At 68.6% G+C, this 57,671-nt stretch carries 41 protein-coding genes, 3 tRNA genes and 1 pseudogene (1 of these 45 running past the window's edge); 22 read left to right on the top strand and 23 right to left on the bottom strand.

What is annotated here, in order from left to right; translation table 11 throughout:
- Window positions 1-151, bottom strand: the beginning of a protein-coding gene (locus AC16DP_RS51770; protein WP_329732281.1) for a hypothetical protein. 1,079 nt of this gene lie to the left of the window's left edge; the window shows 151 of its 1,230 coding nt (coding positions 1-151); the start codon lies at window positions 149-151; the stop codon falls past the left edge of the window.
- A gap of 242 nt (window positions 152-393) precedes the next feature.
- Between AC16DP_RS51770 and AC16DP_RS51765 the strand changes: the two genes are divergently transcribed.
- Window positions 394-1,494 (top strand): NADH:flavin oxidoreductase, encoded by a 1,101-nt coding sequence (locus AC16DP_RS51765; RefSeq protein WP_329732282.1) that lies wholly within the window; start codon window positions 394-396, stop codon window positions 1,492-1,494.
- Window positions 1,495-1,526: 32 nt separating this feature from the next.
- On the opposite strand, the gene AC16DP_RS51760 is transcribed toward AC16DP_RS51765, so the two are convergent.
- Together AC16DP_RS51760 and AC16DP_RS51755 are read right to left on the bottom strand one after the other, a co-directional pair.
- On the bottom strand, window positions 1,527-2,315 hold the full coding sequence (locus AC16DP_RS51760) for a DUF4336 domain-containing protein (protein WP_329732283.1): 789 nt from the start codon (window positions 2,313-2,315) through the stop codon (window positions 1,527-1,529).
- A gap of 11 nt (window positions 2,316-2,326) precedes the next feature.
- A complete protein-coding gene (locus tag AC16DP_RS51755; protein ID WP_329732284.1) occupies window positions 2,327-3,115 on the bottom strand; it encodes a C40 family peptidase in 789 nt (262 codons plus the stop codon).
- Window positions 3,116-3,249: 134 nt separating this feature from the next.
- Here AC16DP_RS51755 and AC16DP_RS51750 point away from each other — a divergent pair, with 134 nt between their 5' ends.
- From AC16DP_RS51750 to AC16DP_RS51720, 7 genes are all read left to right on the top strand, one after another.
- Entirely contained in the window at window positions 3,250-4,938 is a 1,689-nt protein-coding gene (locus AC16DP_RS51750) for a HEAT repeat domain-containing protein (protein WP_329732285.1), read from the top strand.
- Window positions 4,939-5,008: 70 nt separating this feature from the next.
- Window positions 5,009-7,036 carry an ATP-dependent helicase gene (locus tag AC16DP_RS51745; RefSeq protein ID WP_329732286.1) on the top strand — a complete coding sequence of 676 codons (2,028 nt, stop codon included), beginning with the start codon at window positions 5,009-5,011 and terminating at the stop codon, window positions 7,034-7,036.
- Between the two features lie 24 nt (window positions 7,037-7,060).
- Entirely contained in the window at window positions 7,061-8,689 is a 1,629-nt protein-coding gene (locus AC16DP_RS51740; RefSeq protein WP_329732287.1) for an Hsp70 family protein, read from the top strand.
- An 8-nt stretch (window positions 8,690-8,697) separates the two neighbouring features.
- The gene (locus tag AC16DP_RS51735; RefSeq protein ID WP_329732288.1) at window positions 8,698-9,123 is read left to right on the top strand and encodes an SCP2 sterol-binding domain-containing protein; all 426 of its coding nucleotides are present in this window, start codon (window positions 8,698-8,700) and stop codon (window positions 9,121-9,123) included.
- A gap of 19 nt (window positions 9,124-9,142) precedes the next feature.
- Window positions 9,143-9,421 (top strand): hypothetical protein, encoded by a 279-nt coding sequence (locus tag AC16DP_RS51730; RefSeq protein WP_073567106.1) that lies wholly within the window; start codon window positions 9,143-9,145, stop codon window positions 9,419-9,421.
- A gap of 52 nt (window positions 9,422-9,473) precedes the next feature.
- A tRNA-Val gene (locus tag AC16DP_RS51725) sits at window positions 9,474-9,545 on the top strand.
- Between the two features lie 27 nt (window positions 9,546-9,572).
- Window positions 9,573-9,644 (top strand) — tRNA-Val (locus tag AC16DP_RS51720).
- 66 nt (window positions 9,645-9,710) lie between these two features.
- Here the strand turns inward: AC16DP_RS51720 and AC16DP_RS51715 are convergent.
- Together AC16DP_RS51715 and AC16DP_RS51710 are read right to left on the bottom strand one after the other, a co-directional pair.
- Window positions 9,711-10,697: a TerC family protein gene (locus AC16DP_RS51715; protein ID WP_329732289.1), complete on the bottom strand. Its 987-nt coding sequence runs from the start codon at window positions 10,695-10,697 to the stop codon at window positions 9,711-9,713.
- Between the two features lie 38 nt (window positions 10,698-10,735).
- Window positions 10,736-11,635: a zinc metalloprotease HtpX gene (locus AC16DP_RS51710; protein ID WP_329732290.1), complete on the bottom strand. Its 900-nt coding sequence runs from the start codon at window positions 11,633-11,635 to the stop codon at window positions 10,736-10,738.
- A 357-nt stretch (window positions 11,636-11,992) separates the two neighbouring features.
- Between AC16DP_RS51710 and AC16DP_RS51705 the strand changes: the two genes are divergently transcribed.
- A complete protein-coding gene (locus AC16DP_RS51705; RefSeq protein ID WP_329732291.1) occupies window positions 11,993-13,057 on the top strand; it encodes a carbohydrate-binding protein in 1,065 nt (354 codons plus the stop codon).
- Between the two features lie 213 nt (window positions 13,058-13,270).
- On the top strand, window positions 13,271-14,872 hold the full coding sequence (locus AC16DP_RS51700) for a Rieske 2Fe-2S domain-containing protein (protein ID WP_329732292.1): 1,602 nt from the start codon (window positions 13,271-13,273) through the stop codon (window positions 14,870-14,872).
- A 41-nt stretch (window positions 14,873-14,913) separates the two neighbouring features.
- Here the strand turns inward: AC16DP_RS51700 and AC16DP_RS51695 are convergent, their stop codons facing one another.
- The 4 genes from AC16DP_RS51695 to AC16DP_RS51680 are packed head-to-tail and all read right to left on the bottom strand — an operon-like array spanning window position 14,914 to window position 19,088.
- Complete coding sequence (locus tag AC16DP_RS51695; protein WP_329732293.1) at window positions 14,914-15,609, bottom strand: hypothetical protein; 696 nt, start codon at window positions 15,607-15,609, stop codon at window positions 14,914-14,916.
- Window positions 15,606-16,709: a hypothetical protein gene (locus tag AC16DP_RS51690; protein WP_329732294.1), complete on the bottom strand. Its 1,104-nt coding sequence runs from the start codon at window positions 16,707-16,709 to the stop codon at window positions 15,606-15,608. Before AC16DP_RS51690 ends, AC16DP_RS51695 begins: the two co-directional genes overlap by 4 nt.
- Window positions 16,710-16,734: 25 nt before the next feature.
- The gene (locus tag AC16DP_RS51685) at window positions 16,735-17,820 is read right to left on the bottom strand and encodes a hypothetical protein (RefSeq protein WP_329732295.1); all 1,086 of its coding nucleotides are present in this window, start codon (window positions 17,818-17,820) and stop codon (window positions 16,735-16,737) included.
- Window positions 17,817-19,088, bottom strand: a complete 1,272-nt coding sequence (locus tag AC16DP_RS51680; RefSeq protein WP_329732296.1) for a glycosyltransferase family 2 protein — start codon at window positions 19,086-19,088, stop codon at window positions 17,817-17,819. Before AC16DP_RS51680 ends, AC16DP_RS51685 begins: the two co-directional genes overlap by 4 nt.
- 411 nt (window positions 19,089-19,499) lie before the next feature.
- Here AC16DP_RS51680 and AC16DP_RS51675 point away from each other — a divergent pair, with 411 nt between their 5' ends.
- Together AC16DP_RS51675 and AC16DP_RS51670 are read left to right on the top strand one after the other, a co-directional pair.
- Entirely contained in the window at window positions 19,500-22,169 is a 2,670-nt protein-coding gene (locus AC16DP_RS51675; RefSeq protein WP_329732297.1) for a galactose oxidase-like domain-containing protein, read from the top strand.
- Window positions 22,170-22,249: 80 nt separating this feature from the next.
- Entirely contained in the window at window positions 22,250-23,035 is a 786-nt protein-coding gene (locus tag AC16DP_RS51670) for a 4'-phosphopantetheinyl transferase family protein (protein ID WP_329732298.1), read from the top strand.
- On the opposite strand, the gene AC16DP_RS51665 is transcribed toward AC16DP_RS51670, so the two are convergent.
- Entirely contained in the window at window positions 23,032-23,793 is a 762-nt protein-coding gene (locus AC16DP_RS51665; protein ID WP_329732299.1) for a thioesterase II family protein, read from the bottom strand. The genes AC16DP_RS51670 and AC16DP_RS51665 overlap by 4 nt on opposite strands.
- Window positions 23,794-24,046: 253 nt before the next feature.
- On the opposite strand from AC16DP_RS51665, the gene AC16DP_RS51660 reads away from it, so the two are divergent.
- Window positions 24,047-26,071: a PAS domain-containing sensor histidine kinase gene (locus tag AC16DP_RS51660; protein ID WP_329732300.1), complete on the top strand. Its 2,025-nt coding sequence runs from the start codon at window positions 24,047-24,049 to the stop codon at window positions 26,069-26,071.
- 19 nt (window positions 26,072-26,090) lie between these two features.
- Here AC16DP_RS51660 and AC16DP_RS51655 read toward each other — a convergent pair whose 3' ends face one another.
- Window positions 26,091-30,986 carry a pilus assembly protein gene (locus tag AC16DP_RS51655; RefSeq protein ID WP_329732301.1) on the bottom strand — a complete coding sequence of 1,632 codons (4,896 nt, stop codon included), beginning with the start codon at window positions 30,984-30,986 and terminating at the stop codon, window positions 26,091-26,093.
- 188 nt (window positions 30,987-31,174) lie between these two features.
- Between AC16DP_RS51655 and AC16DP_RS51650 the strand changes: the two genes are divergently transcribed.
- Window positions 31,175-31,513 (top strand): helix-turn-helix transcriptional regulator, encoded by a 339-nt coding sequence (locus AC16DP_RS51650; protein WP_329732302.1) that lies wholly within the window; start codon window positions 31,175-31,177, stop codon window positions 31,511-31,513.
- On the opposite strand, the gene AC16DP_RS51645 is transcribed toward AC16DP_RS51650, so the two are convergent.
- The 5 genes from AC16DP_RS51645 to AC16DP_RS51625 all read right to left on the bottom strand — a co-directional run bounded on the left by AC16DP_RS51645 (window position 31,510) and on the right by AC16DP_RS51625 (window position 38,155).
- Window positions 31,510-32,928 (bottom strand): TolC family protein, encoded by a 1,419-nt coding sequence (locus AC16DP_RS51645; protein ID WP_329732303.1) that lies wholly within the window; start codon window positions 32,926-32,928, stop codon window positions 31,510-31,512. The genes AC16DP_RS51650 and AC16DP_RS51645 overlap by 4 nt on opposite strands.
- Window positions 32,925-34,295 carry an HlyD family secretion protein gene (locus AC16DP_RS51640; RefSeq protein WP_329732304.1) on the bottom strand — a complete coding sequence of 457 codons (1,371 nt, stop codon included), beginning with the start codon at window positions 34,293-34,295 and terminating at the stop codon, window positions 32,925-32,927. The genes AC16DP_RS51645 and AC16DP_RS51640 overlap by 4 nt, the downstream gene beginning before the upstream one ends.
- A 32-nt stretch (window positions 34,296-34,327) precedes the next feature.
- Window positions 34,328-36,559: a peptidase domain-containing ABC transporter gene (locus AC16DP_RS51635; RefSeq protein ID WP_329732305.1), complete on the bottom strand. Its 2,232-nt coding sequence runs from the start codon at window positions 36,557-36,559 to the stop codon at window positions 34,328-34,330.
- Window positions 36,560-36,767: 208 nt separating this feature from the next.
- On the bottom strand, window positions 36,768-36,959 hold the full coding sequence (locus AC16DP_RS51630; RefSeq protein WP_329732306.1) for a hypothetical protein: 192 nt from the start codon (window positions 36,957-36,959) through the stop codon (window positions 36,768-36,770).
- Between the two features lie 62 nt (window positions 36,960-37,021).
- Window positions 37,022-38,155 (bottom strand): hybrid sensor histidine kinase/response regulator, encoded by a 1,134-nt coding sequence (locus tag AC16DP_RS51625; protein ID WP_329732307.1) that lies wholly within the window; start codon window positions 38,153-38,155, stop codon window positions 37,022-37,024.
- 246 nt (window positions 38,156-38,401) lie between these two features.
- On the opposite strand from AC16DP_RS51625, the gene AC16DP_RS51620 reads away from it, so the two are divergent.
- Window positions 38,402-41,935 (top strand): hypothetical protein, encoded by a 3,534-nt coding sequence (locus AC16DP_RS51620; RefSeq protein WP_329732308.1) that lies wholly within the window; start codon window positions 38,402-38,404, stop codon window positions 41,933-41,935.
- 14 nt (window positions 41,936-41,949) lie between these two features.
- Entirely contained in the window at window positions 41,950-42,423 is a 474-nt protein-coding gene (locus AC16DP_RS51615; protein WP_329732309.1) for a hypothetical protein, read from the top strand.
- A gap of 508 nt (window positions 42,424-42,931) precedes the next feature.
- Here the strand turns inward: AC16DP_RS51615 and AC16DP_RS51610 are convergent.
- On the bottom strand, window positions 42,932-43,222 hold the full coding sequence (locus AC16DP_RS51610; protein WP_329732310.1) for a hypothetical protein: 291 nt from the start codon (window positions 43,220-43,222) through the stop codon (window positions 42,932-42,934).
- 68 nt (window positions 43,223-43,290) lie between these two features.
- The gene (locus tag AC16DP_RS51605; protein WP_329732311.1) at window positions 43,291-43,719 is read right to left on the bottom strand and encodes a hypothetical protein; all 429 of its coding nucleotides are present in this window, start codon (window positions 43,717-43,719) and stop codon (window positions 43,291-43,293) included.
- A 271-nt stretch (window positions 43,720-43,990) separates the two neighbouring features.
- Here AC16DP_RS51605 and AC16DP_RS51600 point away from each other — a divergent pair, with 271 nt between their 5' ends.
- Window positions 43,991-45,475, top strand: a complete 1,485-nt coding sequence (locus tag AC16DP_RS51600; RefSeq protein WP_329732312.1) for a DNA sulfur modification protein DndB — start codon at window positions 43,991-43,993, stop codon at window positions 45,473-45,475.
- A gap of 214 nt (window positions 45,476-45,689) precedes the next feature.
- Window positions 45,690-45,836: a hypothetical protein gene (locus AC16DP_RS51595; RefSeq protein WP_329732313.1), complete on the top strand. Its 147-nt coding sequence runs from the start codon at window positions 45,690-45,692 to the stop codon at window positions 45,834-45,836.
- A gap of 157 nt (window positions 45,837-45,993) precedes the next feature.
- Here AC16DP_RS51595 and AC16DP_RS51590 read toward each other — a convergent pair whose 3' ends face one another.
- Both AC16DP_RS51590 and sitA5 read right to left on the bottom strand, forming a co-directional pair.
- The gene (locus tag AC16DP_RS51590) at window positions 45,994-46,218 is read right to left on the bottom strand and encodes a DUF2283 domain-containing protein (protein ID WP_329732314.1); all 225 of its coding nucleotides are present in this window, start codon (window positions 46,216-46,218) and stop codon (window positions 45,994-45,996) included.
- Window positions 46,219-46,538: 320 nt separating this feature from the next.
- Window positions 46,539-47,534, bottom strand: a pseudogene (gene sitA5 / locus AC16DP_RS51585) (SitA5 family polymorphic toxin); the annotation flags it as partial.
- A gap of 456 nt (window positions 47,535-47,990) precedes the next feature.
- On the opposite strand from sitA5, the gene AC16DP_RS51580 reads away from it, so the two are divergent.
- Window positions 47,991-48,064, top strand: a tRNA-Arg gene (locus AC16DP_RS51580).
- Window positions 48,065-48,254: 190 nt separating this feature from the next.
- On the opposite strand, the gene adhP is transcribed toward AC16DP_RS51580, so the two are convergent.
- Complete coding sequence (gene adhP, locus AC16DP_RS51575) at window positions 48,255-49,277, bottom strand: alcohol dehydrogenase AdhP (protein WP_329732316.1); 1,023 nt, start codon at window positions 49,275-49,277, stop codon at window positions 48,255-48,257.
- 640 nt (window positions 49,278-49,917) lie between these two features.
- Here adhP and AC16DP_RS51570 point away from each other — a divergent pair.
- Together AC16DP_RS51570 and AC16DP_RS51565 are read left to right on the top strand one after the other, a co-directional pair.
- Window positions 49,918-50,676, top strand: coding sequence for a hypothetical protein (locus tag AC16DP_RS51570; protein WP_329732317.1), 759 nt, complete (start codon window positions 49,918-49,920; stop codon window positions 50,674-50,676).
- 68 nt (window positions 50,677-50,744) lie between these two features.
- Window positions 50,745-51,584: a DUF3396 domain-containing protein gene (locus AC16DP_RS51565; RefSeq protein ID WP_329732318.1), complete on the top strand. Its 840-nt coding sequence runs from the start codon at window positions 50,745-50,747 to the stop codon at window positions 51,582-51,584.
- A gap of 120 nt (window positions 51,585-51,704) precedes the next feature.
- Here AC16DP_RS51565 and AC16DP_RS51560 read toward each other — a convergent pair whose 3' ends face one another.
- A complete protein-coding gene (locus AC16DP_RS51560) occupies window positions 51,705-52,919 on the bottom strand; it encodes a hypothetical protein (protein WP_329732319.1) in 1,215 nt (404 codons plus the stop codon).
- Between the two features lie 146 nt (window positions 52,920-53,065).
- Here AC16DP_RS51560 and AC16DP_RS51555 point away from each other — a divergent pair, with 146 nt between their 5' ends.
- Entirely contained in the window at window positions 53,066-53,290 is a 225-nt protein-coding gene (locus AC16DP_RS51555) for a hypothetical protein (protein WP_329732320.1), read from the top strand.
- A gap of 584 nt (window positions 53,291-53,874) precedes the next feature.
- On the opposite strand, the gene AC16DP_RS51550 is transcribed toward AC16DP_RS51555, so the two are convergent.
- Window positions 53,875-57,671, bottom strand: a 3,797-nt coding sequence (locus AC16DP_RS51550) for a non-ribosomal peptide synthetase (RefSeq protein WP_483957131.1), incomplete at its 5' end; no start/stop codon positions are given.

Raw genomic sequence — 57,671 nt, 5'->3', positions numbered from 1 at the left:
ACTTGGTGGTGCCGGTGGTGAAGGCGTGGTGGATGCGATGCCGCTCGGTCGCCTTCGCGAGGGCCCAGTTCCACGTGGAGCCGAGGGCGGCGATCGCCAGGGCGAACGCGAGCCAGGGCAGGGCCTTCTTGGCGAAAGTACTCAGCGACATCGGTGGCGGCTCCTTTGGGGGGGGCCCGTGGGAGGGGGGGAACGGCGCTCCGGAAGGATCCCCCAGCCGTCCACGGGGAACAACGAGCCCTCCGGGCGACTGTCCTGCACCGCGAGTTGTGGCGCCCCCCTCTGGGAGTCCACCTCCGCTGATTGCCGGCATCATCACTTCTAAATGCCCACGGGGAGTGGAAGGGTTAATCAGCCGCTTCTGAACGCTTCACCCCCGGAGTGCCCCCCCCGATGGCCGCAGACGCCCTGTTCCGCCCCTTCACCCATAAGTCGCTGACGCTGAAGAACCGCATCGTCATGGCCCCCATGACGCGCTCGTTCTCTCCGGCAGGTGTCCCCACGCCCGAGGTCGCCGCGTACTACCGCCGCCGGGCCGAGAACGAGGTGGGCCTCATCCTCTCGGAGGGGACGGTGGTGAAGCGGCCCTCGGCCAAGAACGATCCCAACGTGCCCGACTTCCATGGCGAGCAGGCGCTGGCGGGCTGGAAGCGCGTCATCGACGAGGTGCATGCCGGGGGCGGGAAGATGGGCCCCCAGCTCTGGCACGTGGGCTCGGCGCGCAACCCCATGACCACCTGGGTCGCGCCGCCTCCGGTGGATACGCCCTCCGGCCTGTCCTCTCCGGGCAAGAAGTTCACCGAGCCGATGACGGACGAGGCCATCGCCGACACCATCGCGGCCTTCGGCCAGGCGGCGGCGGACGCGAAGCGGCTGGGCTTCGACGTGGTCGAGATCCACGGCGCGCACGGCTACCTGATCGACCAGTTCTTCTGGGCCGGCACGAACGTGCGGACCGATGCCTACGGGGGTGCCACCATCGCCGAGCGCGCCCGTTTTGGCGCCGAGGTGGTGAAGTCCATCCGCGCGGCGGTGGGCAAGGACATGGTCATCATCCTGCGCCTGTCGCAGTGGAAGCAGCAGGACTTCACCGTCAAGCTCGCCCAGACGCCCAAGGAGATGGAGTCCTGGCTCACGCCGCTCGTGGAGGCGGGCACGGACATCCTGCACTGCTCGCAGCGGCGGTTCTGGGAGCCGGAGTTCGAGGGCTCGGAGCTCAACTTCGCGGGCTGGGCCAAGAAGCTCACGGGCAAGCCGACGATCACGGTGGGCTCGGTGGGGCTGAGCGGTGAGTTCACGGCGGCCTTCCGGGGCGAGAGCTCCAAGCCCGCGTCGCTCGACAACCTGCTGCGCCGTCTGGAGCGGGAGGAGTTCGATCTCGTGGCGGTGGGCCGCGCGCTCCTGGCGGATGCGCAGTGGGCCCGCAAGGTGCACGAGGGCCGCCAGGACGAGCTGCAGGACTTCCACAAGGAAGCGCTCGCGAAGCTGGCGTGACGGGTGAGGGCAGGAGCCCGGCTCGGAGCGCGTCAACGCAGCCAGGCGAACGCGCGCTCGAGCTGGGCTGTCGCATCCTCGAGGTCGAAGCGGCCGTGCGCGAGGAGCACCCGGCGAGGCTTCCAGTCCAGGATTCGCCGGTAGCAGGCGCGCGCCTGGGGTTTGCGGCCCCAAGTCGTCGCCTGCACCTCGCGCGGCGTTTGCCCCGGCCACATCGTGCCGCCGAGCTCGAGCAGCCATCGCAGTCGTGGCCGGACACGCTCTCGTTCGAGTGCCATCACCAGATCCGCCAGGATCAAGGTCGAGGACGCCTTGTGGAAGAACACGACCTCTTCCATGAAGCGGCTGCCTCGGAAGATGAGCTGTCCGATGTCTTGCGCCCATGACGAGGGCGCGTCGTCGCCGAGATCGGCATCGAAGGGGACATCGAGCTTCTGGGAGCGTGCACGCTCACGGACTCCCGGGGAGGCCCAGGCCGTCGCACGCGGATAGCGCTTCTTCCAGGCCGGGATGGCCGCGTAATGGAACCTGTTCGGCGAGACGAGATGCTCGACGGGCCCGAGCGCATCGAGCTGCGCGAACAGTTCTGGCGTTGGAGCCGTTGGAGACCACATCCACAAGCCGCCCGAGCGCAGACGGATGATCGCCATGCGCGTGGGAAACGGCAGGGAGACCAGGCCATAGCTCATCTTGATGACGGGCCCATCTACCCACCAGAGCCCATCGGAGAGCGGCTTGAGTGTCGAGAGCGGCGCGTAGGGCAGTATCCCGTCGCACCACCCCGCAGTGTCGCCAGTGCTCTTCCGGTTTTCCGATGTCATGGCCTTGTCTCCTACCGACGGGCCACGGCCGCCGTGGACTTCGCGGGCTTGGACTCGGGCAGCACGGAGCCGTAGGAGGCGAAGAGCTGCCCGGTGAGCACGGGCATCTTCCCCGGCCCGGGCACGCGCAGCATGTCGTTGAGCACCTCGCCCGTGCGCGGATCCCTCCGCAGGCCCGGCTTCGCGAGGTTCATCCGGTAGCGCACCACGCCCCGCTTCACCCGGTGGATGACGACGACGGTGCCATCGCTCTCCACCTCGTCCACCAGCCCCACGTGGGTCAGCCCGTCGTTGCGGCGCCCATCGCGGTTCTGGTCATACGTCTCCCGGAAGAACACCAGGTCTCCCGGCTTCGGCTTGCCCCGGGTGAACACGCGGCCATGGTCCCGGGCGTAGCGGTAGATCGCCGTGACGCCGTTGTCCCCGGCCACCCCGGAGCCGCGGAAGGAGACCCCGGCCCGCGCATACACGCCCTCGACGAAGCCGGTGCAGTCATCCGGCCACGTGCGCCCGGCGACCTTCACCTTGCGGCTGCCCACGAGATCCCTCGCGGTGGCGAGCACGTTCTCGCGGCTCGCGGCGGGCGGGGGAGGGCGCACCTGCCTGCGCGGGGCAGGCGAGGAAGCAGGCGCGGCGGCGGGCCTGGCGGCGACCTCGCTCAACGGCGCCTTGGGCGCGGCGGCGGGCGTCAGGGGGCTGTAGCGGTAGCTCGAGGCGAGCACGCTTCCGCCCATGGGCCTGCCGGTGGCGGCACATCCGGTCATCACCAGCAGTCCGGCGAGCAGCACGCAGAGCCTCATGTCGCGACCTCCCTGTAGCGAGTCCACGCCCCGATGGTCGGGCGGACCGGGTGTGTCGTCAAAAAACCTACCCAGCCAGGCGAGCGAGAAAGCCCGGTTTTTTCACCCGGAGACGTGGTGGTAATCCTGGGGTGATGCGCAAGCTCCGAGCCCTCTCCCTGCTGTTGTTGCTGACCGGCTGTGGCGCGCCCCGGGCGTACCAGCGGGCGCGGGACGCCGACACGCTCGAGGCCTATCGCGCCTTCCTGCGCGAGTACCCGGTGGGAGACGACGCCGAGGCCGCCGAGGTGCGCGTCACCGAGCTGGAGTTCGAGGAGGCCTCGAAGCTGCACACGGTGCTGGCCTACAAGCGTTTCCTGGATGCGAACCCGGATGCGCCGCAGGCGCGGGCGGCCCGGGCGCTGCTGGAGGGACTGCGCTTCAACGCGGCGAAGGAGGCGGGCACGGCGGCGGCGCTGCGGCAGTTCCTGCGAGACCATCCCGAGGGGGCCCAGCGCGAGGAGGCGCAGCGGCTCCTGAGGGAGGCGGAGCTGAAGGAGCTGTCCACGACGAAGGACCCGCGGCAACTGCGCGAGTACCTGCGCGAGTCGCCGGATGATCCGCGCCGCCTGCAGGTGGAGTCGCGGCTGGACGACGAGAGCTTCGCGCGGGCGGAGACGGCGGGGGCGGGGCAGCTCTTCGTGTACCTGCGGGACTTCCCGGCGGGGCGCTACCGCGAGCAGGCGAAGGTGAAGCTGCTGGCGCTGGAGGTGGAGGGGCTGCTCGTCTCGGGGCTGCTGGAGGAGGCCGAGGCGCGCGTGGCGGGGCACCCGCTGGGGACGAAGCTGAAGGACTTCCCGGCGCGCCTGGCCCGGGCCCGTGCCGAGCGCGTGGCGCTGCGCAGCACCGAGCCCCTGGCCCGGTCCGCGCAGGTGGAGCACTACCTGCGGAGCCTCGAGGATCTGCGGGCCGCGCTGGTGTCGCCGGACCCGATGGACCGGTGGCAGGCGGCGGAGGAGCTGGGCCAGCACGTGTCGGTGAAGGCGGTGGACCCCTTGCTGGAGACCTTCCGCGCGGGGCGCAATCCGCTCGTGCGGCAGCGGGCGCTGGACGGCCTGCGGACGGTGCTGAGCGCGCTGCCGAAGCCGGTGGCGGACTACGAGGTGGCGGTGCGGCTGGAGTCGCTGCGCGAGAAGGCGGGCAGCCCGGAGCTGTACCTGTCCATGGCGGCGCTGTTGGACCTGTCCGGCCGGCTGGGCGAGGCGGCCACCGAGTACCAGCGGGCCTTCGTGCCGGAGGATCCGGATCCGGTGGTGCTGCGGCGCTGGGTGCGGCTGCGCGAGGAGCGGCGCCAGTCGTTCTCGGCGGCGGTGGCGGCGCGGCAGCTGGCGCTGTGGGCGCTGCGGGTGGCGCGCGAGGAGTCCATCTCGCCCGAGGGCAACGTGCCCCTGGCGGCGGCGCGGCAGCTGTGCGCGGCGGTGGACAACGCGCGCATCGCGTCCGAGGCGATCGCCCGGGCCCGGAAGACGAACACCGAGTTCCCCGAGGACCTGGACGGCTTCGCGCTGACGGCCTCGGAGGCGCTGAAGCTGTCGGAGGCGCGGCTGGCGGACGCGGAGCTGCTGCTGCGCGAGCGCACTCCCGGGGCGCGCACATGCGGGGACGACGCGGTGCGTGAGCGCCTGGAGAGCGCCGTGTCCGAGCGCCGCGAGGCCCTGCGCGCGGTGGGCGCGAAGCTGCCGAAGCTGGCGCCGCTGCTGCTCGAGGTGGCCCGGGAGCGGGATCCCTCCCCGGAGATCCGCGCCGAGGCCGCCGCCCGCCTCACGGCGCTCCAGACCCACTGAACAGGTATTCTCCTCCGGGGGAGACCCACCCGATCCGGCAGGTCAGACCGACCAGTAGAGTGAGCCATCCATGGCCACCCGCACGTACACGCTGAAGGCCGCGACGGCGACTCCCGCGCCGCGGATCGACTATGCGCGGCTGCTCAACGAGGAGCAGCTGCTGGCGGTGGAGGCGGGGGAGGGGCCGGTGCTGGTCATCGCCGGGGCGGGCTCGGGCAAGACGCGCACGCTGACGTTCCGGGTGGCGCGGCTGCTGGAGCGGGGCATCCCTCCCGAGGGCGTGCTGCTGCTCACCTTCACCAACCGGGCCGCGCGGGAGATGACGCGGCGGGTGGAGGAGCTGGCCGGGGCCTTCGCGGACGTGCGCCAGCTGCTGAGCGGCACCTTCCACCACGCGGCGCACGTGCTGCTGCGCCAGCACGCGGGGGCCATCGGCTTCTCGCGCGACTTCACGGTGCTGGATCGCGAGGACGCGCGCGACCTGATGTCCTCGTGCATCGCCGAGCGCAAGCTGCCCCGCGAGCGGCGCTTCCCCAAGGCCGAGGTGGTGTTGGACCTGGTCTCCATGGCCGCCAACCTGCAGCTCTCCGTGGCCGAGGTGCTGGTGGAGCGCCGCCCGCAGTTCCTCCCCGTGGCCGAGGACGTGCTCGCGGTGGCCCGCCGCTTCGCCGAGCGCAAGGGCCGCATGCACCTGATGGACTTCGATGATCTGCTGGTGATGCTCAAGCGGCTGCTCGTGGACAACCCCATCATCCGCGAGCAGCTCGTGGACCGGTTCCACTGCGTGCTGGTGGACGAGTACCAGGACACCAACCGGCTGCAGGGCGAGCTCGTGGATCTGCTCGCCGGCGAGCGCCGCAACCTCACCGCGGTGGGCGACGACTGCCAGTCCATCTACAGCTTCCGGGGCGCGGACTTCACCAACATCATCGACTTCCCCAAGCGCTACCCGGGCTGCGGCATCTACCCGCTCACCCGCAACTACCGCTCGACGCCGGAGATCCTCCGGCTGGCCAACGCCTCCATCTCGCTCAACCAGCGCCAGTTCTCCAAGCAGCTCATCTCCTCGCGGCCCCCGGGGCCGGTGCCCGTGCTCGCGTGCACCCTGGATCTGGATCAGCAGGCCGCCTTCGTGGCCCAGCGGGTGCTCGAGCTGCGCGACGGGGGCATGCCCCTGGAGCAGATGGCGGTGCTCTACCGCGCCCACAGCCACTCCATCGAGCTGCAGCTGGAGCTGGTCCGCCGGGGCATCCCCTTCCGGGTGCGCTCGGGCGTGCGCTTCTTCGAGCAGATCCACGTGAAGGACGTGCTCGCCCACCTGCGGTTGGCGGGCAACCCGCGGGACGAGCTGGCCCTCAAGCGCGTGGTGAAGCTGGTGCCCGGCATCGGTCCCGCCACCGCCGAGACCCTCTGGGAGGCGCTGCTCGCCCTGCCGCCGGAGCTGTCGCTCGTGGAGGGCATGGCCCGTCCCGAGGTCCAGGCCGAGCTCCCCCGGAAGGCCGCCGCCGGCTTCGCCCGGCTGATCCAACTCCTCGAGCGCTTGGGGGCCCCCGGGTCGAATTTGACACCAGGACAGATGATCCAGGAGGTGCTGGCGGGAGGCTACGGCGAGTACCTGCGGACGGAGTTCCCGGAAGAGGAGCGGCGCGAGGACGACATCCGGCAGCTGGCGGAGTTCGCCGGGCGCTTCGAGGCGCTGCCGCGCTTCCTGTCGGAGATCGCGCTGGTGGCCGAATTCTCGGCCCGCGAGGCGACGGGAGAGCCTCCGGCGGAGAGCCTCACGCTGTCCACCGTGCACCAATCCAAGGGGCTGGAATGGCAGGCGGTTTTCGTCATCTCGCTGGCCGAGGGCCGTTTCCCGCTGCCGGGAGCCGCCCAGACGCCGGACGAGGTGGAGGAGGAGCGCCGGCTCTTCTACGTGGCGGCCACCCGGGCCAAGGACGAGCTGGCGTTGTGCTACCCGATCTCCGCCGTCCTGCGAGGAGGCGAGCGGGCGGTCCTCCGGCTTTCCCGCTTCGTCGAGGAGCTGCCGCCAGGCGAGGAGGCGCCCTACGACCGGCTGATCGTGGAGACGAGAACTGCGCAACCCGGCTCCTGACGTGATACAGAGAAGTACTCCACCATGGCGGACAGACCTCGCATCATCGGGATTGATCTGGGAACGACCAACACACTGGTCGCGTCCGTGAAGAACCGCATCCCGAAGATCGTCCCCACGGATCGCGGCAATCTGATCCTGCCCTCGGTGGTGGCGCTCTCCGGCAAGGGCGAGCTGCTGGTGGGGGGCGTGGCCAAGGATCAGATGGTCACCAACCCGAAGAACACGCTCTACGGGACCAAGCGCCTCATCGGCCGCAAGTACCAGTCCCGGGTCGTCGACGACCTGAAGGGCTACTTCAAGTACGACATCGTCGAGGCCCCGGACGGGGAGGCGGCGGTGACGCTGGGCGGGCGCATGTACACGCTGCCCGAGGTCTCCAGCTTCATCCTCAAGCAGCTCAAGACGATCGCCGAGCAGTTCCTGGGCGGCCCCATCGACGAGGCCGTCATCTCCGTGCCGGCGTACTACACGGACAGCCAGCGCCAGGCGGTGAAGGAGGCCGGCAAGCTCGCCGGCTTCAACGTCAAGCGCATCGTCAACGAGCCCACCGCGGCGGCGCTCGCCTACGGCTTCAACCGCGGGTTGGATCAGAAGATCCTCGTGTACGACCTGGGCGGTGGCACCTTCGACGTCTCGGTGCTGCACCTGACGGGCAACGTCTTCGAGGTGCTGGCCACCGGGGGCGACACCTTCCTGGGCGGCGTCGACTTCGACAACCGGGTGATGGACTACGTGCTCGAGAAGTTCTGGGAGGAGACCAAGGTCGACCTCTCGCAGAGCCCCATCGCCATGCAGCGCATCAAGAACGCGGCCGAGGCGGCGAAGATCGATCTCACGCTCATCCCCAACGTGGTCATCGACCTGCCCTACATCGAGGAGCGCAAGGGCAAGCCGTTGGACCTGCGGATTCCCCTGACGCGCGAGAACCTCAACGCGCTCACCATGGATCTGGTGGACCGCACGTTCGAGATCTGCGACCGCGTGCTGGCGGAGAAGGGCATCCACCGCTCGGAGATCGACGAGATCATCCTGGTGGGCGGGCAGAGCCGCATGCCGCTGGTGCAGCAGCGGATTCAGGAGCACTTCGGCAAGCCGCCGCGCAAGGGCGTGCACCCGGACGAGTGCGTGGCCCTGGGCGCCGCGCTGCTGGCGGACTCGCTGGGCACCATCGACTCGGTGACGCTGCTGGACGCGGTGTCCATGCCCATCGGCTACGCGCTGCCCAACGGGCGCGTGCGCCGGGTCATCGAGAAGAACTCCATCATCCCGCTGGTGAAGAGCTTCCGGCTGCCTCCTCCGAAGGATCCGGGCGCGCCCTTCATCGAGATGGACATCTTCCAGGGCGACAGCGACCTGATGGTGGACAACGAGTACCTGGGCACGCTCCGGGTACCGGCCGAGGCGGCGGGGCGGAAGATCGACTTCCGGCTCAACGAGGAGTGCCTGCTGCAGGTCATGGTCGAGGAGCCGGGCGGCCCCCGGCGGATCGAGCTGGCCACGCGGGACACGCCCGAGCTGCTCAAGAAGGAGCTGGCGCGGGTGGCCGAGGAGCGGGCCCAGAAGGCCGAGCAGGCGGCGTCCACGCCGTCGTCCCACCAGGAGAGCAGCGGGCTGTTCTCCAAGGTCAAGAGCATCTTCCGTAGGGGGTAGGCGGCGGCATGGCCACGTTCCCGTCCAAGGAGTGGTGTGAGGAGGCGGTTCGGCTGGTGAACTCGGATCCGGAGAGCTCGCTCGCCGCCCAGGGGTGGCAGGGAGAGATCGGGGTCATCGTCGACGCGGAGCCGGGCAAGCTGGCTCGGGCCTTCGTGGCGCACCTGGTGCCGCGCGGCGGCCGCATCGAGAAGCTGCGCGTGCTGGATGAGCCGGACGATCTGGACGAGCTGGATCCCGCCTACCTGGCGCGGGCGCCCTACACGGTGTGGAAGCAGTTGCTGCAGGGGAGCCTGGATCCCGTGGAGGCGGTGCTGCGGCGGCGCATCGCGGTGAAGGGAGACCTGCAGCAGCTCATCGAGCGCCTGCGGTTCAAGGGCATCGCGGATCGCGTCTTCGGGGCGCTCAAGACGGAGTACGTGGACGGGCCATGACGGCCCGCGGGGGGCAGTCATGAGCATTCGCCGCAACCTGAAGAAGCAGGCCCTGGGCGTGTCGCAGAAGGCCATGGAGAAGCTGCTGGCCGACGAGAAGCGGGCCATGGCGGTCGCCCAGGCGCTCGGCTCCGTGCAGCGGGGCAAGCAGGCGCTGGACCGGGGCCAGGAGGAGCTGATGAGGGCGCTGAGCTTCGCGACCCGGAGCGACTTCAAGGCCGTGGGCAAGAAGCTCTCCGGCCTCAAGCGCCGGCTGCGCGAGCTGGACGAGCGGCTGGAAGAAATCGCGCGAGAATAGCCGTTGACAGGGAACACGGCGGGTGGCATCTACCCACCCGTCGCTTCGTCGGGGGCGCATAGCTCAGCGGTAGAGCACTGCCTTCACACGGCAGGGGTCCCAGGTTCGAATCCTGGTGCGCCCACTCCGACGGGTCCCGATCACCGCAATCGGGCGCATAGCTCAGCGGTAGAGCACTGCCTTCACACGGCAGGGGTCCCAGGTTCGAATCCTGGTGCGCCCACAAACACAGAGGCCGTGAGTCCCCAGGGGCTCACGGCCTCTGTGTTTTCCGGGCCTGCCCCGGAGCTCACTCCGCCGCGGGCGCCGGCTGCCCCCGCGAGGCCAGGGCCTTGTCCGCCCCGGCCCGCTCCAGCGCCCGCGCCTTCAGCAGCGAGGCCACGATGGAGCCGCCCAGCAGCAGCGCGATGACTCCCAGCGAGACCGCGGGCGGCACCTTCACCACGTCCACCAGCGCCATCTTCGTGCCCACGAACACCAGCACCGCCGACAGGCCCACCTTCAGGTAGGAGAACTTCTCCACCGCCCCCGCCAGCACGAAGAACAGCGAGCGCAGGCCCAGGATGGCGAAGATGTTCGACGTGAACACCAGGAACGGATCCGTCGTCACCGCGAAGATGGCCGGGATGGAGTCCAGCGCGAACAGCACGTCCGTCAGCTCCACCAGCACCAGCGCCATGAACAGCGGCGTGGCCAGCTTCTTGCCATTCTCCACCGTGAAGAAGTGATCCTTGTCGAAGCGCGGCGTGGACGGGATGACCCGCCTCGCCAGCTTCATGACCGCGCCGTCCTCCGGGTGCTCCTCCTTGTTGCGCTGCAGGAAGAGCTTCACCCCCGTGAGGATGAGGAACGCCCCGAAGACGTAGATCAGCCAGTGGAAGCGCTGCAGCATCGCCACGCCCGCGAAGATCATCGCCGCGCGCAGCACCAGCGCGCTCAGGATGCCCCAGAACAACACCCGGTGCTGGTACACCGCCGGAATCTTCAGCGCCGAGAAGATGACGACGAAGACGAAGATGTTGTCGATCGACAGCGACTTCTCGATCAGATAGCCCGTGAGGAACTGCATCCCCGGCGTGGGCCCGAACTTCCACCAGATGCCCAGGTTGAACACCAGCGCCAGCGAGATCCACACCCCGCTCCACGTCAGCGCTTCCTTGAACTTCACCTCGTGCGTCTTCCGGTGGAAGACGCCCAGGTCCAGCGCCAGCATCAACAGCACGAATATGATGAACCCCGCCCAGAGGGCGGGGCTGCCTACACTCTGCATGTCCATGAAGGGATGTCTTTCTTTGTGAAGGGGAGGGGAAGCCGTCAGCGGGCGAAGGGGAGGGCGCTCCCGCTCCAGCCCCGGGGCGTGGACATCCGCAGGGCCTGCTCACGCAGCCGCCGCACGCGCTCCTCCGTCCGCGGGTGCGTCGAGAAGAGCGACAGGATGCTCTGCATCCCCGCGAAGGGGCTCACGATGAACAGGCTCGCCGTCGCCGGACGCCCCTCCACCGGCAGCGCCATCGCCCCCGCCTCGAGCTTGCGCAGCGCGCTCGCCAGCGCCTCCGGATCTCCGGAGATCTCCCCGCCCGTCTGGTCCGCCAGGTACTCGCGCGAGCGCGAGATGCCCATCTGGATGACCGTGGCCGCCAGGGGCGCCACCAGCGCCAGCGCCAGCGTCTGCAGCGGAGAGAGGCCCTCCTCTCCGTCCTCGTCCCGGCCCAGGAACATCGAGCCGAACATGCCCACCGCGTGCGCCATGTACGTCACCGCCGACGCCACCGCCGCCGCGATGGTGGACACCAGGATGTCCCGGTTCTTGATGTGCGCCAGCTCGTGCGCCAGCACGCCGCGCAGCTCCCGCTCGTCGAGCACCTCCAGGATGCCCGCCGTCACCGCCACCACGCCGTGCTCCGGGTTCCGGCCCGTCGCGAAGGCGTTCGGCTGCGCCTCGTTCATCAGGAAGACGCGCGGCTTGGGAATGCCCGCACGCGCCGACAGCTCCTCCACCATCCGGTGCAGGCCCGGCGCTTCCCGGGGGCTCACCTCCTGCGCCCCGTGCATGCTCAGCACCAGCTTGTCCGAGTAGAAATACGCTCCCAGGTTCATCGCCAGCGACAGCACCAGCGCGCCGAGGAGGAAGCCCTTTCCCAAGGCCGCGCCGATGCCGATGAGCACCACCGACAACACGCCGAGCAGCAGCAGCGTCTTGATCTGATTCTTCATGCTTTCTGAATTAAAGGCTCCTCGACAATTCGGCAAATAGGTAATAGGGGCGCAATCCTTCGGGAAAACCGAGGGAGAGCGGCCACTCTTCACCTCGTCTCCAGGACAGACAGGCGAGCCTGGGGCCCGGACCTGGGGGCGGGATGATGGAGTGTCGGCTTGTGTTCAGGGGCCCGAAACCGGCTGGATCCGAATGTCCACCGGGCTCGTGAGCACCTGGCCGGTCCCGGGAGCGGTGAGCGGGCGTGGAGCCATCCGCGCCGTCCTGTCTCCGCGATCGGGAGCGCTCGACGGAGTGGCCCTGGCGCCTCCGCCGGCGGCTCCCCGCCTCACGGCCCCCTCGCATGGAGAATCTCGTTGATTCGCTACCGACTTCTTTCCGCTCTCTGCGCCTCCTTCTTCCTGGCTTCGGCCGTCGGCTGTGAGCCGGCGGAGCAGGTACCGGACTCGCGGACGCCCCCCGGCTTGAATGGGGATGGCATGGGTGGAGACCTGACGAACGACCCGGGGACCGCGTCGCCTGCTCCCACTCCGGGCCCCAGCGCTCCCACGCCCGCTCCGGCTCCCACGCCCGAGCCCGCTCCCACGCCGGGTCCAGCACCTGCTCCCGCGCCATCGCCTGCTCCCGCGCCCACTCCGGCTCCCGCAGCGGACACGGATGTCTTCGGCGTGAAGATGATCTACCCGACGAAGGCGGGCGGCGAGACGTGGTTCCTCAAGGACGACGCGCTGAAGGACTCGCGCTTCGACCCGCAGGATCCCATCACCCGCAACGCGGATGGCTCCTGGAAGATGAAGAGCACCCAGGTGCGCATGCACGCGCGCACCTCCACGGGCTACGACTCGAAGAAGATCCCCACGTATGACCGGGACGTGCTGGCGGGCCGCGGTTACATGCAGGCCGCCAACGACTGGAAGAACGTGGAGATGACGGGCTTCGTCAAGGTGAACGCCGCCAGCAATTGGAGCGACAACTTCGCCTGGTACGCGCGCGGCGGCCGCCACACCGACTCGCTGGCCTGCGAGGGCTCCTCCTACAAGGGCGGCCTGCACTACGACGGCCGCGTCCGCTGGGAGAAGGAGTCCTGGCACGTCAGCTACGACAGCGTGCCCTACAAGACGGGCACCAGCTCGCTCAAGGGCCGCTGGGTGGGCTTCAAGTCCATCATGAAGAACGTCACCTCCAACGGGAAGCCCGCGGTGAAGCTGGAGCTGTGGCTCAACGACAATGCCGACAAGGTGACGTGGAAGAAGGTCTACGACGTCACCGACTCCGGCCAGATCGGCGGCGATGCCACGAATTGCGGCGGCTCCGTGGATGCCATGCCCATCACCTGGGGCGGTCCGCTGGCCACGTTCCGCTGGGACAGCGCCACGGACGTGGACTTCAAGTGGCTGAGCGTGCGCGAAATCACCGAATAGGTCGGGTGGAGGGAGCCCACCTCGCATGAGGGGTCTGGCGCGGGGATTTCCGTCGTCACCGCGCCTTTTTCATGCACGGTGCGAGACTTCTGCCCGCTGTTGAACCGGGAGCTCGCACTCGGGGGCAGTGGCCGGAGTGGGTCCCCCATACCAGCCTTCCGGCTCCACCGGCGCTCCGTCCGTGGGCACCGGACCTCGCGGGGGGATCCGTCCATGCAGATCACGTTCCTCGGGCATGCTGGCTTCCTGATTGAAACCCAACACGCCCTGGTGGTCGCAGACCCATGGTTGTCCCCTCAGGGGGCCTTCGACTCGGCATGGATGCAATTTCCGCGCAACCATGACCTCGCTCCCCTGGTGCGCGAGAAGCTCGAGCACTCGCCCAAGGAGCGCTTCCTCTACATCAGCCACGAGCACAAGGATCACTACGATCCCGACTTCCTGCGCACCCTGACGAAGCGGGACTTCACCGCCGTCATCGGCCGCTTCCGCCGCACGGCGCTCCGCGACGACTTCGTGGCCTATGGCGCCAGGCGCATCATCACCTGCGAGGACTCGCAGGAGGTGCCCTTCAAGGGCGGCTACCTGAAGCTCTACCTGACGGACTCGGGCACCAACCGGGACTCGGCGCTGCTGGTGCAGGCCGATGGGCAGTGCTTCCTCAACCTCAACGACTGCAAGATCCACGATCGGCTGCCGGCCGTCGTCGCGGAGGAGGGGCCCATCGATGTCTTCACGGCCCAGTTCTCGGGCGCCATCTGGCACCCCACCTGCTACGACTACTCGCGCGAGGAGTACGCCGAGCACTCGCGGCAGAAGCGGGCCAGCAAGTTCGAGGCGGTGGCTCGCGCCATGGAGACGGTCCAGCCCCGGGTGTACATGGCCTCGGCCGGCCCGGCCTGCTTCCTGGATCCGTCGCTCTTCCACATCAACCTCGAGCCGGTGAACATCTTCCCCCGGGCCTCGGAGCTCTTCACGTTCCTCCAGCACCGGCTGGCCGGGAAGACGCCGCGCCTGCTCGAGCCCATGCCCGGGGACGTGCTCGACGCGGGCCTCGGGGAGAGGGTGTCGCTCGCCCCCGAGCGCGTCACCGAGGAGAACGTCTCGCAGTACCTGCGCTCCTACGCCGCGCTCCAGACGCGGGTCTTCCGCGAGCGGCGGCGCAATCTGATGCTCGAGGAGGTGGACCGCATCCACCAGCGGCTGCGCGAGGAGATGCAGCAGAAGCTGGACGCCTTCTCGCTGGCGGACCGGGTGATGACGCCCCTGTACATGGGCCTCATCGAGCTGCCCGGGCAGCTCATCCGCGTGGACTTCCGCTCGCGCCGGGTGGAGGTCGTCAGCGAGGTGCGCGACTTGAGCCGCTACACGTTCATCTCGAGCGCGGCGGACATCGTGCGCGTGTTGGATCGCAAGCTGAACTGGGAGGACTTCCTGCTGTCGTTCCGCTTCCGGGTCTCTCGCTCGCCCGATGTGTATGACGCCAGCCTGCACAACTTCCTCGCCGCCGAGATCGAGGACCTGCGCGTCATGTGCGACAACACACTCGCTACCGAGTCGCGCAAGGAGCGCACCGTGGTGACGGCCGGCGGGATGCGCTACGCCGTCAACCGGTATTGCCCGCACCAGGGCGCGGATCTGCGCGAGGGGTGGGTGGAGGAGGGGCGCTACCTCGTGTGCCCCCGCCACCGCTGGCGCTTCGATCTCCAGGATGGGGGCAGCTGCGGCACCAACGGGTGCTCCATCAAGGCCGAGTGCCTCGGGAAGGACGAGGAGAAGCGCGAGGCCCCGGTGGAGCACAGGCCCGGGATGTGAGTCCGTGTGAATCCCCTCTCCCTTTGGGAGAGGGAGGAGTGTCACGGCGTCGAGAGCAGTTCCACGTCGAACCGGCCGTTGTCCGTGCGCAGGCCCACCGGCCCATCGAAGGTGAGGGCTTCCGCTGGCAGCTCTCCCTCCCAGACCGTGCTCCCGTCCACCCGCACCTTCAGCTCCGTCCCCTGGAGCTCCGCTCTCAGGGTGTGGCTGCTTCCCGGTTCGAGCCCGGGCACCGCTGCCTTGCTCCGCGGTTTCACCGTCCGGTAGCCCCCGTTGCCGCAGTCGTCCGAGCGCGACATCCCCGGGTTGTACTTCATCGACACCACCAGGCCCGCTTTCGGCTCCAGGCGCCACATCACGTAGACCACGTTGCAGCCGTCCTTCGCCCGCAGCTTCAGCCCCACCTGCCGGCGCAGCTCCCCCGATTGCAGCGGTTTCTGCTCGCGCGTGGCCCCCAGATAGGTGAAGCGCAGCTCCGCCACCCGGGCTTCCTCTCCGTCCCTGGCCTTCAGCGCCCGTGCCTTCGGGCCCTCGCCCGTGGACACCACCGCCCGCACCTTCGGGTCCTCGATGCGCAGGCGGCCCCCCCCGACAGGCTCCAGCTTCCCCTGTGTCGCCTTCATCCGCTTCGCGGTGAGCGGGCCGTCCTCCTCCGTCTTCTTCATGGGCCCTCCTGGCGCCGCCGGGGGTGCGAGCAGCCCCAACAGCGAGGCCAGCAGGATCGGCCGGCCCATCATGGCCGCTCCTCTCCCAGGAAACGGCCCAGCTCCGCCACGTGCGTCTTCAGCCAGGCCTGCTCCGCCCTCAGCCGCGCCAGCTCCAGCACCAGGTAGTCCCGATAGCGGCGCACCTTCGCCGTCTCCATCGCCTGGAGCTCCCGCAGCTGTCCCTCCAGGTCCGTCACCAGCACCGACACCTCGCGCAGGCGCGCCTCCTCCGCCGAGTGCCCCGCACGCAGCTCGCGCACCAGCCGGGCCACGTCCTGGCTCACGCCCTCCACGTCCTCCTCGAGCAGGCGCCGGCGGCCCTCCCTCGCCCGTGCGTTCGCCGACGGCAGCCACAGGCTCCCCAGGTTGTACGAGACGGTCAGCATCCCGAAGAGCGGCACGTCCTGCCGCACGTTGATCAACTCGTCGTACCCGCCCCGCAGCCGCACCTTCCACGCCGACGCGCTCCGCAGGCCCGCGGACTCCACTTCCACCCGATCATCCGCCGCGCGGAAGTCCTGCAACCACGTGGACAGCGGCCGCTCGGCGGGGCGGGGCAGGGCGGCGAGCCGCTCGCGCTCCTTCGCCGTCTCGTACGCCAGCGCCCGCAGCCCATCCAGCCGCAGCTGCAACGCGTTGAGCTCCTCGACCGTGGCCCGGCCTTCCTTCACCTCGTCGCGCAGCGAGGCCAGCAGCTGTCCCGCCTCGGGCAGGGCCGCCTCCAATACCTGGGCCCGGGCGGCCAGCGCGGCCTCGGCCCCCACGTCCGTGCCCCGCTTCGCCGCCGCCTGCAGGGCCGAGAGCGCCCGGTACCGCTCGCACTCCGCCTCCGCCCGGCGCCGGGCCGACAGCCCCCGGTACAGCCCCACGAAGTCATAGTCCACGCCCGCCATGAGCCGCGGCGTCGGGCCTCCCAGCGGCACGCCTCCGCTCCCTCCGGCCTCGCCCGCGTTCACCACGCCCACGCTCGCGAATACGTCCGGCGCCAGCAGCACCGCCGCCTCGGCGTCACCCACCCCGCGCACGAAGGCGCAGTAGCCCGGATCTCCCGCCGCTCCCTCCGGCTCCTGGGCCCCCGCGACTCCCGCTCCGAGGCCGGCCAGCACGCTCCATGCCACCGCCCACCGCATGCCCGTCTCCTTCCTCGCTCCGGCCCTACAGCAGCAGCGGCGGCCGCCCCAGCAGCAGCAGCTCGTCACGTGCCCAGCGCTCGTCCCGCAGCTTCAGCTCCACCATCACCCCGCGCAGCATCGTCTGGCGCACCGGGTGCTTCACCGTCACTTCCCCCTGCAGCACCTGGCCCACCATCCCCACCTCCCGGCACCACACCAGCTTCAGCGTGCACCGGTACAGCGGCGTCCCCGCTCCCGCGTTGTCCAGGTTCTCGTACGGCACGAAGCCCACCGTCAGCCCCCGCTCGATGGCCTCCAGCCACGGCGAGCTCCGGATCGACGCGAGCAGCGCGTCGTAGCGCGCCACCGCCTCGTCCAGCGACTTCAGGCTCTCCGTCAGGTGCCGGCGCTCGCTCTCCGCCCGCGCCACCTCCAGCACCGAGCGCGTGTACTCCCGCTCCAGCAGCAGCACCTCCGTGTTGAGGCCCGTGCTCTTGCCGCCCAGCGAGGCGTCGAAGCCGTCCAGCTCGCGCTTCACCGCCTCCAGCTTCGTCTGCAGCTCCGCCGAGCCCTCCGCCAGCGACAGGTTGCTCTGCGCCATCTGCGCCAGCTGGTGGTTGGCCGTGAGCCGCTCCTCTTTCTCCAGCATCCGCGCGTTGTAGAGCGCCTCCGTGCGCGTGCGCGCCATGCCCGCGTAGGCCCGGTTGGACTCGGCGATCTCCCGCGCGGCCTCCTGGTACTCCCGCCGCAGCGTGGCCAGCCGGCGCAGCGCCTTCGCCCGCGCCGTCCGCTCGCCACCCAGCGCCACCCGGAAACGCTCCTGGAAGTCCTTCTCCGCTCCCACCAGCCGCTGGGCCTGCTCCATCCGGGCTTCCAGCTCCCTGCGATCCGCCAGCAGCTTGTCCCGCGAGGCCGCCTGCTGCGCCAGCTGGGCGTTGAGCTGGAGGATCTGCGGATCCGTCGGAGACACCACCGTGGGTGTCAGCCACGAGTGGTTCACGAAGAAGAAGATCTGCACCCCCAGGTACGAGACGAGCCCGCCCAGGATGATCGCCAGCAGCACCGAGCCCAGGGCCTTGTAGGCGTTGACCGCGACCGTGTTGAGCTTGTTGACGATGCGCTGATTCATGATGTCGAACCCCCTCCCGCCGCTCGGGTGGGAGCAATGGTGTCGGCCGTGCCATCCGCGGGCGGCGCGCTCGCCGGAGGCACTCCCGGCGCGGCGCTCGGCTTGCCCCGCGTCTCCCAGCTGCCCGAGTCCAGCGTGAACAGCGCCAGCGGCGTGAAGAGCGCGTAGGTGACGGGCATCAACAGCCCCATGGGCAGGAAGGAGAGCGCCGGCACGCGCATCTCCGGAGGCAGGTCTCTCTTGTGGATGCGGTAGATGAGCCCCATGGCCCCCATGACGAGCATGTGCAGCAGCAGCACACCCCAGAACTGCCCGTTGAGGACGTTGTGGATGATGATGACGGGATAGGAGAGCAGCAGCGCCAGCTGTGACACGTAGTGGACACCCACCACCGGGTGCAGCCTCCAGGCGTGGCTCAGCCCACAGATCATGTCCACCAGGTTGGAGCGCCGCCACCGCAGTTGTTGGGAGAAATACCCCGCCAACGTGGCCGGCGCGGCCGTCTGGCACCACGCCTCCGTGGTGTACACCGTCTCGTAGCCCACCTTGACGATCTGCCGCGTGAGGAAGCGGTCCTCCCCGTACTTGATGGGGACACCGGCGATGTTGCGCGCCTCGAGGATCGGATCCAGCTCCAGCAACACGTGGCGCCGGTACGCGGTGAGGCACCCGGACAGGCACAGCACCGAGCGGAAGCTCCGCTCCAGATCCTTGAGCCACTCCTGGGCGAAGTAGAACTTGATCTCGATCATCCGCGTCATCCAGTTCTGATGACGGTTGGCCACGTAGGTGCGGCCGCCCACCGCGGCGATGCGGGGACTCACGAAGCGCCGCACCAGCTCGCGCACGGCGCTCGGGTGCACCACCACGTCCGAGTCCACCGAGACGATGATCTCCGCCGTGGCCTCGCGCACCGCCCGGGCGATGCCCTTGCGCTTGCCCATGTTGAAGGGGTTGCGCACCACCTTCACGTTCGGGTGGCCCTCGGCCGCCCTCAATGCCCAGGCATGGCTGTCGTCGGTGGAGCAATCATCCACCACGCAGATGCTCAGTTTGTCGTGCGGATAGTCCTGCGCCAGCAGGCTGCGCACGGCGTGGTAGATGCCCTCGCCCTCGTTGAAGAGGGGAATCACCACCGTGACGGTCGGCTGGTAGCCGTCGTCCGTGGCATCCACCCACCGGCCCCGCACCCGCCGCAGCAGCGGACCGAGCACGTACCGGTTCATCATCACCACCAGTACCAACAGGTGAACGGGGAACAGTTCCATATCCCAACCCGGCGCCGGGAATGAGCCCGGCGCGTCCCAACACACACACACCCCTGACGCTCGCCCTGGCCTCGTCCCGCTCGGTTGTGCCCCCCCTCGTGCTCCGATCGCGCATGCCTTCCGGCACGGTGCTTCGGCGCGGCCTGAAACTCGGCCCGTGCCAGACCGCTCACAACTGCCCCGCGGGGCAGTCGGAGTGTCCTTCACGCCCGAATCCTTCTCCTCCCATGTCGGATGCCGGGACACACGAACGCCCAGAGCTGTCGTCCGCTGATCAGGAGGTATGGACCGAGGCACCCCTTGGCAACACCCCCGAGGGTCCTACGTTGACTTGCCACGTTGTGGGGGCGGTGCAGGAAGGGGACGGGGATGGGGCGATCAGCCGTGGGGGCTTGGGGGAGAGGTCTGTTCTTGGCGGCGGGGGCGTTGCTGGCGGTGGTGCCGCCGGTGGCGGACGCGGCGGATCCAAAGGTGGCGGGGGAGTGGTCGCCGATGACGACCTTTCCCATCTCGCTCACGCACGCGCACCTGCTGCCCACCGGCAAGGTGATGTTCTTCGGCGAGTTCGATGAGGGGCTGACGCCGCCGCGGCTGTGGGATCCCGCCACCCGCACGCTCACGAATCTCCCCATGCCCGACTACAACATCTTCTGCTCGGGCCACTCGTACCTGGCGGATGGGCGTCTGCTGCTGACGGGCGGGCACGAGGTGTCCCACGTGGGCTACCCCTACGTGAGCATCTTCGATCCCTTCACGCTCACGTGGAGCCGCACGCAGGACATGAATGACAACCGGTGGTACCCCACCAACACCACGCTGCAGAACGGTGACGTGGTGGTGCTCTCGGGCGAGACGCACGCGGCGGGCATGTCCAACCCGTTGCCGCAGGTGTGGGAGTCCAAGACGGGCACCTGGCGCAATCTCACCACCGCCGTGCAGGATCTGCCCTACTACCCGCGCATGTTCCTGGCGCCCAACGGCAAGCTGTTCTTCGCGGGCCCCTGGCGCCGCTCGCGCTGGTTGGATCCCGAGGGCACCGGCACCTGGTTCGACGGCCCGCTCAGCGTGTACAACGGCCGGGCCTACGGCGCGGCGGTGATGATCGGCTCCAAGGTGCTCATCATCGGCGGCGGCTCGCCCGCCACGGCCACCGTGGAGGAGATCGATCTCTCGCAGCCCTCGCCCACGTGGGTGACGCGCGCCCCCATGGCCTGGCCCCGGCGCCAGCTCAACGCCACCCTGCTGCCGGATGGCAAGGTGCTGGTGACGGGCGGCAGCAGCGGCGAGGAATTCGATGACGAGACCCAGCCCGTCAAGGTGCCCGAGCTCTACGATCCCGACACCAACACGTGGACGAAGCTCAACCCCGCCGCGGACTACCGGGGCTACCACTCCACGGCCCTGCTGCTGCCGGACGGGCGCGTGCTGACCGGTGGTGGCCGCGACCGCCGCACCACGGAGATCTTCTCGCCCCCGTACCTCGAGCAGGACGGCCCGCGTCCCTCCATCCAGGAGACGCCCCCCGTCCTCACCCCGGGGACGAACTTCCTCCTCCAGACGGCGGACGCGGCCCAGGTGGCCAAGGTGACGCTGCTGGCGCTCGGCTCGGTGACGCACGCCTTCGATCAGCACCAGCGCTTCCTCCAGCTGCCCTTCACCCAGGCGAGCGGGGGGCTCCAGGTGTCCGCGCCGGTGAACAACCTCGCCGCGCCTCCGGGCTACTACATGCTCTTCATCGTGGACGGGCGCGGCGTGCCCTCGGTGGGGCGCATCGTGAAGGTGGGCTACGTGGAGCCCGCCGCCCAGAAGAAGATCATCTTCAGCGACACGTGGAAGTACGACGATCGCGGCGTCGATCTGGGCACCGCCTGGCTCGCCCGGGACTTCGATGACTCGGCCTGGAAGTCGGGCCCGGGCCAGCTCGGCTACGGGGACGAGGACGAGGGCACGGTGCTCACCCCGGGCGCTCCCACGGTGTACTTCCGCAAGAAGATCAACCTGGAGAACATCGTCACCGAGGCGAACCTCGAGGTGCTCTACGACGATGCCATCGCCGTGTGGGTCAACGGTGTGCAGGTCTTCTCCCGCAACCTGGGCAACGGCACGGCCTTTGGCGCCTATGCCACCGGCTCGACGACGAATGCGTACGAGCGCGCTTCGATCCCGCTGGCATCCAACCCGTTCCGCGTGGGGGAGAACGTGATCACCGCGATGGTGAAGCAGGTGTCCCCCAACTCGGATGACCTGACGTTCGCGCTCTCGCTGGCGGTGACGCAGCTGTCCGGCCCGGTACCGGACACGCTGGTGCTCTCCGCGCCCAACGGCGGCGAGGTGCTCCAGCCGGGCGCCTCCACCTCCATCACCTGGACCAGCACCGGCAGCGTGCCGGGCGTGGACCTCGCGCTGTCCACGGATGGCGCCGCGAGCTGGTCGCCCATCGCCTTCGGCGTGCCCAACACCGGCCTGTACGCCTGGACGGTCCCGGACGTGAGCACCAGCCAGGCCCTGGTGCGCGTGTCCCGCGTGGGCGGCACCACGCCCCTGTCGGACGTGAGCAACGCGCCCTTCACCATCAGCCAACAGTTGAGCGTCATGGCCATCCCGTTCCGGTCCACGTGGAAGTACCAGGACACCGGCGTGGACCCCGGCGCGGCCTGGAGCACGGCGGGCTTCGATGACTCGGCCTGGCCCTCGGGGGCGGCCCAGCTCGGCTATGGCGATGGTGACGAGGCCACGGTGCTCGACCGCACCACGCCCTCCCAGTCCAGCGTCTACTTCCGCAAGAAGATCACCGTGAACGGCGTCGTCACCCAGGCCCACCTGCGTGTCCTCTTCGACGATGGCATCGCGGTGTTCGTCAACGGGACGCAGGTGTTCGGCCGCAACGTGGACAAGGGCGTGGCCCACGACAAGTACGCGAGCGGTGGCGCGGAGAACGAGCTCGCCTCCGGCACCCTCCCCACGAGCGTCTTCGTCCAGGGGGAGAACACCCTCGCGGTGGTGGTGAAGCAGACGGGAGGGACGTCGCCGGACCTGACGTTCGACCTCGAGCTGCAGCTCGGCGTCGTCCCGAAACCGTGAGCGGGCGGGCGGGCGCGCCTGCTTGCCGGGCTGGCGCGTCCGCCCGTGACGCGATAGGGGTGGGGACTGGACCGCCCATCATGTCGAGCCCCCTCTCCGAGCCGCCCCTCTCCCTTCGTCCCGATGAGGTCCACCTGTGGGTGGTGGAGCCGGAGCGTGTCTCCGAGCCCCGGCTGCTCGCCGCCTACCTCGCGATGATCAACGCCGAGGAGCGGGAGCGGCACTCGCGCTTCCGCTTCGACAAGCACAAGCTGCAGTTCCTCGTGTCGCATGCGCTGGTGCGTGTCACCCTGTCGCGCTACGCGCCCGTGCAGCCCCAGGCCTGGCGCTTCGCCGTCAACGGCTACGGGCGCCCCGAAATCACCGGCGACGGGCTGCCCCGCCTGCGCTTCAACCTCTCGCACACGGACGGCATGGCGGTGTGCGCGGTGGCGCTCGACACGGACGTGGGCGCCGACGTGGAGTACTCCGGCCGTCCCGGCCAGACGGTGGAGCTGGCCGACTCCTTCTTCGCCCGCTCCGAGGTCCACGCCCTGCGCGCCCTCCCGGCCGAGCACCAGCGCGAGCGCTTCTTCGATTACTGGACCCTCAAGGAGTCCTACATCAAGGCCCGGGGCGCGGGGCTGAGCCTGCCGTTGGATCAGTTCGCCTTCCACCTGGAGGCCGGACGGCCGCCGCGCATCTCGTTCGATCCACGGCTGGTGGACGATCCGGAGACGTGGCAGTTCGTGCAGATACGGCTGGGGCCGGAGCACCCGGCGGCGGTGGCGGTGCGCCGGACGCGGGGACTGCCGCTGACGGTGCGCTGCCAGCGGACCGTGCCGCTGGCGGGGGATGGGCCGCCCTGGTTCGTCCCGGCCAGCTAGGGGCCCACCTCGGGGCACCAGCGGACGATCTCCTCGCGCAGGGCCGCCAGCAGCTGATCCCTCGCCGTGCGCAGGAAGAAGTGCGTGCCCGGGAAGTGGCGGGAGCGGAAGCCACCGGTGGTCAGCTCGCCCCAGTGCTCGAGATCCGGCAGGGAGACGTGGGGATCCGCGTTGGAGCCGAAGGCGGTGATGGGGCAGCGCACCGGCAGGGCGGGGAGCACCGCGTCGGCGAGGGCGAAGTCGGCGCGCAGCATCGGCAGCACCATCTCCAGCAGCTCCTTGTGGGCGAAGACCTCGGGAGGCGTGCCCTCGTACTTGCGCAGCAGCTCGATGAAGGCCGCGTCGTTCAGCGCTTCGCGGGACGTCCGCTCGCGGTGGGGGGCACCGGCGGCGGCCATCACCATGCCCAGGGGCAGGGGCGCGCCCCGGGCCTGCCAGCGCTGCGCGAGCGACAGGGCCACCCGCGTGCCCATGCTGTAGCCGAAGAAGACGAAGGGCTTGTCCAGCAGCGGGGCCAGCGCCGGCTCCAGCGCATCCAGGAGCGGGGCGAGCTGCCGGAAGGGCGCTTCCATGATGCGGCGCTCGCGGCCGGGGAGCTGCACGGCGACCAGCTCGACTCCGGCGGGGAGTGATGCGCCCCAGCCGTTGTAGACGGAGGCGCCGCCTCCGGCGAAGGGGAAGCAGAACACCCGCAGACGCGCGTTGGGGTTGGGCTGACGGGTTGGGAACCAGGGATTCGTGGAGGCCGCGGGACGCATGGGGCAGGGGACTGTGTCGCTTCGGTCACGGAGCGTCAAGCCTGCCCGGCTGCTTCCGGCCGGCCGCTCCGGGGGGGAGCGCGCAGGCTTTGCGTCCCCTCGTGCCCGGCCGCTCCACCCGCGCAAGCGGTGCACCCGGGGTACTGCTGTAGCCAGGTAACGAGACCCTCACGTCTCCCCAAGGGAATGGCGATCGGGCATGTTTCTCGCAAAGAGTAACGGGTCCTACTTACCCGGCCGAGAGGTCATCATCGTGAGCGCGAGCGGGGCCCCTCGGGGAGGGCCGGAACTGGAGCGGCTGCGAGCCATCTTCGACCATGCCTTCGAGCTCATCGGGCTGCTCACCCCCGAGGGGGTGCTGGTGGAGGTCAACCGGGGAGCCCTGGTGTTCGCGGGGGTGGAGCGCGAGCAGGTGGTGGGCAAGCCGCTGGACATGGCCCCCTGGTGGCTGGACTCCAGCGGCGCGGCGGAGGAGTGGCTGCGGCGCGCCATCCAGGAGGCCTCGCGGGGCCGTTTCATCCGCTACGAGGTGGAGGTGCGCAGCGGAACGGGCCGGCCGGCCGTGATCGATCTCTCGCTCACCCCCATCCTCGACGGCGGGCGCGTGGGCTACATCCTGGCGGAGGGCCGCGACGTCACCGAGCGCAAGCGCGCCGAGCAGACGCTGCAGTCCTCCGAGGCGAGGCTGGCGGGCATCATCGCCATCGCCGCGGACGCCATCATCTCCATCAACGAGGAGCAGCGCATCACGCTCTTCAACCAGGGCGCGGAGCGCATCTTCGGCTACTCCCGCCAGGAGATGCTGGGGGCGCCCGTGGGGCGGTTGCTCCCGGAGCGTTTCCGGGCCGCCCACCGTGAGCACATCCGGGGCTTTGGCGCCGGTCCGCTGAAGCAGCTGCGCCTGGACTCGCTCCGGGAGGTCATGGGCCGGCGCCGCGATGGCGAGGAGTTCGCCGCCGAGGCCACCGTCTCCAAGCTGAGGGTGGACGGGCAGTGGGTGTACACCATCGCCCTGCGCGACATCACCGAGCGCAAGCGCACCGAGAGGGAGCAGCACTTCCTGCTGCAGGCCGGAGCGTTGCTCGCGCGCTCGTTGGACTTCGAGGCCACGTTGAAGCAGGTGGCGGAGCTGCTGGTGCCCACGCTGGCCGACTGCAGCATCATCCACCTGCGCGGGCCGGGGGACTCCATCGAAGTGGCCGCGCTCGCCCACCTCGACGTGGAGATGGCGCGCAGGCTGAGGGAGCTGTATCAGCGCTACCCCGTCCGGGCCGACGCGCTCCATGGCGCGGGGCGGGTCATCCGCACCGGCGAGCCGGAGCTCCTCTCCGAGGTGGGCCAGCGGGTCCGCGAGGAGCTGGCCCGCGACTCCGGCCACCTGAGGAGCATGCAGCAGGTGTCCATCACCTCCGCGCTGATCGTCCCCTTGCGAGGCCGGGAGCGGGTGCTGGGCGCCATCTCCCTGTCGATGAGCGAGTCGGGCCGGCGGCTGGGGCATCGGGACCTGGCCTTCGCCGAGGAGCTGGCGCACCTGGCGGCGCTCGCGCTGGAGAACGCGAACCTCTACCGCGTCGCCCAGCGGGCCACCCGGGCCCGGGACGAGGTGCTGGGCATCGTCGCGCACGACCTGCGCTCCCCGCTCAGCGCGGTCTCCATGTCCGCCCAGCTCGTGGAGCGTCAGCTGGAGCGGGGGAAGACGGGTCCGGAGACGCGGGAGATGCTCCACGTCATCCTGCGCATGGCGCAGCGCATGGGCCGGCTGGTGGAGGATCTGCTGGACATCTCCCGGCTGGAGGCGGGCCAGCTCTCCGTGCTCCCGAGCCGCCAGCGTGTGGAGCCGTTGGTGATCGAGTCCCTCGCGCAGGCGCGGTCCTCGGCCCCGGCCCTGGAGCTGCGCGCCGAGGTGGCCGAGGCCCTCCCGGAGGTGCTCGCGGACCGCCACCGCATCCTCCAGGTGTTGAACAACCTGCTCGGCAACGCGGTGAAGTTCACCCCACAGGGAGGCCGCGTCACGGTGGGGGCCCGGGCCGAGGGCGAGCGGGTGCGGTTCTGGGTCGAGGACACCGGCCCCGGCATCCCCGAGGAGCACCGCCAGCACCTGTTCGAGCGTTTCTGGCAGGCGCACAAGGGAGATCGCCGGGGGGCGGGCTTGGGACTGGCCATCTGCAAGCACCTCGTGGAGGCCCACGGCGGACAGATCGGCGTGGACAGCGAGGTGGGGCGGGGGAGCACGTTCTGGTTCTCCCTGCCCGTGGTCCCCGTGGGGGCGGCTCGCTGAGGACGCGAGGCCTCGTGCTTCATTCCTTGCCGCACAGCCCTGAATCCACGTGCCGGCAGTCGTGCAGGTTGCGCGGGACCACCAGCCAGGAGATGTCCGGGGCCACGTTGGGGCGCTCGCGGAGCGTCTCGGTGGTGGGGGCATCGCCCACGCCCGTGATGGCCACCTGGTAGCGGACACCGCCCGTCTTCGAGAGCGCGACGAGGCTCGCCGGCTCCGGCGGAGGCGCCGACGCCGAGCGGCTCTTGTGGGGGATGAAGCCGAGCAGCCGGCCCGCGTCGTCCCGGAGGCGGAAGCCGTGGGCCTGGTCCGGCAGGCCGGTGACGACGTCCGCCTGCCAGGAGCGGCTCGTGTCTCCACCGCCCATCAGCTTGCAGGCCTGGAGGGACTCGCCCTCGGGAGGCTGGAAGCTGGGCCAGAAGACGACGCCACCCATCACCGCCGAGCCGGTGGCCGTCTTCTCCTGGAGCGAGCCGTACTCGATGAACCAGCCGGGCCCCTCCTGGGTGCCGCGCGCCAGCGAGGACAGCTTCGCCGAGGGCACGTAGCGCACCGTCCCCAGCGTGGGGTGCGCGAAGGTGGCGTAGGCGCTGCTGGGAATGGTGACATCCACCAGCGAGCACTTCACGCCCTCCTCGCAGGTGAAGGGGATGTCCGTGACGCGCCGCTTGTCGAAGACGAGCGCCTGCGCCTCGGTGCGGAACCGGCGCTGCGGGCCGCCATAGGAGTGGAAGCCGTAGTAGCGGTTCCTGGGAATGAGGCTGGCGTCGGCGCCCAGCTTCATGTCGGCGCGCGAGTCCGTGGAGAGCCGGGCCAGGGAGCAGGACCACTCGCCGCCGGACGTGGCGCACTCGGCGTCCGAGAGGGCCGTGCCCGCCATGGGGTAGCGGTAGGAGCCGCCGCCGAGCGCGGTCTCGTTGGGGCAGTGGATGGTGAGGCCGGTCAGCTCCATGCGGGTGGCGCCGCAGGCGGCCAGCGGGGTGCCGGACGTGGTCTCGATGTTCTTCACCAGCACGCCGTCGTCGTACTCGAGGAGCGTGGTGCGCTGGTGGCCGTTGATGTTGGCGATGAACTCCGCGCGCACGTCGCACTTCTGCCGCACGCAGGCCAGGAGGTTGTCCGGGCTGCACGCGGTGTCCTCCGTGTCGCGCAGGTTCTGCCGGTCCCCCGTGCCCAGGAAGCTGCGCAGCCAGCCCGTGTCCGGTTGGCGCACGTTGGAGGCGATGTGGAAGAAGGGCGTCTTCTTGAAGGCCTTCTCCCCGCGCTGCACCTCGAGCGAGCGCGCGGCGAACCAGTTGTTCACCTGTCCGTCTCCGCCGAGCACTCCCGGCTCGTGGAAGCGGAACGTCCAGACCTGGCCGCCCAGGTCGCCCACCACCATGGTGTCGAAGAAACCATCCTGATCGATGCGGATGTCCTCCGCCCGGCCCACGTCCACCATGGCCGGCGAGGCCACCACGGGCATCATCTGGTGGATGACGTCATCCCGGTAGGCGTCCCCCGAGGCGGTGGCCCCGGGTTTCGCCTCCACGGACCACAGCTTCTGGCCCGTCCAGGCGTCCAGCATGTACACGCCGCGGCCGCGCGTGAGATCCGCGCTGTAGCCGCCGTTGAGGAAGACGATCCACCGCTCGTCCCAGCCCCGCGCGTTGTCCGCCGCGAGCCGCACCGGGCCGATGGGCGGCGGCTTGGGGGCGAAGCTGCTCCAGGACTGGCCCACGGCGCTGGACTCCGGATCGCACGCGTTGGGGAACATCCAGCGGAAGGGCTTGCCGTCCGGCTTCAACATCTCCCGCGGATCCGTCACGTCCAGCGCGGAGAAGCGCTGGCCGCCCGAGCGCTCGGTGAGGATGGCGAGCGTGTGGAACTCGCCCGCTTCCTTCACGCCGTTGCTCTTGTCCGTGCCGCTGGCCGAGCCGTCCGCCCAGATGTCGCGCACCATGGCCGTGCCGTCCACGTAGAACTCGTGGCCGCCCATCATCAACCCCAGCTTGGGCAGCAGATCCGGCGGGATGAAGGCCCACAGCTCCTGGCCCGTGCCCAGGTCGTGCATGTCGTCCACGGCGCTCTTCTTGTCCCGCTCCACCCACGTGCCCGCGTGCACCGCGTGCAGCATGCCGCCGTTGGAGCCCACCAGCACGATGCGCTCGCGCTTCGCGTACGCCTTGCGGAACACCTCATACGCCCCGTACCTGCTGCCGCTGGAGCCGAGCGGCGGCGACATGGGCGTGGGCGTGTAGCAGGGCTTGCCCGCGCCCGGCGTGGAGCACACGGCCTCGGACGACACCGAGGCGGTGAAGTCCTCGTAGAGGGTGGACAGGCACTGGCCGCTCATCCCCAGGCCGCACACGAAGGGCTCCAGGGGCGGCTGCACCAGCATGGGCGTGGAGTGGAAGATGTCCGCCAGCTTGCAGGAGCGCGAGGCGCTGTCCGCGCAGGGGCGATCCTCGGAGACGTTGGTGTCGCCGTCGTAATCGAGTACGTCCATGCCCCGGACGAAGCGGATGAGCGTGCGCACGCACTCGTCCTGCTGCGCGCTGGTGCCCGTCCACGTCAGCTTGCGCTGGGCGAAGAGCGTCAGGCAGAAGCCATCCCCGGCCGCCAGCAGGTAGGGCTTGAGGGCCGCGAGCTGGGACTCCTCGAAGGGCAGGGGAGGGTTGTCCCCGTCGGTGAACCGGCCGTCCTTGTTCCGGTCCACCAGGGTGAAGAGGCAGCGGCCACTGGTGGGATCCAACGGGTTGTCGCGGTTGCAGGGCGCACTCGCGGCGCGCTGGCCGAGCGTCTCGTTCAGGTCCCAGAAGGGCTCCGCGGGCTGGCCGCCCACGAGCCGCCCCTCGGCGTTGAGGGTGGCCGTCCTCACCTTCACCCATTTCCCGTCCGCGTTCTCCTGGACGATGTTGTTGACGGTGAAGCTCTCGGGGCTCGGGAGGACGCCCGGTGTCACGGTGAAGCCGGCCGGCTTGTCGAGGAAGAAGGTGTCCTCGCAGTCCTTGTCGCCGTTGAGATCGCGCTTGTCGCCGAGCGTGCTCCGGGCCTGCTTCGGGTCACACCCCTGGGTGAACTCGTTGTAGAAGAAGAAGCGGTAGAGGTGCCCCTCGTAGGGCATTCCCCGGCGCGGGATGAAGCGGGGCACGTACGCGGAGGACTGTCCGCTCGCCTGCACACCGGAGACGTGGGTGGAGGAGACGGCGGTGGACACCTGCTTGACCTCGCCGATGGCGGCGAGCAGGGCGTTGCGCAGCTGCGAGGGATCATCCACGCGGTAGAAGCGGCCCTTGCCCGCGAGCGCGATGCTCTGGAGCATGGGGCTGTTGTCGCCATACCCGATGGTGTACGTCGTGACGGACTGCTGGCCCGCCAGGTCGTCGCGCAGATCCATGTTCGCGAGGAAGAAGGCCACGTCGTCCATGAAGTTCTTGTTCGTCCGCGCGTGCCCCGTGGGCCAGTTGGCGTAGTCGCAGTCCTCCTTCGTGGCGCCGAACCGGTCGCAGTAGTTCACCCCGCCGGGGTCGAGGTTCGTCTTCGGGTTCGTTGGATCGAACCGGAGCGGGGCGCCGTCCGGGTGCGCCGCCTTGTTGGCCACGAGCAGCTCCATCATCTTCGTGATGGGCACCGTGTTGTCGAACCGGGGCGCGCCGTCCGTGAGCACGATGACGGAGCTCGACTGGCAGCCGAAGCACATGGACTTCTGGTCCCCCGTGCCCTCCCAGGGCTGGCCGGGCTTGTGCCACTCGTCGAAGGCCTGGCCCCAGCCCGCGCCGTCCATGAGGGTGATGGGATCGCGATCCGTGCCGCCGTTCCAGCCACCGGGCCAGCCCCAGCCGGGGCTGATGGGATTCTTGAACCACTTCACCCACCGGCCATCCACCTGCTGTGAGGAGTAGTAGCCGCCCAGGCCGAAGAGCGCCTCGCCGATGGAGCGCTCGGGGTTGCGGAAGACGATGGAGTTGATGGCCTTCACCATGTCGGCCCGCTTGAGCTCCTTCTCGTCGAAGAGCGGATACGAGCGGCTGCACGACGGCTGGATGGGCTGCAGCAGCAGGGGCGGGTCGTACCAGCCGCGGTCGATGCCGAAGGTGGCCAGGCCCATGCGCAGGTTGGTGGTGCTCATCACCACGTCCTTGAGCACCTTGCGCGCCGCCACGAACTTGGGCGGGCGCACGTTGAGCACCCGGCCACTGAGGATCCACCGGCGGCGCGCCTCGGTGGGCAGCTTCGGATCCGCCGGATCGCTCCCCACGACGCCGCGCCACCAGCCCCGGGTGAGCAGGCAGCTCCGGCACTCCTTGTGGATGGCCGAGCTGGGATTCCATCCCGTGTACGGGTAGCAGACCTGATCCACGTCCGCGGTGGCGAACGTGCCGCGGAAGTCCGCGTTGAGCGAGTAGGGCCACTCCGTGCCGTCCCGCGCCAGGCGCCAGCCGCGCGAGTGGTAGTACCTGGCCGGATCGAAGAACTGCACGCCCGCGGTGGAGAACTCCGGGTCCGGATCGATGGGCTCGGAGCCGTTGCGCCTGGGGTCCGTGCTGGCCGGATCGAACCAGCTCATCGCGGCGACCAGCGCCGGATCCGAGCAGCCCGTCTTCGTGGGATCTCCCGCCTCGGGGAGATAGACGGGGTACTCCTGCATGGACTCGTTGTTGCCGAGCAGGAAGAGGGTGCTGGGCGGGCCAGAGGTCGTCTCGAAGAAGTCCTTGTCGCCTCCGGTGGGCGCGTGGATCATCGCGTCTCCCAGGGCCGTGGCGCCCGTGCAGCACGAGGCCCTGTCGGGGACCGGCACATTGCCCGAGTGCCCGGGGGCGGCCAGCAGACCCAGCCCCACCACCGCCAGGCCCGTCACCGCGAACCTCCTCCGGCTCTCCACCGCCCGCCGGAGCGGACGCACCACGGCTTCGACGACATCGCTGCGCTTCATGGACGGTACCCCCTGAGGACCTTCCGGGTACCGATTCATAAATCACGACATGTATTTCGTAAATTGAAATTCGCGATAATTTATTCCCTTAATTATTTGAACTCATACAGGTTGAAGTACGCTCTGGAATACGTGACAAGAGCGTCACGTATCCGGACAGGTCTTCAGGGAAGGGAGCGGACGCGGAGATGGCGACCCGAGCGAGCAGGCCGGTGAAGGAGCCGGCCCCCGTCGCATGGACATTCCTGACGAATCACGCGCACGTGCTGCTGTGCCTGGCGCGCACCCCGGACGCGCGGATGCGCGAGGTGGCGGACGAGGTGGGCATCACCGAGCGCGCGGTGCAGCGGATCGTCTCGGAGCTGGAGGAGGCGGGCTACCTGCGGCGCACGAAGGAGGGGCGGCGCAACACGTACTCGGTGAGGGCGGATCTGCCGCTGCGCCACCCCATCGAGAGCCACCGCACGGTCGCCTCGCTCCTCGCGCTGGTGCTGGAGCCCGAGCCGGGAGGCCGGCCGAAGCGTTAACGGGGCTCGAGCGCGGCCGCGGCGGCGAGCAGATCCACCACCGCGCGGTGGTAGTCGACGAGGGCCTTGATCTCCTTGAGCTCGGCGTCGGCGGCGGTCTGCTCGCGCAGGTTGACGAAGAGCAGGCTGGTGGCGCCGTGCTCGAAGCGCGCCAGCTCGGCCTGGGCCAGGCGGCGCGCCACGTCCGCGGCGCTCTTCGCCAGGCCCACCCGCTCGTGGGCGGCCCGCAGGGCAGAGAGGGTGTCACGCACCTCGGTGACGACCTTGTCCTGGGTCAGCCGGGCCTTCGCGTCCACCACGGCCCGCTTCGCCTCGGCGGCCTGTACCTGCCCGCGCGCGCCCCGGGCCTGGATGGGAATGTCGAGCACCAGGGAGGCCTGGAGCTCGGTGGGCCGCAGGCTGTCGGGGCCCCTGCCCAGGTCGCGGAGCACGGTGACGCCGAGATCCACGGCCGGGGCCGTCTGGTTGCGGGCCAGCTCGGTGTCGAGCTGGACCACCTCGCGCTGGAGCGCCAGCTCGCGCAGCTCCGGCCGCTGACTCAGGGCCTTCTGCAGCCACGCGTCCAGCTCCGCCTTGAAGGTGTCGTCGGGCATGGGCATGCCCTCGGGCAGACGCGAGTCGGACACGCGCACCGGCCTGCCTTCGCCGTCGCGCAGGTAGAGCGAGAGCTTCAGGGCCGTCTGCTCGAGCTTGCGCCGGGCGGCGACCCGATCGGCCTCGCGCTCCAGCAGGGCGCGCTCGTTCTCGGTGTGCTCGATCTGCGGGATGTCTCCCTGGGCGGCCCGGCGGGCGAGTTGATCATGGCGGGTGAGGGCCAGGGCGTACTGGGCCTCGGCGATGGCGAGCTGCCGGCCCGCGGCCACCCAGTCCCAGTAGTGGTAGGCGGCCTCGCGCTGCAACCCGAGCTGCTCGCCCGCGAGCGTGAAGGCGGCGATGTCGAGCCGCAGGCGCGCCTTGGCGATATCCGCCCGGCGCTTGTCGATGGAGCGGTTGCGCCACAGGGGAATCTCCACGCCCGCGCGCAGCTCGCCCCCGCTGAGCGTCTCGTATTCCCCGTAGTACGTGGGGAACTTGCCCTGTCCCAGGCGGTAGCCGGCGAACAGGCGCGTTCCCCCCAGCGGGGTGGGCTGCTCGACGACCGCGTCCAGGCGCTCGTTGGGGTAGTAGCTGAAGGGCACGTAGACGCCCTTGGCCTTCAGGATCGTATCGAAGCCGCCCTGCGCGGACAGCAGCTCGGCCTCGGCGGTGGCCACACCCTGGCGCGCGGCCTCCATGCCCGGGTGCTGCTGGCGCACGGAGTCGAGCACCTCCTCGAGCGTGAGCGGGGCCTCGCCGCTGGCGTGAGCGCGGGGGGCCGCGCCCAGCACCGCCAGCAGCAGGACCAGGAGGGCGGAGTGCTCACGGCGCGAGGTCATGACTTGTCCCCGGAGGTGTCATCCTTGCCCTTGTCGTCCGACTTGCCGCCGGACTTCTCCTTGTCCGTCCAGCCCGGCTCGGACGAGGAGAGGGCAGGGGGGAAGCCGTTGAACTGGCGCCACAGCTCGTAGCCGAGGCGGACCTCGTCGAGGAGGATCCACCCGTTGGCGCGCACGCCCTGGCGGAGGAAGCGCGTGGCGGGCCACTCCTCGCCCTTGTCGGGCACCACGACGATGCGGAACTTGCCGCGCCCGTCATCGGCCGCGTCGACGAAGGACACGGTGCCCCCGAAGGTGCCCACGGCCACCGAGGGCCAGCCGGCGAACTGGATGGCGGGCCAGCCCTCGAACTGGAGGCGCACGTGCCGGCCCGGGGAGATGAGCGGGGCGTCGTTGCCGTGCACGTAGAGCTCCACGGCGCTGGAGACGGTGTCGGGCACCAGCACGGCGAGGGTGTCGCCGGCCTTGACCACCTCGGCGCCCTGCCGGGCCACCAGCCGCAGGATGGTTCCGGCGCGAGGCGCCCGCACCTGCTGGGTGGCCTGGCGGGCCATGGTGCTCTCCAGCTTGGCCAGCTCGATGCGCTCCTTGGCCAGGTCGGACTTGGCGTACTCGTACTTGGCGAGGCCGTCGTTGATGAGGGCATCCGCATCCGTCTGGATGCGCTGGCGGTCGGAGCTGATGGCCTCGAGCTCGTTGCGCGCGGAGTTCAGGCTGGCGCGGGCGCTCTCGGCGTCGGTGGACGTCTTGGTGTAGTCGAGCTGGGCGAGCTCCAGGCTGCGGGTGGCGGTGAGCCCGTCCGCGTGCATGGCCTTCTGGCGCTCCAGGTTGAGCCGGGCCGTCTCGCGGGCCACCTCGGCCGCGGAGAGCGACTGCTCGGCGGCGCGGATGCGCTCCTGCACCATGCGCACGCGCGAGCCGGCCGCGTCGATGCTCGCCGAGCGCGAGGAGCGCAGGGCATCCACGCGGGACTCGTAGGCCATCATCTGGCTCTGGGCGGCGCTGATGCGGGCCTGGATGGCGGTGCGCTGCTCCTCCAGGCGGGCCATCAGGTCCGCGTCGTTGTCGGACAGCTCGACGAGGATGTCTCCCTCCTTCACGCGGGAGCCCTCCTGGACGGCCCAGGAGGTGATGCGCCCGGCGATGGGGGCCTGGATGGACTGCTGGCGCTCCAGCGGCGCGTAGGCGATGACCCGGCCCTGGCCGGTGACGTTCTGCTGCCAGGGGGCCACCAGCAGGCCAATGAGGGCGAGCAACAGGGCGAGCATCAGCAGCCGGGCCACCGTGCGCGCCATCCGCGTCGAGTGCCGCACGAGCCGCATGGCGGGGAGCTCAGCGGCGGTACCGTCATGATGGGAAGTGGGCATGGTCATGGTCGTGGATTCGGAGTCAGGAGACATCAGGAGACGGTGGCCACCCGCGGCTGCTCGGAGCCGAGCGGGCTCAGCTGACCGTCGAGCAGCTCGTAGGCCTGGGTGCAGCGGCCGAGCAGCTCGGGGCTGCGGGTGATGAGGAGGAGGGTCCAGGGCGCGTCCGGTGCCAGCAGCGTCTTCAGCACGTGGTCGCGCGCCCGCGAGTCGAGCGAGTCCAGCACCTCGTCGAGGACGAGCAGGCGCGGGCGCAGCACCAGGGCCCGCGCGAGGTGGAGCTGCGCCACCTGGCCCGAGGACAGGGGCAGGCCTCCGGTGGTGAGCTCGGTGTTGAGCCCCTCGGGGAGTCCGGCGATCATCTCGCCCAGGCCCACGGCCTCCAGGGCCCGGCGCACCTCGCTCAGCGGCAGCTCCGGCTGGCCCATGCGGACGTTGTCCACGATCGTGCCGGCGAAGATCTCCGGCGCCTTGACGATGGCCACGTCGCGGCGCAGCGAGGCGAGCGAGAGATCCCTCAGGTCGAGGCCATCGAGCAGGATGCGGCCCTTGGAGGGAGCGCGCAGGCCGTAGAGCAGATCCACCAGGGTGCTCTTGCCGCCCGCGGTGGCACCGGTGATGGCCACCTTGTCGCCGGCCCGCACCTCGAGGCTGGCGCCGCGCAGCACGGGCGCGCTCTCGCGGTAGTGGAACTCCAGGCCGTCCAGCTTCAGGGAGGCGGGCCCGGGGCCCGGCGGGACGCTCTCGCCGGTGTCCTGCTCCAGCGGCAGGTCCACCAGCTTGCCCAGCTTGTCCATGGCCGCGAGCAGATCGTAGTAGGCCTCCAGGTGCTTGCCGAACTTGGCGATGGCGGCGACCACGGCGGTGACGATGAGCTCGGCGGCGACGAGCTGGCCCAGGGTGAGCTGGCGGTTGATGACGAGCCAGCCGCCGAGCCCGAGCAGCAGCGCGCTGGCCACGGCCTGGAGGCCGAGCGCCCCGAGGATCTGCCGGAAGAGGTACTTGAAGTGCTTGCGCCGGTAGCCGAGGTAGTCGCGGGCGAGCTCATCGGCGCGGCGCAGGGCATGGGCCGCGCCGCCGTGCTGGCGGAAGGCGACGGGGTGGCGCGCCAGCTCCTGGAGCCAGGCGGCCACGGCGTACTTGGCCTTGGACTCCTTGAGGCCCGCATCGGTGGCCGAGCGTCCCCAGCCGAAGATGATGCCGGCCAGGGCCAGCAGGAGGAAGAAGTCGAAGGCCAGCAGCAGCGGGTGGTAGAAGGCCAGCATCAGCAGGCCGATGCCCGCCTGGAGCACCACGGAGAGGCCCTCGAGCATGAGGGACGAGCTGGCCTTCTGGACGGTGACCACGTCGAGGAAGCGGTTGACGAGCTCGGGCCCGTGGACGCGGTCGAAGGCGCTTGCCTGGACGCGCGGCAGCCGGTGGCTGAGATCGCTGACGACGCGGATGAAGACGCGCTGCTGGAGGATCTCCACCACCCAGTTCTGCATGGCGCGCAGGGCGCCGGCGAACACCAGGCCGCCGAGCAGCAGGATGCTCAGCACCACCAGCGGCTGGAGCAGGGCGCCGAAGGCCACGGTGTTGACGACCGACTGGACGGCGATGGGCGTGGTGAGGGCGAAGAGGCCGACGCCCACCGCGTACATGACCACGGCCCGTACATCCGCGGCCTCCAGGTGCACGAGCGCGCGCAGCCGGGCGAAGGGCGTGAGGGGCTCGTGAGGGGACGCCTCCACGGCGCGCAGGGCATGGACGGGCTCGGACTCCTCGGCGAGCACCCAGGTGAGGGGCTGCGCCGCCCAGGGAGCGAGCAGCTGCGAGAGCTCTTCCCGGCTCATGCACGCCTGGCCCTGGGGGAGCAGGCTGGTGTGCACGAGGACACGCTCGGGCGCCCACTCGGCGATCAGCAGCCACGCGGCGCCTTTGTCCGAGAAGCACACGGTGCCGAGCGGCCCCTGGAGGCTGCCCTGGCGCAGGACGTCCTCGGGTGAACGCCTCAGGGTGGAGAGGGTGAGGCCGAGTGCCTGTCCCGCGTGCTGGAGGAGCGGGCTCCACGAGTCGGCCAGGGGGCCGGCGTGCTGGCGCGAGGCATCCAGGAGCGAGGCCTGCGTGGTGCTGGTGCTCGGCTCGAGGCCGGCGGTGTGGGCGAGCCCGGTGAGCAGTGGCTCGAGCAGCTCCGCGGCGGGAGCCTCGCGGTGCACGAGGGCAGGGGCCTCGGGGGAGCCAGGCGGCGTTTCGGACGAGGTGTCGAGGTCGCGGTCGTACATGAGCGTGGAGTGCCGGTCGCGGCATCGCCTCCGGGCGGATTTGCCCGAAGCAGGCCTTTATGTATGTGCCTGGGGATGCTGGTTGAAAAACAGATAAATTGTGACAGACCCTTCGATTAAATCGATGGGTTATTGATTGAGGCCTGTTTCGTCACGGTACCGTGACGCGGACCGGTGGAGGTGTCCTCCGGGAAGGATGCCGGGGGGCTCAAGGCCCGTCCAGTTCCACCAGCCAGGCGTCGTTGTCCACCTCGATGCCGGACCAGGCGAGGAAACGCCCATCCGGCGAGGGGGCGACATAGCAGAGGTAGATATGGGGGATGCCCAGGAAACGCTCGCGGAACTCGGCCGTCCGGCGCAGTTGCTCCTCGGCGGCCTTGCGGTCGGTGGTGTACAGCACGGTGACCCCCGCCGCGATGATGCGGCCCTCGGCATCCCGGATGGGGGCGGCGTTGTGGAGCGCTACCCCGCTTCCGACAAGGAGGCCTCGTGCTCCTCGTGGCAGGGGCTGGCCTGTCCCGCGTGCCGGGGTGAGCGCGAGAGGCAGACGCGGAACGTGGTGCCCGCCTCGGCGGTGGAGTGCACGCTGATGGAGCCTCCGTGGGACTGCACGATTTCATGGGCGATGTAGAGCCCGAGCCCCATGCTCGTGCGGGCCGTTTCGTCCGTGGCCCCTCCCCGGCGGAACGGCTCGAAGAGCAGGGGAAGCAGGTGTCCGGGGATGGGTGCTCCCAGGTTGTGCACGTCGATGAGGACGCTCTCCGTGTCCTTGTCCTGGGTGGAGAGCCGCACGGGCGTGTTCTCGGGGCTGTACTTGAAGGCGTTGTCCAACAGGTTGGCGAGCACCTGCGCCACCCGCTCCAGGTCCCACTCTCCCTGGAGCGCGTTGCGAGAGAGCTCGCTCAGCAGAAGGCGCCTCGGGTGGGCGGCCTGGAACTCGTCGGCGATCCTCCTGCACAGCTCGTTGAGGTCTCCGGGGCGGCGGGACACCGGGATACCGCCGCCGAGGCGGGCGCGGGTGAAGTCCAGGAGCAGGTCCGCGATCTGGCCCACGATGCCCACGAGCTGCTGCTCCAGCTCGGCCGCGCGCAGGAATTCCTCCTGGGCCCGGCGGTGCTCGGCGATCTCCAGCGCCTGACGCTTGAGCTGCTCGCCCCGCACATGGAGGTCCACGAACACCTGCACCTTCGAGCGCAGGATGTCCGGGTCCACGGGCTTGAGCAGGTAGTCCACGGCGCCCTGCTGGTAGCCCCGGGTGATGTAGGCCGCCTCGCGGCTGAGCGCGGTGATGAAGAGGAGGGGGATGTGCCGGGTGCGCTCCCGCTCGCGGATGAGCGAGGCCGTCTCCAGTCCGGTGAGCCCCGGCATCTGCACGTCCATGAGGATGCAGGCGAAGTCCCCCTGGAGGAGCGCCAGGAGGGCCTCGTCCCCCGAGTGGGCCAGCACCAGCTCCTGCTCCAGCGGCTCCAGGATGGCCTTCAAGGCGAGCAGATTGGCGGGCAGGTCGTCCACCAGGAGGATGCGGGCGCGTATCGGCTCGGCGCTCGACACGTGAGCGGACGAAGACGACCCCAACCGTGAAATCTTGCCGGACACCGATCCACCTGACTCTGCGAAGGGAGAAGGAGAACGGTGGGGAGGCATGAGCGCGAGCCCTCCAACTGGCCGCCGTTCACCGTGCGTCTGCTGCAACACCTCCGGTGGATGCGTTTCATCCGGGTCCGTCCATGAGGATGGCCTCGCCGGCGGCCTGCCGGGCGCCTGGCTCTCTGTCAGCCAGGCCCCTATCCGTCCTATGCTCGGCTACGATCCGCCGACCTCCGGTGCCGAGCAGCCAACCCCATGTCCTTCAACAAACAGTGGAAGCTGGCCTCGTATCTCATCGTCGGGTTCAACGACGCGGCCGCCCGCGAGACCAACCGCCTTGTCCCTGTGGGCAAGGTGCTCATGCATCTGCCGGATTGGTTGCGTTCGCGCAAGCAGACCCTTCAGGAGATCTACGAAGCCCTGGAGAGGAACCAGCCCACATTCTCCTCGGGAACAGGCAGCGGGGGCCGCGAGAAGCAGCTCGCGCAACGCCTCACCGATGCCTTCACGAACGGCAAGCTGCTGGTGCTCGAACTCGAGCCACCCGTCTTTCAAATCCAGGCCTCGAGCACGGCGCCGATCGCTGTCGCCCTGGCGAAGCATGAGACGCGGGCTGCACAGTCTCAGCGGAGCCCCTCGTTCCAGCGGAGCGCTCCGCAAAACGGCAAGGAGGCCTCCCAGACACCAACCAAGGTGTACGTTGGCCCGTTCAAACTTTTCATTACGGGGGAGCTGAGCGACCAGAACCTCGTTGTCCATGCCTGCATGCGTGCGTTCAAGCTCGACATGCCTGCCGCGCAACGCCTCGTCCAGAGCGAGGGCTTGTTCGTCACTTTCTCCATCACCAAAGAAGCGCGCGCGGCGGGGTTCGTGGAGTTCGTCGTCGAGGCCAGCCTCTACCAGAAGGTGATGTACGGCAAGACCGGCAAGACCTACGCGACGGCCGAGCGCGAGGCGAAGGATCGCCAGCAGCGCTTCAAAGGGAGTTCCAAAACGTACCAGCAGCGCATTCGGGAGAAAGTGGACCAGGAGTTCGAGCAGCGTGCCGGGTACAAGCCCGGGGGCACTGAGGGGTCGAAGGAGGAGCAGCAGCGCCTCCGAGACGCCATCGAGGACGATGTCCTCCGCGAGGAGGAGGTCGCGACTGCCGCCGACAAGGCCCGGTTCGACGCTTTGCCCCAGGACGTCAAGTCTCTGTTGCCCGGCACGGCGACGGCCAAGCCCGAGAATTACTCGCAGCTCGCTCGCATAGGAGAGAAGCTCAAGCAACTGACCTCCGAGGAGCGCTCCCTCTACAAGCTGCTGGCCACCTCGCTCAGCAAGGACCTGGACCAGTTCGAAAAAGCGGTGGACGCCTTTCTCTTCCACCGCCAGGCGCTTACCGAGCAGATCGCGGCCGCCGCCGCGCAGCAACCCACCGGGGAACCCACGCTGGAGGACGTGTCGCAGCAGGTCTGGGAGGGCTTCGATGCCAGTCGGTTGCCTTCGCTCAGCGCGAGAGAACGACGCTCGCTGGCCCGCGACCTCGCTTGGAAGCAGTCGGCAGCGCAGCTCGAGCACATGCTCGAACATCCCGGCCAGACGGCATTGGGGATGGCACGCTCGATGGTCCGGTTGGACGAGCTCGCCACCGCCATGGCCGGCGACATCCGGGCCGCAGCGGATGGTGACCGCAACGCCTACTCGCGGTGGGCATCGGGGCTCGGCGCGCTCTCCAAGACCTTGGGCTTGACGGCGGCCGTACTCGGCACCGTGGCGGCGCTCATCTACGTGGGCCTGCTGTTCATCCCTGGCGTTAATGTGGCCGTGCTTGCCACCACTGCCCTCTATCTCGGGGTTGGGATGCTCGTCCTCGGCGGTGCCGAATACACGCTGCGCATCCAGGCAGCTGGCGAGGCCACCACTGGGGCCACTTTCCGCGCCGAGGTGGACAGTGCCTCAGCGGCGACCAACAACACCATCATCGGCGCGGCGATGCTGGGCTCGGGCCTGTCGTCCCGGTTCATAGGCCGGCTCCCGCTGGGAAGCCGGCTGCAGAACGTGGGCACGGTCTTCCGCCGCGCGCGTGAGACGGTGGCGGGGACCCCGCGGGGCCAAGCGTTCATCAAATGGCGCGCGGACCTGTTCTTCGAGTTGCGCCAGAAGCAGGCCGCCATGTGGGCGGCGCTCGGCCAGACGAAGAAGATGATGATGGAGCAGGCCAAGGTGCTCCAGACCATCAAGAGCGGCAAGGCGCTCGCGGATCGTCTCGCCGCCGGAGATCAACCGCTCCTGGAACTCACTGGACTCACGAAGGAGCAGGGCCAACAATACCAGAAGATCGCCGGGACTCCGGAGGCCCAGGCCTCGCTGGAGCGCCTGCGGCAGGAATTGCTCCGGGCCGTGCATGACGCGCCGGCCGCCGTGGAGCAGCAGGTCCAGCGACTGGACGCCGAGGTGAAGAAGGCCATCCAGGCGATCGAGAAGGCGGCGACCGCCGAGCAGGCCCAGGCGGCCCTCGCGGAGGTGGTGAAGAACCTGGGCGAAGGAGCCGTCGAGCAGGCAGTGGCGGACCAGCACGGGCACCTTGAGGAACGCCTGGCGGCGGACGCGCCGGATCCCGAGATCCCCGCGAAGCAGTGGCTTGAGCGGCTCACCACGCGTCTGACGCCCAAGGCCAAGAAGGCGCTGGCGGAGTTGTGCGAGCAGATGGAGGACACACAGGTCCGCGCCTTGTTGGAGAAAGAGGGTGGCAAGGCGTACCTCGAGCGACAGGCGAAGCTCAAAGAGCTCGTTCGCAAGCGCGGGACGGACAACCAGTCCGCGACGAATGCCTCCAAGCAGCCGGCCATTGATGCGGTGGTCGAAGCAAAGGCCAGCGCCGCCCTCGACAATCTCGAGCAGAAGCTCTCGCCGACGGCGCGCGAGCAGTTGCAGTCAATGCGGCGCAACTCCGAGTCCGAGCGGATCATCTGGGAGAACGTCCAGAAGCAGGGAGGGGCGGTCTACCTGGAGGGGATGGCCAAGGCGCGAGCCAAGGCGAGGACCGCCGACAAGTCCGTGGTGGAGAGGTCGAGCGAGCTCGTCCAGACGTTCAAGAAGCGGCTCCTCGAGTCCGACTTCCTACGCAGGCGAGAGGTCCGCGACGTCCTCTTGGGGAAGGGGTCAGCCGAGGACAAGCAGCATGGCCTGCGGGGGTTCATCGCCGAGGAGGTGGCAGCCGAAGAGGTGCTCGCGGCGCATGGCGGCAACAATCCCGGCAAGGTCCTACACCGCGGTATCCGGGTCATCCAGGAGCAGAAAGGCTTTCGCTCGGTGGAGGAGTTCCGCGCCGACTTCGCGGCGAAGAACGACGGCAAGGCCTTCGAGGGCGCCTTCCTCAAGGACGGGAAGGTGTACATCAAGGTGGGGGAGATCGATCTCCTGCTGGTCGAAGAGCAGCCCTTCGGCAAGGCGCGCATCCGCTATCGCGAAGAGGTGAAGTCCGGTGCCGGGGACACCCCCGGTAAGGCGCAAAAGCAGCTCGATGAGGTGGGCCGGCTGTTCGAGAAAGCCGCCGCGGGCGATGAAACCATCCGGTTCGAACTGCACGGCACCGACATCACGAAACAGCTCGACCTCTCCAGCGATGCGGCGGCCCAGAAGGCGCACCGCGGTCCGGTTCCGGTGGGCGACCCGAAGAACCAGAAGATCTACAATGAGTCGCTGGGGCTGACTGAAAGCGACCTCAAGAATCTTGCCGCGAAGCTCTTTGAGGAATGGCAGGCCCAGCAGCAGAGCAATGGCAGCGGTGGCGCACCCGCGCCCTGAGTGGAGCACGACGCATGCACCTCTACATTCTTGGACTCGATGAGGGCGAAGCGGACTTCGATCCCATTCAGAACCCGGCCGGGCTTCGCGACGAGCTTTCCGAGGGCTCCCGCTACCTGGACCAAGCATGTCAGCTGCTCGAACTGGTCAACACACAGAAGGGCGCGCGCCTACGTCACATCCTTGAGCACGATCTACTGGAGAGCGAGTCGTTCCACCGGCTGATTCCACTGCTGGACCTCGGTCGCATCGTCGACCTGCTGCAGGGCATCGAGGATGATGTGTCAAAGGTGGCGGACGACCGGTGGCAGCTTCGCCCCGGGCCTGCCGCTGCTGTTCTGGCGAAGGCGCCTGGGCTCGTGGACACGTACGAGGACAAAGAGGGCCGCACCGTTCAGACGCTGTCGAACACCATGAACGCGGTGCTTGCCTTGCGGCAGTTCCTCATCGACGCCCTCGTACGAGGGCTCGAGGTCGCCATCGACTGAGTAGTGGGAGAGAGTGCAGGCCTGGGCCTGGTCCTCAACCACGACACCATCCGAGGGCTCGACGTGGCGTCGGGCTTGGGTATGGTCAGTGGTGAACGGCGTGCGACCTCGTCACCGCGTCAGCCTTCCGGGCTGTTCGCCGTCGTTGCATAAGGCGGGTCGCCTGCTATAAGTCCTCCCCGCAGTCTTGGTCCCGTAGCTCAGTTGGATAGAGCGGCGGTTTCCTAACCCTTGAAGGGCCGCTCGGCCCTCGGGTGGAGCCGGGTAAACCTCCGAGACTACTGGACGCTGGCGTTCATCCACGTTCACCAGCGACCGGCCAATTACGTACAGATTACGTACTGACCGAGCATGGCTGATCTCCTACGGGATCGCGCTGACCGCGAAACTGCCCCAGCTGTCATCCCGCCCGGCTTCAAGCCACCCCGCCAGGGCCTCTAGAAGCCAGGCGGGGGGCGGCGACAAGCGATGCTGGAGGCATCAGCGGGTCAATAGGAATGGAAGAAGGTCAGACCCAGCGCAGGCAGCGGCTGTGCTGGCCATGGATGTCAGTGCTGCGCGATTGCTGACGCTGGTAGCCCAGCTGCTGGCAGATCTTGGCGATGCGGCAGCCCAGCAGCGTGTGCAGAGCATGCACGGGACTGCGTCGGCCTTGGAGTTTTTGCAGGGCAGCGTGGTAGGCGGCGGTGTAGAGCTCGATGAAGCGTTTGATGACGTCATGCGAGTCGAACGACCGGTTCTTGCGTGCGACGTCAAGGATGGCGCGTTTGATGAAGAGCGTCGGGATTTGAGAGGTCATGGTCAATCTTCTGGGCTTGGGAGTTGGGCAGGGGCAGCCTTGCTGGCTGCCAGGACGGGAACGGGGCGTCAGCTGCGGCGGCGGTAGATCTGTTTGTTCTGCGACGACTTTTCGTAGGGGTCGGCCAGTTCGGCCGTGACACGGGTCTTGAAGGCACGGCCGTACGCTGTCGGCTTGATGTTGAGTTGCTGCCATTCCTCCTTGGTGAAGAGGCGGATGGCACCGGGATGGTCGGCGTTGAGGGAGAACGTCTCACCGACGGGCACCATCTGACGAACTCGGCTCATGGCTTCATCGAGGAAGGACATCAAAGCCCCATCCAGGGCATCAACGTCCTCGCCGTTCGAGGTGCTGTCCGTCGGCTGGTAGAGCCCCTCGCGTACGAGTCCTTCGATGACGTAGCGAGCCATCGCCTCCGTCACCCCACCATGTCGTTGCCCTGCTGCATGCAGAGCAGGCAGCACGTCGTCGCTGAGCTGGACTCCAAGGATCACCATAGCGCTTCCTTCCGCTATCGAAGAAGCTCGATAGCGGGAATGTCCCTCGATTTTAGCTATGGGTCAATAGGCATCCGCTATGCGGTCACGACACGTAGCTACGCCAGCATGGTGCAGTAGCGAAGCGGCCGATGTCGGCTGCGGGCCTGCTCACCAGAATAGCCCAGGCGCGATTTTTTTTGTGCCTGGCGCATTTTTATTGGTGCCCGGCTGCTGGAATGGTATCGGTTGTAGCCCTCGAACGCCAGCCTGGCGCTTCATGGATGCGGAGATGAAGATGACTCTCGAAGCTGAAACGACGCTGGGGGACATCGCCGAAGGCGGCAATGTCGTACCCGATCCCATCTCGGTCCTGGTGGGGTACCAATTCGGCCAGAAGACGCTCAACGCGACGCTGCCCTTCTTGAAGTTCTACGAGAACAGCGAGGTGGCCAACGAGCACCGGGTCGCCGAGCGCGGCGAAGATGCGGAGAGCGTGTCGAACCGTCGCCTGGATAAGGAGCATGCAACCCGTATCGCCAAGTACATGCTCAAGGGCCTCGTGATGGCGGTCCAGCGCAAGCTCAAGGCGGCCAGCGACACCTCGTTGGATGATGTGATTGCCGCCGTCCTCCGAGAACTCGGCGAGCAGCCGTACCTGGCGCTTCAGGCGATGACGGTCAACATCCGGGAGTGCGCGCCCGGTGGCACCGACCTACGCGCCAGGCAGCTCGAGAACGGCGCTACGATCCTGTACCTCGGAAGCGGTCAGATTTTCTGGGTTGTGGACGGCCAGCACCGCCGCGAGGCGATGAACATGGTCATCAACGGCTTCTTGCGGCCGGTGACGAGCACGAAGCGCTACCCGAAGAAGGGGCTATATGTGCCGACGAACGGCGAGTTGGTTCTATCTTCCGGCGAGCGGCGGCTCTGGAACTTGGCCCTTGAGGCAGCGCGGAGCAACTGCACCGTGGATGTAACTATCCACCTCGGTCTCGACCCGGTGCAGGAGCGACAGCTCTTCCATGACCTGAACAACCTGGCCAAGACGGTCGAGAAGTCGATTGCCAACTCCTTCGATACTGGCAACCCGGTGAATCTCTTCATCCGGAAGGTCTTGGAGGAAGAAAAGATCCTCAAGGCGCCGCTCGTGGAGCAAGACGCCAATCACATCTGGAACCTGAATAACGGCTCGGTTTCTCGAAAGGACATCGTGCTGGCCTGTAGCCTCCTGTTCGCCGGTCAGACCGATCCGAAGAAGGTGAAACCTGCGGCGGTGAATACTTGCTACGACCTGGGGCGGCGCTTCTGGCGCGCGATTTCGCGTGTCCCCCATTTCGGCGAGCCCGCCTCCAACGACAAGACCGTGCTGGCGCAACCGGTGGTGATCAAGGCTCTGGCGCAGCTCGTGTACACCTTCAATGCTTCGCGCGAGGAGAACTCGATGCACCTTGAGACGTTCCTGAGCGCACTTGAGAAGCACCAGATCGACTTCACACATACGAATCCGATGTGGCGGATTTTCGAGGAGCCGACCTCCAAGCGAGAGGAACTGTGCCCGGGCATCTCCGACGCCATCACGCCAGAGACGGCAGGTTTCAACCTGACGATCGGCAGCTGGGACTCGGTGAAGCAAGTGATGCGGTTCAGCACCAACAGCCGCGACGTGCAGCGGCACTTGGGTGACGTTATCCGCTGGAAGCTGGGCCTGCCGAAGCGCCCTGCGCTGGTGAAGGTGCAGCAGGAGACCATGAAGAAGGTCTCCACTGCCGCCTAAGCCCAGAGCCCAAGGGCGGGTAGTGCACACGTAGTCTGGTGGTCTCAGGAAAGAACTTCGGCCGGCCCGGGCGCTCCCCCGGAACCGGCCGATAGCACGCGCAAGGAGCGCGTTAACAACTACGGTATGGCTACCGGTAGCGTTAACGCGATGCCCTCCTTGTGTCAACAAGGTGGAGGTGGCTCCTCCGCCAACCAAGGAAGGAGGTGTTCGCGTGACTCACAAGCCTGTGCTGTGCCCGACGTGCGGGTGCGGTTTCGTCCGCAGCTACGTGCACTACCGGACTGGGAAGGTCATGGACGCCCAGAAGTACGGTTACCGTGCATGGCCCTTCGGGTGCCGCTGCCGCCGTAAGAAGTAGAAGGTAGCAGAGTGAGGGCTGCCCCGTTCGTGCGCGGGGCGGCCTTCACGCTTTTTCGATCCAACCTGCTGGGTCATTTTCATTCCCCCGACCAGTAGAGCCCACCACTGGGTGCTCAGCTCAAGGCGGGGCCATGCGCGTCATCATCGGCAGGGCATCACGCCAGGAACTCGATCCCGACCAGGACTCCATCCTGGTCGAAGTCGAGCACCACATCGGGGCCCGTGTAGGACCCCATGAGTTCGGCCAGCCTGATCGATTTCGACATCTTGCAGGTCTCACCGGGGTGACTCGGGAGGCGCAAATAGGCCACGTCCTGATCGTCTTCGGAGACTCGCAGCTCGAAGCGCCCGAGCTTCTTCTTGGAATCCGTCTGCCCCATTACGGCCTCCACTGCAAAACGGTCTTCAGCTTCAATACACCATCCCTGAGCTGATAGACGACCGCACCACCTCGGCCAAAGCCAGGAACGATGACGCGGTCCGCGTGGGCCGTGTCCCGAATGGTTCCGGGCGGAAGCCCCGACTTCTCGATCTGTCGGCCGAACTCCTGCAAGGCAGCGCGAGCATCCTGCACGCTCGAGAAACCAGCCCGTTCAACCGCACGTTCCGCCGCGTGCGGCATGTTGCTGTTGACCACCTTGTCAACGTGGATATCCGACGCGCCTCCTGTCAACTCGCCCGTGACATGGCCGTTGCCTCGGCCATCTCCGGCCGACATCGCGACCGCGTTGGGGGCGAGGGTGATAGTGACGGCCTCGGCACTCACGGCAACCGTCTCGACTTCCCCCACTGCCGCGAGGCGGAGGCCCACCTGCATCTCCGCCTGCGCCGCCGCCTGCATCGCACCGGGCAGCGTCGGCACCTTCGCCGCCAACCCCGTCGCCGTGTTGCCGAGCGCCACCGTGGCCAGCATGGCGAACGCACGCGCCGCGTTGCGGCCCATGACCTTCCCGTACCGCTCCCCGGCCTCGCGCAGCTCGTTGAACGTGGCGGCCCGATCCGCCTCGTCCATCAGCCGCTTGAAGCCCACGACGAGGCCCCAGAAGGTGTCGACGCCCACGTAGGAGATGAGGGTGGCGGTCATCACCGCCGCGAGACCCTTCGAGACCGTCACGTCGGGAATCGAGATGAGGAGCATGTACGTGGTCCAGGTCCAGAGAACCGCCGCCACCATGGCGTGGGGGTCGGCCATGTCCTTGAACGCCTCCAGCATCTCGTCGAGCACGGCGCCCTTGGCAAGGGCCAGGGCCAGGGCGAAACGGCCGTCCCCGTTGACGATGGGGCTCTCCGTCAGCAGGCGGAGACAGTCTCCGGGCCTGCCGGTGCGCTCGCACCAGCGCAGGTAGTCGCGCGTCAACTCCACCTCCGCCGTCGGTGGTGCCTCCTCCAGATGTTCGTCCGGCCCGAGTGGAGTGACGCGGCGGCTGCGCGTCTCGTACGTGTACGAACCACTCCGCGCCTCGATCTCGAACAACTTCCGGGCGGCCTCCTGGGGCCGAGCGGAGGGCCGAATCTCCCAGGCACGCTTCGCCACGGCCTCCTTGAACTCGTCGCCGTTCAACCTCACCGGCTCGGCACCGGAGCGTGGGGTGAAAACGAGAGTGTCGGCCTGGCCCGTGTCCAGGCGCACGACCCGAGAAGCGGTAGCACACCCGGCGAGGAGCACCAGCAGCGCCGCCGTCCAGCCCAGCTTCATGGGAATTCCCCCTGATGATGGCAACACCCTGATGGGTAGCCAGTCCGAAGGTGTACCCTATTGGTCTGACAACTCCCGGTGTCCGCCGCTCTCGGCGGCGTCAATCGAGGGGCTCATCAAGAGCGCCCCGTGCTTCGGCATAAGGACCTTGGCGGTCATCCCCGCTGACGTCCTGGCTGGTTGGGCCCACTGGGCGAGGTAGGTCCGCATGTTGCGCCGGTATCGCTCCGTGCGGCCCTCGGCCTCGAGGTGGGCGAGGAAGCGGCCTACCAGCTCGGCCTCCATGAAGACCGCCTCGTCGGCGGCCTTCCGGGCGGCCTGGCTCTTTGTCAGGTAGGCGTCAGGGGCACGCTCGAACGGTGCTGGCCTGGCGGGAGCTTCCCCATGTCAGCCATCCGAGCTGTTCGCCGTCGTTGCATCGGACGGGTTGCCTGCTGTAAACCCCGTCTCACCCACGGTCCCGTAGCTCAGTTGGATAGAGCGGCGGTTTCCTAAACCGCAGGCCGCTGGTTCGATTCCAGCCGGGGCCACTCGCCCTGCTTCCCAAGTCCCTGGAAGCAGGGCTTTTTTCTGCCCGGTGGTGTTCAGCGGCGTTCGGGAACGTGCGCCCACGGGGTTGGCGCGGCTCCATGCCCTCGTGGCCCACGGCGCCCCGGGCGAGCCGCGCTTCCTTCAGAGCCCGTGAGGCGCAGGGCGCGTGAGCGGCTCGTGGGCCGTGCGTCAGAACGAGAGGACCACCCGCCCCTCGAGCTCGCCGGCCTTCATCCGCGCGAAGATGTCGTTGATGGACTCCAGCGGCGCCTGGGTGAAGGTGGTCCGGACCTTGCCCTCCGCCCCGAACTGGAGCGCCTCGGCGAGATCGGCGCGCGAGCCCACGATGGAGCCCCGGATCGTCAACCGCTTGAGCACCACATCGAAGATGGGCGCGGTGAAATCACCCGGAGGCAGACCCACCAGCGCCACCGTGCCTCGCCGACGCACCATGCCCACGGCCTGGGTGAAGGCCTGGGGTGAGACGGCTGTGACGAGCACCCCGTGAGCGCCGCCGAACTCTCTCGCCACCCGCGCCACGGGATCCTCCTGCCGCGCGTTGATGGTGAGCTCGGCTCCCAGACGCCGGGCCAGGGCCAGCTTGGCGTCGGCGACATCCACCGCGGCCACGTGCAGGCCCATGGCCCGGGCGTACTGCACCGCCATGTGGCCCAGCCCCCCGATGCCGGAGATGACGACCCACTGGCCCGGCCGCGCCTCTGTCTCCTTGAGACCCTTGTAGACGGTGACTCCCGCGCAGAGCAGGGGCGCTCCCTCGGCGAAACCCAATCCCTTCGGCAGGTGGCCCACGTACTGGGCATCGGCCAGGATGTACTCGGCATAGCCCCCGTTGACGGAGTAGCCGGTGTTCTTCTGCTCCGGGCACACCGTCTCCCAGCCGGTGACGCAATACTCGCAGTGCCCGCACGCCGTGTAGAGCCAGGGCACCCCCACCCGGTCCCCTTCGCGCACCGCCCGTACGCCGGGCCCCACCGCTGCCACCGTCCCCGTCCCCTCGTGCCCTGGAATGAAGGGCAGGGTGGGTTTGGCCGGCCAGTCACCCTGAGCCGCATGCAGGTCCGTATGGCACACGCCGCAGGCGGCCACCTTGAGGAGGGCCTGCCCCGGACCGGGCCTCGCAATGGGGACTGCTTCAATGGCCAGGGGCTGACCGAACGCGTGGACGACTGCGGCCTTCATGGTGTCGGGCATGGCATACCTCCCCTTCTCCATGACTGGGACTGATCCACACGTCGGGCAACGTCCCCCAGGAGCAACGTGCGGGGTGCCGAGCGGCCCGCTGGCCGCGCTCCTACCGCATTGAAGTGCGCTCCTGAGATGGAACCGAACGAAATCCGAGTCGCCCGAGGAGGCCTCTCATGCCCGCCCGGCGCCGGCATCTCCAGCCCGCCCTCTTGCACCGTGGGGAACGGACGGCTCGGGCGCGACGGCTTGGGCGAGTCATGTGAGACGGGCTGCCGGAACCCTGCACACAGCTGTCCTGGATGCGGACACTCCCCCATGGCCGCACGGAGCCTGGATAAGTAGCCGGAATTCCTGGGACCTGCTTCGTGGATGTCAAAGCAGTTGACAAACGGGGCCGTAAACAGTGGAGCAGCCTGACTCCAGAGGTCATACTGACCCACCCATCAAGTCCTTGAATAGCAGGGCGCAGGTTCAATCCCACGAAGCTGGTTTCCGGGCCCAACTCTTGCAATCGCGCTTCCTGGAAGTCTCTGGATTCCAGTCGAGCATGGAAAGGGTCGGCCATCCGGCCCGGGAGCCAACCCGGATGTCTGCAAGATTCAGGTGTTACTGGAAGAGCACCTGCAAGCCAGCAACACCCCGGGCCATGTTCGTGTGGGGTGCATTGCTGTACGCACTGTGTATCGCCCCGAGCACTTACGGGTTCGACACGACGAAGACCTGCAAGGACCCAGCGACGTGTGCCGTTGTTGCTGGAAAGGATTTCGAGACCGTGCGGCAGGTGGGGACCGCGGTGGCCTCCACCGCGGCCCTGATGAAGCTGTTCGAGGAACAGCAGCCATCCATTGAAAAGAAGTTGGAGGAGTGCGCCAACCGGGCCCGTGCGGACGTGCTCGCCCGTCATCGAGGCCAATTCAAGAAGGAGACCCCTGACTCCGAGGAGTGCCGCCAGACGACCAGGGCTGACACGGGCCGGAAGATGACCTGGGCGCAGCGGCTCGGCGAGGAGATGCACAAGGCCGCCAGGGATTGCGCCGACCTGGAATTGGGGGCGCTCCGGAAGGGACGCTACAGCCTGGAACAGCGCTACCGCATCGTCGACCCCAAGACGGGGGAGAAGAAGCTCGTCAGCACGGAGGACGAAGAAGCCCTCGTGAACACGGGCAATGGCGCGGAGTTGAAAGGAACCGTCAAGCCGGACGTCGTCATTCACGAGGGAGATCCCCTCCATGCTCAAGCCGTCTATGACTTCAAATTCCCCTGCGGAGAAAAGGGCAAGCCGCCGGACTGGTCGCGGTACCCCGAGGACCATCCCTTTGCAGGACAATACCAAAACACCATCTACGAAAGATACATCGCGCCTTTCGTCGCGCGCATCGTCCCCTGGCTGGGAGTTCTCGAATGAACCCCCATTACCCCAGAGTCCGCATTCACGCCAGGAATGGCTATCTCCTGATCAGAGAGGGGCTGAGCATGACCTTCTACATGCGCCACTCTCACGCGGAGATCTCGCGAGCCGTCAGCCAGTCACTCGAGACGTTTCTGCGCGCAGTCGGAGCCGACGCGTTGGGATTGTATGCCGATGAAGCGGGCGACTGGCAGTTGCTGGACGATACGGGCTGGTCTGTCATTCGTGACAGGTTGAACCACCCCCGGAGATCATACGCCAAACTGACCGACACGTCGGACGTTGAAGACCGCTATCGATTCACCTACGAAGGCAGGTGGCTGGACCCTTCCTTCCTGGAAACCGAGCCGGATGCAACTTCCGCGGTATCCTTCTGGCTGCCCACGGAATATCTCGAGGAACACGGCCCCGAGCGGGTCCGGAACATGGCGATCGAGATCGCATCGGCATTACCCTTCTGCTCTGGCAATGCCGGCCTCTCGTTCAATTGCGACCTGGGATTGATGGGGGTAGCCCGGGAGGTCCGCAAACTCTGGATGCGTTACCCTGGTATGGACCTCCCCCTCCTGCATTGGAACTCATTGCGAATGGGTTCGCGAGTCCGCGGGCCGTCGTGGCTGACGTTCCTTGGCCAGCCGGTACTCGGTGAGCTGGGAGGCACGGTGGGATTGCAAGCGCGCCTGCGCTCGCCACGGACAACCGTGCAAGCCCTGGAGGGAAACCGCGGCGTGGTCACTCTCGGCGCATGGCCTGAAGCAGGCGACACCCAGCAGGGTCAAATCCTGCCGGAGTACCGCGAACTGGCCCATGTGTTGGAGCCATGGCTGTTCAGGCCCCCCCCCACACATGGGGAGAACCTGCCGCCGGATGAGTTCCTTCGCTGGGAGCGCCGCTTTCTCGAGTGAGCCTGCCCCGGTTTTGTGGACACACCTCATCAGTCGGCTACACGGGAGGTAGTGTTCATGGAGCGAAGGAAGAGGCGGAGTTTTACCCCGGAGTTCAGGGCCGATGCGGTCCGGCCGCGCTCACGGTCCGCCGGGGATGGCGGTGACGGCGATGGGGTCGCTCGCGTCGACCAGGTTGTCCGAGAGCAGGTGCAGGTGGATGGCATCGCCCTGGAAGAGCCGGCCGGCGATCACCGGGACGACGGTGCTCCCCCGGACCAGGTAGTTCGCTCCCGCGTACTGCCGCGGCAGATCGTTCGCGTCGCTGCTCCAGTACGTCACGGAGGGAACCTCGGGGGGCAGCAGCGCCCGATCCTTGTCCGCGTAGACCAGGATGACTCCGGGGGACACATGCCCGTCCGGGCGGCCCGCCCGCGGGAACAGGTTGACGTTCGGCATCATCCAACTCCCGTCGGCACTGGCGAGCAGCAGTCCTCTGCCCACCGTCGTTCCCGCGAACAGCGTGGACAGGAAGAGGTCCGGCCGTGCGACGCCCGCCCTCTGGCCGTAGAGGACGCTGGAGCTCGGCCAGCGTATCGAGCCCGCCGGGAGCTCGCACTGCGTCTCGCGCACGTTGTCCGAGAGCTGCTGGACCCCGATGCTCTCATCACCGACCTCGAAGAGCTTGGAGATCGTCCTGCACCTGTCGGTGCCGGCGGCCTGACCGAATTCGATCGGGACGAGCACCCAGGCCCCGCCTCCCGTGCGCGGCTGGAGGGAGATGTGCCCGAGGGAGCTGAAGGTCGGGCGCCAGTCCTGGTCCGCCCAGAGCTCGGAGAGGGCGAAGAGCGGCCGGTACCGGAGCGCCGAGAGCGAGGCGCCCTTGGCCCGCTCCGCGACGACGATGCCCAGCCCGAGCGTCCGGTAGGCCACGTACAGGTTCCCACGCTCGTCGAAGACGGAGGAGCCCCGCTCGATGACCTCTTCGCCGGGCCGGGAGAGCCGCCACCATCCGATCCCGGTTCCGGTCCATTCCATCGCCCAGAGCGTGTTGTTGATGACGGCGGTGGCGAACGGCCACCCGCGCTCGTCGAGCACGAGCAGGTCGTCGCCGCGGATGGCTCCGCCCTGGTGCGTGAAGAGGGGGAAGAGCACCGGCCTGGGTGAATCGAGCTTCGAGCGCAGCGTCGCGGGTGATGGCCGGCCCAGGGCAAGCGTGTCGACGGTGACCTCCGTCTGCCGGCTCACCGCGCCGCTCCTCGCGGTGAGCTTCGCCGTCCCCACCGAGAGCGCGTACAGCGTCCGGCCGTCCTCGCCCACCCGCACCACGGCGGGCGCCGAGCTCTCCAGCGTCACCGGGAGGTGCGAGGGGGGGGCCCTTCGCGGAGCCCTCTTCCAGGACGGCCGTGGCGAGCAGCTCGAATGGCCGCACCTCGCCGACCCCGAGCCTCGTCACGGCGGGCGGCAGGGCGAGGGTCGCCGGCTCGGAGCCGTAGAACCGGATGTGGAAGGGGCCCAGCGTCTGGATTCCAGGAGCGAAGACGCCGCTGCTCGGGTCGCGCACCTGCACCCGGCAGCCGACTCCAGGAAAGTCGATGGTGCTCTTTCCGGTGATGACGAGCCGCTCCCGCCCCGGCGAGACGTGCTCCCGGAGCACCTCGACGGAGTGGGTGTACGCCGTGCTCCCGGAGACGGAGTCGGCCGGAGTCGCCCAGGTGAGCTCGTAATCGGTCGCGAGCGAGCCGTCGGCGAGGCGCAGCTCCACCTCGAGCACGAGGGGCTGGCCGATGGGGACGCGGCTCCACTCGTGGGGCTCCGGGGCATGGACCGGGACGATGTTCGGAAGCGGGGCGGGCGCGGGGGGCTCGGGCTCGAGGAGCAGGTCGCAGCCAGCCAGTGCCAGCGAGAGGCAGAGCGGAAGGATGCGGTGGATGAGCGAGGCCATGCGGGCGGACTCCGGGATGGGATGCAGGGCTACGGGAGGGGAGTGAGGAGGGGCGAGCAGAACTCGTTGACCGGCTGCGGGGTGCCCGCCGGATTCAACAGCTCGAGCATCACCTTCGGCTTGCCGGAGCGCTGCACCTTCACGTCCTCGAGCGGCGAGGTGCCATGGGCAGTGACGAGCTCCGAGAGCTGATGCCTCGCGGTAGGTTTCGAGCCCGACTGTATCGAGAGACAGGATTTCCCAGCGTACCATGTTCATGGGAGGCGGATGTTGTCACCTCTGGCGCACTGCTCGGGCGGCCCCCCTCAGCGGCCCTCCTTGGCCCCTTCGCTCCAGCCCGCTCCCTCCACCTGGCCTCTCTCCCGCCTATGCGCTCCTTTGATTCACGGCGGCCCGCTCGTGGGCGCGCTCGAGGGACTCGCGCAGCCGCTCGGCCACGGACTGCACATGGGGCTGCTTCAACAGCTCGAAGTGCGTCCCGGGCACCTCGTGGATGTCCAGCCTGCCCGAGGCGGGCACCAGCACCGCCCAGCCCCGGTCTTCCGTCTGGCCCTCCGCCGCCTGGGCGGCGCGCAGCAGGGTGAGCTGATCGCCCTCGTAGGCGGTGGCCTTGTAGCGCCAGCTGGCTCGCAGGTTGGCCTCGAAGACGTCCCGCAGGGCCCGCACCTGCTCGAGCCCCACGTCCGGCAGGGCGAGGTTGGCCTGGCGGGCCTCCTCCAGGATGACGTGCAGCAGCTCCTCGCGGTCCAGCGTCTTCACCCGCTCCTCGGGCACCTTGAAGCCATTGCCGACGAACTCCTCCACCAGGCCCACGAAGGCCCGCTGGAGGGCCTCTTCCTCGTTCGTCACGTGCGCGGGGCGCCCGTTGGGCACCTGCGAGTCGATGAGCATCAACACCTCCACCTGCTCGCCCTGGCGCAGCAGCTGCTGGGTCATCTCGTAGGCGATGACGCCGCCCATGGACCAGCCGCCGAGCAGGTAGGGCCCGGACGGCTGGAGGGTGCGGATGGCCTCCACGTAGAGGGTTGCCATCTCCTCGATCGTCGTGAGGGGAGGCAGCGAGCCGTCCATGCCGCGTGACTCGAGGGCATAGAGCGGCTGCTTCGGACCCAGCTGACTCGCCAGCTCGGAGTACCCGATGACCGTGCCGCCCACCGGGTGGACGACGAAGAGCGGACGGCGGGGGTCCCCCTTCTCCCAGGGCACCAGCGGCACCAGGGGCGTCCAGGCCCGCTGCTCCCCGCGCAGCAGCTGCGCGAGCTGCTCCACCGTGGGCGCCTGGAAGAGCGTCGCCAGGGGCAGGCCGCGGCCCGTCACCTCGCGCAGCCGGCCCATGAGGCGCACGGCGAGCAGCGAGTGTCCACCCAGCTCGAAGAAGTGGCCGCGCACGCCCACCGGTTGCACCCCCAGCACCTCCTCGAAGACGCGGGCCACCTTCAGCTCCAGCTCGTCCCGAGGCGGGAGGAAGGCCCGCTCGTGCTCCCGGTTCGAGGCCTCCGGCGCCGGCAGCGCCTTGCGATCCAGCTTGCCGTTGGGGGTGAGGGGCAGAGCCTCCAGGGCCACGAAGGCCGAGGGCACCATGTACTCGGGCAGACGCTGCTGGAGGAAGGCGCGCAGGCTGGAGGCGTCTGGCGAGTCGCCGGTGACGTAGGCCACCAGCCGCCTGTCGCCCGGGACGTCCTCGCGCACGAGCGCCACGGCCTGACGCACGGAGGCATGCTGGAGGAGCACGGACTCCACCTCACCGAGCTCGATGCGGAAGCCACGCAGTTTCACCTGCGAGTCGAGGCGGCCGAGGAACTCGAGCGTGCCGTCGGCCAGCCAGCGCACCTTGTCACCGGTGCGGTAGAGGCGGGCTCCGGGCGTGGTGCTGAACGGGTCCGTGATGAAGCGCTCGGACGTCAGCTCCGGACGGTTCAGGTAGCCGAGCGCCAGGCCCTCACCACCGATGAGCAACTCACCCGGAACACCGACGGGCACGGGCCGCAGCGAGGCGTCCACCACGTAGGCCTGGGTGTTGGAGATGGGACGGCCGATGGGCAACGCGGAGACAGGGTGAGGCGGGCACACCCAGGCTGTGCTGTCGATGCAGGCTTCCGTGGGACCGTACTGGTGCACGAGCCGGGCGCTCAGCTTGGAGAGGAAGAGCGCGTGGAGCTCGTGCGTGAGGGGCTCGCCGCCGCAGAAGACGAAGCGCAGGGATTGGCAACGCTCGACGTCCGGCGTCTGCAGGAAGACGGACAGCGGCGCGGGGCCGAAGTGCAGGTGGGTGATTCCGTGGCGCATCACCATCCGCACCAGGTACTCGGGGTCTCTCTGGCCACCGGGACGCGCGAGCACGAGCCGGGCACCGGCCAACAGCGGGGCGAACATCTCCCAGACGGAGATGTCGAAGCTGAAGGAAGCCTTCTGGAGGAAGGCGTCCTGGGGACTCATGGGGAACTCGCGCTGGCGCCAGTGCAGGTGGTTGACGGCGGCGCGGTGGGCCACCTGGACGCCCTTGGGACGGCCCGTGCTGCCTGACGTGTAGATGACGTAGGCGGGGCTGGTGGCCTCGGGCTCGGGCAGGACGGTGCCCTGGGGCGCGGGAGGCAGTGCGTTCAGTGCGTCGAGCGAATCCAACCGCAGGACCTGGGCCCGGGTGGCGGGCAGGGCCTGGAGCAGGGCGGAGCGGGTGACGAGCAGCGTCGCGTCACTGTCCTCGAGCATGAAGGCGAGGCGCTCGGCGGGGTACTCCGGATCCATTGGTACCCAGGCGGCGCCGGCCTCGAGGATGGCCAGGAGCGAGACGAGCATCTCCGGGGAGCGCTCGATGCAGAGGGCGACGAGAGACCCGGGGCCCACGCCGAGCGAGCGCAGGTGCAGGGCCAGGCGCGTGGAGGCCTCGGAGAGCTGGCGGTAGGTGAGAGTACCGGACTCGGAGACGAGGGCGGTGGCCTCGGGTGTGCGCAGCGCCTGGGAGCGGACGAGCGAGTGGAGCGTGGCGTCGCGGGGGAAGTCCGTACGCGTGTCGTTCCACTCGACGAGCACCTGCTGGCGCTCCTCGGGAGGGAGGAGGGGCAGGTCGCGCAGCACGGTGTAGGGACGGGCGGCGATGGCCTCCAGGAGCACCTGGAAGTGACGCATCATGCGCGCGGCGGTGAGCGCGTCGAAGAGGTCGGTGTTGTAGGTGAGGGTGCCGCCGAAGCCCTCCGGGACCTCGTTGAGCGCCAGGGAGAGCTCGAATCTGGCGGTGGTGCTCTCGGGCTCCACGGGGCGCAGGGAGAGGCCTGGGAGCTGGAGCTCCCCCGTCGGGAGGTTCTGCAGGGCGAACATCACCTGGAAGAGAGGCGTGCGGCTCAAGTCGCGAGGAGGACGCAGTTCCTCGACGAGCTTCTCGAAGGGGATGTCCTGGTGGGCGAAGGCACCGAGGGTGGTTTCCCGCACCTGGTGCAGCAGCTCGCGGAAGGAGGAGACACCGGAGAGGCGGGCACGCAGGACGAGGGTGTTGACGAAGAAGCCGATGAGCCCCTCGAGCTCGGCGTGGCGACGGCCGGCGATGGGCGAGCCGACGGAGATGTCGTCCTGGCCCGAGTAACGGGAGAGCAAAACCTGGAAGGCCGCCAACAGGGCCATGAAGGGAGTGACGCCTTCACGCTGGCAGAAGGCCTTGAGCGACTCGGAGAGGGCCTTGGGGAGGTGGACCTCGATGTGTGCGCCGCTATGGCTCTGGACGGAGGGACGAGGCTTGTCGGTGGGCAGCTCGAGGGCGGAAGGAGCCCCGGAGAGCTGCTGGCGCCAATAGGAGAGCTGCTGCTCGAGCGCCGCGCCCTGCAGCCACTGACGCTGCCAGACGGCGTAGTCGGCGTACTGCAGGGGCAGCTCGGGCAGGGGTGAGGGCTGGCCGGAGGAGAAGGCCTGGTAGAAGGCCGCCATCTCGCGCACGAAGATGCCCATGGACCACCCGTCGGAGACGATGTGGTGTATGGAGAGGGCGAGGATGTGCAGTTGCTGCTGGAGCTTGAAGAGCGAGGCGTGAAGCAGCGGGCCATGGGCCAGGTCAAAGGGCCGCATGACGGAGTGGAAGGCCAGACGGTGGGCCTCGGCCTGACGCTCGGAGGGAGGCAGGGAGGAGAGGTCCACGAGCGTCAGCGGAAGAGAGGCGTCGGGAGCGATGCGCTGGA

This window comes from Archangium sp. (assembly GCF_057119385.1).
The sequence above is the reverse complement of the archived record's forward strand: the minus strand, read 5'-3'. Positions and strand labels throughout refer to the sequence as shown.

Coding starts and splice junctions, on each gene's coding strand:
- AC16DP_RS51760 (WP_329732283.1), bottom strand. CDS start 2,315: ATGACATCGGAAAACCGGAAGAGCACTGGCGACACTGCGGGGTGGTGC.
- AC16DP_RS51645 (WP_329732303.1), bottom strand. CDS start 32,928: ATGACCTCGCGCCGTGAGCACTCCGCCCTCCTGGTCCTGCTGCTGGCG.
- AC16DP_RS51620 (WP_329732308.1), top strand. CDS start 38,402: ATGTCCTTCAACAAACAGTGGAAGCTGGCCTCGTATCTCATCGTCGGG.
- AC16DP_RS51610 (WP_329732310.1), bottom strand. CDS start 43,222: ATGACCTCTCAAATCCCGACGCTCTTCATCAAACGCGCCATCCTTGAC.
- AC16DP_RS51735 (WP_329732288.1), top strand. CDS start 8,698: ATGGCCACGTTCCCGTCCAAGGAGTGGTGTGAGGAGGCGGTTCGGCTG.
- AC16DP_RS51640 (WP_329732304.1), bottom strand. CDS start 34,295: ATGCCCACTTCCCATCATGACGGTACCGCCGCTGAGCTCCCCGCCATG.
- AC16DP_RS51745 (WP_329732286.1), top strand. CDS start 5,009: ATGGCCACCCGCACGTACACGCTGAAGGCCGCGACGGCGACTCCCGCG.
- AC16DP_RS51680 (WP_329732296.1), bottom strand. CDS start 19,088: ATGGAACTGTTCCCCGTTCACCTGTTGGTACTGGTGGTGATGATGAAC.
- AC16DP_RS51685 (WP_329732295.1), bottom strand. CDS start 17,820: ATGAATCAGCGCATCGTCAACAAGCTCAACACGGTCGCGGTCAACGCC.
- AC16DP_RS51615 (WP_329732309.1), top strand. CDS start 41,950: ATGCACCTCTACATTCTTGGACTCGATGAGGGCGAAGCGGACTTCGAT.
- AC16DP_RS51665 (WP_329732299.1), bottom strand. CDS start 23,793: ATGCGTCCCGCGGCCTCCACGAATCCCTGGTTCCCAACCCGTCAGCCC.
- AC16DP_RS51605 (WP_329732311.1), bottom strand. CDS start 43,719: ATGGTGATCCTTGGAGTCCAGCTCAGCGACGACGTGCTGCCTGCTCTG.
- AC16DP_RS51570 (WP_329732317.1), top strand. CDS start 49,918: ATGTTCGTGTGGGGTGCATTGCTGTACGCACTGTGTATCGCCCCGAGC.
- AC16DP_RS51650 (WP_329732302.1), top strand. CDS start 31,175: ATGGCGACCCGAGCGAGCAGGCCGGTGAAGGAGCCGGCCCCCGTCGCA.
- AC16DP_RS51765 (WP_329732282.1), top strand. CDS start 394: ATGGCCGCAGACGCCCTGTTCCGCCCCTTCACCCATAAGTCGCTGACG.
- AC16DP_RS51655 (WP_329732301.1), bottom strand. CDS start 30,986: ATGAAGCGCAGCGATGTCGTCGAAGCCGTGGTGCGTCCGCTCCGGCGG.
- AC16DP_RS51715 (WP_329732289.1), bottom strand. CDS start 10,697: ATGGACATGCAGAGTGTAGGCAGCCCCGCCCTCTGGGCGGGGTTCATC.
- AC16DP_RS51700 (WP_329732292.1), top strand. CDS start 13,271: ATGCAGATCACGTTCCTCGGGCATGCTGGCTTCCTGATTGAAACCCAA.
- AC16DP_RS51555 (WP_329732320.1), top strand. CDS start 53,066: ATGTGGAAGGGGCCCAGCGTCTGGATTCCAGGAGCGAAGACGCCGCTG.
- adhP (WP_329732316.1), bottom strand. CDS start 49,277: ATGCCCGACACCATGAAGGCCGCAGTCGTCCACGCGTTCGGTCAGCCC.
- AC16DP_RS51730 (WP_073567106.1), top strand. CDS start 9,143: ATGAGCATTCGCCGCAACCTGAAGAAGCAGGCCCTGGGCGTGTCGCAG.
- AC16DP_RS51695 (WP_329732293.1), bottom strand. CDS start 15,609: ATGATGGGCCGGCCGATCCTGCTGGCCTCGCTGTTGGGGCTGCTCGCA.
- AC16DP_RS51670 (WP_329732298.1), top strand. CDS start 22,250: ATGTCGAGCCCCCTCTCCGAGCCGCCCCTCTCCCTTCGTCCCGATGAG.
- AC16DP_RS51740 (WP_329732287.1), top strand. CDS start 7,061: ATGGCGGACAGACCTCGCATCATCGGGATTGATCTGGGAACGACCAAC.
- AC16DP_RS51690 (WP_329732294.1), bottom strand. CDS start 16,709: ATGCGGTGGGCGGTGGCATGGAGCGTGCTGGCCGGCCTCGGAGCGGGA.
- AC16DP_RS51750 (WP_329732285.1), top strand. CDS start 3,250: ATGCGCAAGCTCCGAGCCCTCTCCCTGCTGTTGTTGCTGACCGGCTGT.
- AC16DP_RS51590 (WP_329732314.1), bottom strand. CDS start 46,218: ATGGGGCAGACGGATTCCAAGAAGAAGCTCGGGCGCTTCGAGCTGCGA.
- AC16DP_RS51600 (WP_329732312.1), top strand. CDS start 43,991: ATGAAGATGACTCTCGAAGCTGAAACGACGCTGGGGGACATCGCCGAA.
- AC16DP_RS51710 (WP_329732290.1), bottom strand. CDS start 11,635: ATGAAGAATCAGATCAAGACGCTGCTGCTGCTCGGCGTGTTGTCGGTG.
- AC16DP_RS51635 (WP_329732305.1), bottom strand. CDS start 36,559: ATGTACGACCGCGACCTCGACACCTCGTCCGAAACGCCGCCTGGCTCC.
- AC16DP_RS51565 (WP_329732318.1), top strand. CDS start 50,745: ATGACCTTCTACATGCGCCACTCTCACGCGGAGATCTCGCGAGCCGTC.
- AC16DP_RS51755 (WP_329732284.1), bottom strand. CDS start 3,115: ATGAGGCTCTGCGTGCTGCTCGCCGGACTGCTGGTGATGACCGGATGT.